This window comes from Nonomuraea sp. NPDC002799, assembly GCF_053592075.1.
In genome coordinates, this window is record NZ_JBSFVA010000025.1 from 57,672 (window position 1) to 114,434 (window position 56,763).

The window sequence follows — 56,763 nt, forward strand, 5'->3', positions numbered from 1 at the left end:
GGGGTATTTCACCCGCTGGGCCTTCCGCGCGTCGAAGACCAGCTCCCGGGGGCCGTCCATGAGCAGCTCCGGCTCACCGGCGATGGTCTCCGACAGCTTGAAGACCGGCTCCTCGGCGGTCCAGTCCGAGATGTTGGTCATCAGCGCGTACCGGTGGCCGAGCACCAGCATCGGGTCGTAGCCGAGCCCGATGAAGTACGCCGAGCCCTCGTCGTAGAGGCCGAGCCAGTCCTGGCCGGTCTCCAGGTCCATCAGGCTCAGCAACGAGCAGCACGTGGTGTGCGCCGGGGCGCCGGTGCGGTCGATGCCGCGGACCTTCAGCTGGGTGCGCTTGGGGTCCTTGGTCCAGCCCAGCGTGGTCCTGACCACCGTGTCACCGGATCGGGCCGCGAGGAAGCCGTAGTAGGACCCGAGCTCCAGAGCTCCCGGGTCGACGGTGACGGTGACCGTGGCGGTGCCGCCGGCCGGCACGTCCACCGCCGACGGGGTCACCGTGACCGCGTCGCCGGGCGTGAACGCGGTCGCCTGGAGCATCCGCTCGTCCATCTTGGTGAGCGTGAGATCGAGGGTGGCGTGCACGGCTTCGGCGCCGGTGTTGCGCAGGGTCACCGTCTTGCCGGTCACCGGGTACGGATCTTTGATCATCCCCAGGTTCAGGGTGCCGGTCGCGGTCAGGCCACCGGCCGCGGCCTGAGCCAGGTCCATCATGCCGCCGCCCTCGCGGGTCACCTCGCCTTCCTTGCCGGGGTTGGCCGTGCTGACCAGCACGTCCCGGATCTGCTCGCGGCTCCAGTCCGGATGCTGCTGCGCCAGCAGCGCGACGCCGCCGGCCACGTGCGGCGTGGCCATCGAGGTGCCCGACAACGACTGGTAGTCGCCGTCGCCGACGTCGCCGCCGAGTTTCGAGCCGGCCGCCCTGGCGGCGGCGATGCCCGCGCCCGGCGCGGTGATCTCCGGTTTGACCGCGTTGTCGCCCAGCCGCGGGCCCCAGCTGGAGAAGTAGCTGCGGTCGTACGGGGCGGTCTTGTCCACGCTGCCCACGGTCAGCGCCTGGTCCGCGCTGCCCGGGCTGCCGACCCAGTACGGCGCGTAGGTGTCGCCGTCGTTGCCCGCCGCGACGACGAACAACGCGCCGGTGGCCTCGGAGATCCGGTTGACCGCCTGCGCCAGCGGGTCGCTCCCGTCGCTCGCCCGGCCGCCCAGGCTCATGTTGATCACCTTGGCGCCCTGGTTCGCCGTCCATTCCATACCGGCGATGATCTCGGAGTCGTAGCCGGAGCCTTGGTCGTCGAGCACCTTCGCGATCACCAGCTCGGCATCCGGCGCGACGCCCCGGTACTTGCCGTCGGACGCCGCGCCGGACCCGGCCGCGATCGACGCGACGTGCGTGCCGTGCCCGTTGCCGTCAGCCGCGGAGGAGACGCCGGGGACGAAGCTCTGCGACGCGGCGATCCGGCCGGCGAAGTCGGGGTGGTCCTGGTCGATGCCGGTGTCCACCACCCCGATCTTCACGCCCTTGCCGGTCAGCCCCGCCGACCAGGCGGCGGGCGCGCCGGTCGCGGGCACGCTCACGTCCAGGGACGCCTTCGCCCGGCCGTCCAGCCAGACCTTCTGCGTGTCCCCGCCCTGGAGCGCCGCCCACGCGTCGGCCGTCCTGCTCTTGTCGACCGCCAGCGCCTGGCCCTTGACGCTGGTCAGCGTCCGCTTGCGTGACGTGCCCTTCGGCGCGGCGGCCACCGCGGCCCGCGCCTGCGCCGGTGTGTCCTTGTAGGTGGCGATGACCGGCAGCTGCTTGGTGTGCGCGTCGTCGTAGCCGTACTCGGCGAGCCTGGTCAGGTTGAACAGCTCGCGGTCCAGCTTGCCCGCGGCGATCTGGCGGAGCGTCTCGCCGGTCAGCGCGTAGAGACCACCGGACATCTGCTGGAAGGTGATGTCGCCCAAGGGGGCGGCATCCTTGACGACCTCACCGATCGCGCTGCCGTCGGCCGCGGTCCGCAACCGGACCACATCGCCGGTCAGCAGGGTGAAGGTCTTCTCCTCCGGCGGCTTGGCGGCGGCCGAACTCGCAGGGGGCGACGGCGGCGCGGAGGCTGGGGGCGCCGCGGCCGCGGCGGGCCCGGCGACCGCGGCCATCAACACGCCCGCTAAAACAACGGGCGCCCTGGAACGGAGAACGCGCATGGAAACCCTTTCGGTGCTCTGCATGATCTGAGGAGTGAGATCGGTCCTCAGACGTGGTTCCTACGGCAGCTCACAGCGGCACCCACCCGTCCTCGTCCGCTTCGACGAGTTCGGTGACGGTGAGTTCGGTGACGGTGAGTTCCGCGATGGTGGGTTCAGCGACGGTGGGTTCAGCGACGGTGGGGGCGGCCGGGATCGCAGCTCCCGGCTCCGCTGATGGCAGCCACCCGTCCCGGTCGCGATCGGTCGGTCCGATCTCGTCGTCCGGCGCTGATGATCTGCTCTCTTCCACACGGACATGATCGGAGAACGGGCGAACCGCTAGCTATTAGGGAATCCCCCATCTTTGCTCGCCGCGTCCCCCAGCAGGCGCCCCAGCTCCGTGCGTGAGCGGGCCCGCAGCTTGCGCATCGCCGCGGCGAGGTGCTTCTCCACCGTCTTGGCCGAGACGAACAGCGCCTGCGCGATCTCCTTGTTGGTCCGCCCGTGGGCGGCCAGCTCCGCCACCTGACGCTCGCGGGGGGACAACTGCGCGCCGTAGCCCTGACGCCCACCACGATGGCGTGCCGGGAGCGCGACCCCGTGCCGCCGGGCGACGCCGGCCGCCCGGCCATGATCCCATGTCGCGCCGAGCCGCTCGTAGACGGTCACGGCGTCGCGCAGCACCGGGCCGCCCCGCGGGTCGCCGCCATCGAGCAGCAGGCCGGCCGCGCGTTCGCGCGCCCGCGCCGCCTCGTACGGGGCGGACGCGTTCTGGTAGCGCACGGCCGCCGCCAGGAAGTCGCCGGCCCGGCCGTCCAGCACACCATGGGCGTAACACAAGGCGGCGGAGGCGAGCGGCGCATCCAGGTGGCGGAGCTCTCGCTCCACCCGCTCGGTGAACCGCCGCGCCTCACCGTGCTCGCCGGCCGCCGTCCACACCTCGACGGCCGACGGCAGCGCCCAGCCGGCCGAGGGCCAGTAACCCCACTTGTCCAGCTCGTGCCGCAGCAGCCGGACGCAGTGGAGCGCCCCTTGCGTGTCGCCACGTGCCAGCCTGGCCCGTGCCCATCCGCCGGCCGCCGCCGGCACGACCTCGTACGCCCCGATCTCCACGGCCAGCTCGGTGACCTGCCGCAGCCGCTCGTCCGCCTGGTCCACGGCGCCGTGCGCCAGGTTGAGGCAACCGCCGGCCAGTTCGACGTCCATGCGGCTCGGCGCGTAGTGCGCGACGTCGGCGAGGAGGTCGTCGATCTCGCCGCGCAGTCCGTCCCAGTCGCCGCGGCAGTAGCGCAGCAGCGTGAGCCCGCTGCGGAGCATGACCTCGAGCCGCCGGTTCTGCTGCACGGCCGACGCGCGCAACCCGCTGGTGAGCATGGATTCGGCCATGTCGAAATGGCCGGCGTAACAGGCGGAGACACCGACCGAATAATGGGCGTTCGCCTCGCGACGCCGCTGAGGGGCGCCACCGGTGATCTTCAGCATGCGATCGGCCACGTCACGCCACGCCGGGTCCCCGATGTCCAGGAAGACGGAACCGGCCTTGCCCAGCACGAACACCTCAAGGAGCCGGTCGTCGACCTCGCCGACCAGGTCGAGTGCGCGGCTCAGCCACTGCACGTTCGCCCGGATCGGTTCGTTCGGGCGGGGCGTGACGCCCAGGCCCACCAGCGCCCACGCCAGCAGATCCGGGCGGTCCTGGAGATCGTCGATCGCGGCCGTGAACAGCTCCCGCTGCCGGTCCGGGTCCTGGCCCGCCTGGCCCAGGGCGACGGCCACCAGGAACCGCAACTCCCCGCGCAGCGGACCGGCCAGGTCATCGTCCAGAACGTGGTCGAGCAGCGGGATGACCTCGCGCGCACGCAGCGTGTCCAGTGCGGCCCACCCGAGTTTGACCGCGACCCGGCCGCGCCGCTCGCCCGTCATCGGCGCCCGCCGTACGACCTCCGCGAGCAGGCGGACGGCCTCGTCCTCGTGCCCCAGCGCGACGGCCTGCGCGGCCGCCTGTTCCGCGGCCACGGCCCACTCGGCGAGCCGGTCGGCGTGCTTGAGGTGGTGGGCCACCTGACCGAGCGGAACGGGGTCGAGTGCCCGCAGCGCGTCCGCCGCCCGGCCGTGCAGCCGGCGCCGGTTGCGGCCGCTCAGGGTCTCGTAGACCGCCTGGGCCGCCAGCGTGTGGCGGAACCCGAACGCCTCGCCGTCTTCGATCAGCAGTCCGGAGCCGACCGCTTCCTCCAGCCCCTCGCCCGCGTCCTCGGCGACGGACAGCAGCACCGGGAGCGCGACGGGGGCCTGCAGCACGGCCGCGGCCTCGGTCAGCCGGCGGGCGTCGGCCGGCAGCCGGGCGATCCGTTCCAGCGTCGAGTCCCGGACGCCCCGGGGAACCTCAAGCTCCTCCAGCGCCCGGCGCGTCCAGAGGTCACCGCGGCGCACCAGGGAACCGCGCTCACGCACCAGGGCCAGCACTTCCTCCACCGCGAACGGCAGCCCGGCGGTGCGTTCCCACAGATACCGGGCGAACTCCTCCGACATCCGGTCGGTGTCCAGGATCGCGGTCGCCAGCGCACCGGTCTCGCCCTGGTCCAGCGGCGCCAGCACCAGATGGGCCTGACTCGTAGCGGGCGGCAGCCTGACCGTCGACGCCCGTACGGCCGCGCTGACCTCCGCACCACGGTACGTGAGCACCACCGTCAGCCCAGGCGGTGCGCCGCCCAGCAGGTAGGCCACGAAGTCGGTGGTCTGCTCCTCCGCCCAGTGCAGGTCCTCCAGCACCAGCACCGCCGGCGACGCCGCCACCAGGACGTCCATCAGCCCGCGGAAGACCCGGTGACGCTCGGCGATGCGATCGTCCAGCGGATCGGGTGCGGGCGGCAGCACCTCCGCCAGCTCGGGCAGCAACGGCCGCAACGCTCCGGCCACTCCGCTGAGACGCAACCCGCGCAGCTCGTCCCCGATGCCGCGCACCGCCTCGATCACCGGGCCCAGCGGGAACGACTCACGAAGCGGGTGGCACCGGCCCAGCAGCGCCCGGCGGCCGGCGACCTCGGGCCGGCCGAGCAGCTCCGTCACCAGCCTGGTCTTGCCGACCCCCGCCTCGCCCTCGACCGACACCACCGCCGGTGGGCCGGTCACCGCCGCCACCAGCGTCGCCAGTTCCTCGACGCGCCCGACCAGCGTCGGCGACACGACCCGCTTCCCGGCAGTGCTCCGCGCCGCCCGCACCAGCGGGCGGTCCGACGAGTCATGTGGCGGCGTCATCCTCACACCACCACAAAACCCCCTTTGTGCTCGTTGCAGGTGAATTCCAGATGAAAATGCGCTACCGATGCGGCCGGGCAGGCCGAGAGGATCGCCCCTCGGGCTGCCCGGCCGGCGGTCTCAACCCCCGATCGCGGGCCTGCTGTCGAGAACGGTCTCCGCCGCCGCGTCCGGTCTCGCGGTCGCGAGCAGCCCCACCAGGTGATTCCCGATCGCGGCGATGGTGGGCTGCTGCCACAGCAGGGTCGCGGGGAGACGGCAGCCGAAGCGCTTCTCCAGGCGCCGCCGGACCATGACGGTCATCACCGAGTCCAGCCCCTGCTCGACCAGGGGACGCCGGATCGCCAGGTCCTCGGGGGCCAGCCTCATGACGGCCGCGATCTCCGCGCGGACCTCGGGCTGGACGCGCTCGTGCAGGTCCTCGGGCGCCAGGCCGGCGTACGACTCCGCGGCCTGCTGCAGGTTCTCCTCGGCCGGGGCGGGCGCGTCGATCACCGGATAGCGGAGTCCCGCGAGGTGTCCCACCACCCGGCCGTCCACGTCGGCCAGGAGCGCCCGGACGGTGTCGACGGCGACCGGGTCCACGGCCGCGTCGATGATCACCGTCGAGGGCGGCGTGCCGGTCAGCACCACCTCGTCGATGTGCACGACCATGCGCAGCACCGGATCGCCGGGGAACACGCAGGGCGCCACGGACATCGCCGCGTCCAGCGCCGAAGCCCAGCTCCCCGGCTCCTCGGTGCGGACCGTGGCCCGCAGCGCGCCGTCTCCGCCGAGCAGCGTCTCGATCGTCCAGCCGAAGCCCGTCGAGGGCACGCCCACGGCGGCCAGCCGCTCGTGCACGTACCCGGTGCCGATCGGGGTGAGAGCGCCGGCGTCCGGCAGCACGTCGGGCTTCACCTGGCCCGGAGCGGCGACGTTCGCGGTGACGTGCACCAGCCAGGCGGGTTCCGGCTCGTCAGGACCGGCCGGCGTACGGGCCGCGAGCCGGACCGCCGGCGGCTCGTGCACGACCTGGATCTGCCGGCGTTCCGCGGTCATCAGCGGATGCGTCATCTCCACGTCGGTGAGGGTGACGTCCTCGTCCTCGACCGCGTGCAGGAACGTGTTGACCAGCACGGCGGCGGGCACGATCTCGACCCCGTTGAGCGTGTGGCTGCCCGGGTAGGGCCGGTTGGCGTCCTCCAGGCCGGTCCGCCACACCCGGGTCCGGCTGCCCGCGAGGTTGTTCCCGGCGCCGAGCAGGGTGTGGGAGTGCACGTCGTGCCCTCGGTTGTCGTCCTCGAGGTAGGACTCGCGCCAGTGGCGGCGGTGCTGCCAGGCGTACGGCGGCAGATCGGCCAGGCCGCCGGACGGCTGCAGCCGGCTCCAGTCCACGTCGACGCCGTGACAGTGCGCCGTGCCCACCGCGACGAGGAAGGCCGGCAGCTCCGGCTGGTTCCGGCGCAGTGACGTGCCGACGAACACGTCCTCGAACCCGTTCTCCGAGAGCGTCTCGGTGACGGAGTGCGCGACCACGGGGTGGGGGGAGATCTCCAGGAACACGCGGTAGCCGTCCTGCGCCGCGGCCGTCGTCGCCGCGGTCAGCCGCACGGGGTCCCGGAGGTTCGCCGCCCAGTACGCGCTGTCCAGGACGGGCGCCGACCGGGGGTCGGCCAGCGCGGTCGTGTACATGGGGATGCGGGGCGCGCCGAACGAGAGATCGGCGGTGGCGGCGGCCAGTTCGACGGCCAGCGGCTCCATGTGCGGGCTGTGGAAGGCGACGTCCGACGCCACCCGCCGGACCACGATGCCCTCGGCCGGCCAGTCGTTCAGTACCGCCTCGACCGCGGCGACGTCGCCGGACAGCACGGTGGAGCCGGGCGCCGACGAGATCGCCGCCACCAGGTCGGTACGGCCGGCCAGCCGCTCGGCCGCCTCCTCGAAGGACAGGCCGACCATCGCCATGGCCCCCTTGCCCTCGGCCTGGCGCAGCAGCCGGGACCGGCGGCAGATCAGGCGGGCGCCGTCGGCGACGGTCATCGCGCCGGCCGTCACCGCCGCCGCGATCTCGCCGACGGAGTGGCCGATGACGGCCTTCGGAGCGACCCCGTACGCGTTCCAGAGCCTGGCGAGGCCGAGCTGCATCACGAAGATCATGGTTTGCACGCGGTCGATGGTGTCGAGATCGCCGTCGGCCAGGACCTGCCGGGGAGAGAAGCCGATCTCCGCGGCGAAGATCGGCTCCACCTCGTCGACCAGGGACGCGAACTCCGGCACGGCGAGCAGCTCCCGCCCCATCCCGCGCCACTGGCAGCCCTGCCCGGAGAAGACCCAGACCGGCCCGGGACCGAGCTCGGGCAGCACGTCCCCGGTGATGACGGCCTCGGCCGGCACGTCGTCCGCGAGCCTGCGCAGACCGGCCGCCAGCTCGTCCCCATCCGCCCCGATCACGACGGCCCGGCGGGTCAGATGGCTGCGCCGGAGCGCCAGCGTGTGCCCCGCCGACGCCAGGCCGAGCCCTGTCCCGAGGTGATCGGCGAGCTTGCCCGCGTACTGACGCAGCGCCTTCTCCGACGCGGCCGACAGCGGGAACAGCTCCCCCGTCCCCTCTCCCCCGGGCACCTCCTGGGATGGAGGAGCCTGCTCCAGCAGGATGTGCGCGACCGTGCCGCCGTACCCGAAGCTGGAGACGCCCGCTCTGCGGGGGTGGTCGCGCTCCGGCCAGGGCGACAGTCCGGTCACCACGCGCAAACCCGAGGTCTCCCACGCGATGGCCGGGTTGAGGGTGGTCAGCACGCTCGGGGGGATCTCACCGCGGTCGAGGGCGAGCACCGCCTTGATGACGCCGGCGATGCCGGCGGCGCCTTCGAGGTGGCCGATGTTGGACTTGACCGAGCCGATGAGGCACGGGTCGCCGGGGGCCCGCCCCGTGCCGTACACGGAGGAGAGCGCGCCGGCCTCCAGCGGGTCGCCCAGCCGGGTCCCGGTGCCGTGCGCCTCGATGTAGCCGACGGTGGCCGGCGCGATGCCCGCCTGCCGGCAGGCCCGGGTCATCACGTGTTCCTGGGCCTCCCCGCACGGCGCCATGATGCCGTTGGTGTGCCCGTCCTGGTTGACGGCGCTGCCGATGACGAGCGCGAGGATCCGGTCGCCGTCGCGCTGGGCGTCGGACAGCCGCTTGAGCACGACCATGCCGCAACCTTCGCCGCGTCCGTAGCCGTCGGCCGACGCGTCGAACGACTTGGACCGCCCGTCGGGGGCCAGGGCTCCGGCGGTGCCGAGCGTGAGGGTCTGACCCGGGGTGACCAGCAGGTTGACGCCGCCGGCGAGGGCGACGTCGCTCTCGCCGAGCCGCAGGCTCTGCGCGGCCAGGTGCAGCGCGACCAGCGACGCCGAGCAGGCGGTGTCGATCGCCATGCTGGGCCCGCGCAGGTCCAGGGAGTAGGAGACGCGGTTGGCGACCGCGCAGGTCGCGGCGCCGATCCCGGTCCACGCCTCGATCTGGGGCAGGTCCTCCAGCAGGCGGCTTCCGTAGTCGGCGGTGCAGACCCCGACGAACACCCCGGCGTCGGTGCCGGCCAGCTCGTGCGGCGGCAGGCCGGCGTGCTCCAGGGCCTCCCACGCGGTCTCCATCAGGATCCGCTGCTGCGGGTCCATCAGCTCGGCCTCGCGGGGCGACAGGCCGAAGAACTCCGCGTCGAAACCCTCGATGTCGCTCAGGAAGCTGCCGTGCCGCACGGCGTCGCGCAGCGCGGCGGCGTATTCGGGGCTCCGGTTCTCGTACCGGCGCCAGCGTTCGGCGGGCAGCGGCCGGGTCGTGTTCCGGCCGGCGCACAACAGGTCCCAGAGCTCGTCCGGTGAGTGGACGTCGCCGGGAAGGCGGCATCCGATCCCGACCACCGCCACTGGTTCCACCTGGGCTCCGCGCGGACTATCGACCATCTGCGTTCATTTCCCTTCGATTTCCGGCCCATTGAGGAGTCTCGATGATCTTGATCACGGCGCCGGAGACGGTCACTCCCGGCCCGGTGCCGAGCATCAGCAGGTGGTCTCCGGGGCCCAGCCGCCCGGTCATGAGCAGGTGGTCCAGGGAGAGGACCTGGTCGCTGGCCCCGCAGTGGCCGATGGTGCGGCCGTAGTCCCAGGTCGAGCGGGACATGGGCAGGTCGAGCATGGCCATGCACCGCTGTTCGACGATCTCTTCGGAGTAGTTCATGAACGCCACCCGGGTGAGATCGCCGGCCTTGATCCCGCTCTCGTCCAGCGCGCGCTCGACGACCTCGACGAGCGCCCGCTGGATGTTGAACAGCGCCGCGGTGGCCTCGCCCTTGGGCATGAGCTGCTGCCGGAACTGCTCGTTCCTGGCCGCGAAGCTCATCCGGCGCCCGACCGTGACGCCCGGGGGGAACAGGGGCTCGCTGCCCCGGTGCAGTTCCTCGGCCTCGGCCACCGTCGTCGTGCAGACCGACATCAGGCGCGCGAAACCGCCCTCCGTGGTGAGCACGAGCGCGCTGGCGGCGTCCCCGCCGATGTAGCCGGGGCCCATCCGCCACCGGTCCATCAGCGGGGTGCCGTAATTGTCGGAGGCGACCAGCAGGGCGGCCCGCCCGCCGGCCCCGGCGGCCAGGTAGCCGGCCGCGAGTTCCAGGGCGATGAACATCCCGTTGCAGCCCTGCCGGATCTCGGTGGCCAGGACGTCCCCGCCGACGAGATGACGCTGCAGGTAGGAGTGCGGAGGCCAGCCGTCCGGTCCCTGGTGCCAGGTCGAGGCGTACAGGAGGAGATCCAGGTCGGCCGGCGCCCGCCCGCTGCGCTTGATCGCGCTCTGCGCCGCGTGCAGGGCCATCTCCGGAGCCGGGATGTCACCGGCCACCGCCGTCCCCGCCAGGTTGTGCAGCTCGGCCTCTTCGGCCGGATACCAGCCTTTGGCGACGGCCTTCTCGACGCTGACGACGGTCCGGGGGAGGAAGGCTCCCACTCCGCTGATGTACGTGTCCGCCCACTGCATGACTCTGTCCTCGCTCCGGCTAAACGGATTCGAGTTCTCTGACCATCGTGACGATGGTCACGACGTCCCTGAAGTTCTCGGGGTCGAGCTTCGCGGCGGGGATCGGGACGCCGATGTCCCTCCGGAGGAAGTTCAGCAGGCGCGCCGTCCGCAGGGAGTCCAGGAGACCCGACACGAGGAGCGGGGTCGTCTCGTCGACCTTGATGTCGTCGCCCTCCGGGACGAGGTTCTCCTGGATGAAGTCGACCAGCCGCTGCGTGATCTCGGTCATGCGTGTGCTCCGCTCGTGACGGGAGAGGGGGACAGGACCCTGAACGCCGCCGCGGCGACGGACGTGCCGGAGCCGAACCCGACCATGAGCAGGTGATCGCCGGCCACCAGCCCGCCGGTCGCGATCAGATGCTCGAAGGCGATGAACTGGTCCACCGCGCCGCAGTGGCCGACGCGCCGCCCGTAGTCCCAGGTCGTCTGCTCCTCGTCGATGCCCAGCCAGGACATCTGCCCGTCCAGGTCCTCGCGGCGGCCGTGCGGGAACGCCACCCGCGTGATGTCGGCCAGGCCGATCCCGGCCTCGTCCAGGGTCTGTTCGATCTGCTGCATCATCGTTTTCTGGATCGTCAGGTGGATCCCGGTTCCGTGCGCCTGGAGCAGCCGCTGACGGAACTCCTCGTGCCGGTCCCCGAAGCTCAGCCCCCTGCCGACGGTGGCGTCCGGGGGGAACAGGGGGTAGGCGCCGTCGTTGACCGCGTCGGCCTCCGGGATCACCGTCGCGTTCACCGACAGGAGCTCGGCCATGCCGTAGTCCTTGCCGAGGATGAGCGCGGCCGCGGCGTCGCCGATCAGCGCCCCGGGGGTCATCCGCCAGCGGTCCACCAGCGGGGTGCCGTGGTTGTCGGAGGAGACGACCATGGCCGTGTCCCGGCCCGCGCCGGCCTGCAGATAGCTCGCCGCCAGCTCCAGCGAGCTGATCATCCCTACGCAGCCGCTCCGGATCTCGAACGCCGGCACGTTCCCGCCCATGAGGTGCATCTGCAGGTAGTGCTGGGGCTGCCAGCCGTTCGGGCCCTGGTGCCAGACCGACGGGTAGAGCAGCAGGTCGAGATCACGCGGGGAGGACTCACCCCAGCGGTCGTACGCGTCCAGGACCGCCAGCCGCGCCATCTCGGGCGCGGGCATGTCGCCGGCCACCGCCGCGCCGAGTTGCTGGAACGTCTCGGCCTCGTCGGCCGGGTACCAGCCCGCACGAACCGCCTGCTCGACGGTCACGCTCTCCGGCACATAGACGCCGAGGCTCCTGACGAACATGTTGGGTGTACGCACACGTCCCCTAACTCATCGAAAGATCCCTGACCACGGCCTTCAGCCGGGGAAGGCGGCTTATCCGATTTATTCGGGCCCCGGGATAGTAAGCGGCCCCCGGCCGGTCAGAAAAGAACGTGAAATAGGCCGGCGAGCCGTCACGGGGCAAGGATAGGGGCGGCCCATCGGCGGAAGCAATAAGAAAGTCCGCAATCTGGTCAGCGACATTGTGTGATCACGATCTGACAGAACGTGGTGGAATAAGGAAATGCGCCTTTCCTCTTCACAACGCGGTTTTCCCGAATGAAATGTTTCGGAATCCGGGCGGAGAACGGCGCCGGGCCGCCGCCATTCGGCTCAGGCCCGGCGCGCGTCGTCGTCTCAGGCGGGCACTCTCGTGCAGGCGATGTTGTTCACTTTGAACTGGGCCGGAATGGCGTTCGTCCCGGTGACGGTCGCCGAGAAGCCGAAGCTCTGGCTGGAGCCGGGGCCGATGTAGGAGTTATAGCCGACGTTGCGTGCGGTCACCTGGGTGCCGGACTGGGTCACCGTGGCGGTCCAGGCGCTCGTGACCTGCTGATTGCCCGACCAGGCCCACGTCGCGGCCCAGCCCTCGATGGGGGTCGTGCCGGTGTTCCTGACGGTCACGCTGCCGGTGAACGTGCCACTCCCCGGGGCGGTGGAATAGGCGACCTCGCAGGAGGTGCCCATCTTGAGCCCGGTGCGCAGGAAGGTCGCGAAGTTGGCCCAGGTGGGGTTCAACGTGCCGGTGCCGACGGTCTCGGTGCAGTCGGTGGTGGTGCGGACGGTCTGCAGGCCGTACTGGGCCGGGTCCATGATCTGGGGCATCATGTGATCCGCTGCGGGCACCGAGACGAACGTGCCGTCACCGCACTGGGCCTTGATCCTGTTGTAGAGCAGGACGCTCTGCCCGTGCGGCACCAGGAAGTCGGCCTGGCCGTGCAGGAACAGCAGCGGCGGGTCGTTGCCGTCGACGTAGGTCATCGGATTGGCCAGGGCCGCACTGGCCGGGCAGGTCTGGATCGGGCAGCCGACCAGGAGGGATTCCGGGGAGGCGGGAGAGTCGTGGTCCAGCCCGCCGGTCGGCAGGTTCTGCGCGTTCATCTGCAGGAAGTCGGTCGGGCTGTAGAAGGCGAGTCCCACCTGCACGGCGCTGGAGACGCCGGTCGTGCCGACGGTGCCCTCCAGCGCCGCCACGCCGCCGGACAGGGTGGCCATCTCCGTCAGCCAGCCGCCCGAGGAGTCGCCCATGATCGCGAAGCGGTTGGGGTCGAGCTGGTACGTGGCGGCGTTCGCGCGCAGCCAGCGGATGGCCGCCTTGACGTCGTGCACCTGCGCCGGGAATATCCCTTGAGCGCTGGAGCGGACGCTGACGCCGACCACGGCGTAGCCCAGCGGGGTGAAGATGTCCGCGATCGCGTCCGCGCCGGCCTTGCCGTCGTCGCTCGACCACGCCGAGCCGGTGTGCCAGATCAGCACCGGCCGGGGCGTGATGCCGGTGGACGGCAGGTAGATGTCCAGCAGATGCCCCCTGCTGCCGGCCGGCTGCGCGGGTGCGTAAGCGATGTCAGTGATCACCTGCGCGGCGTGAGCCGGCGGCGCGAAGGCCCCTGACACACCGATGGCGGCCAGCATGGTCATCACCATGCCGACGATCATGGGCGTGCGGATTCGAGCTTGCATGGTGCGACTCCGGTTGGTCGGATGATCGCCGCGTCCCCGGTGGCCGTCCATGTCCTCTCCGGTGCCGGGGCAGCCGCGATCAGCACGCCGACCGTAGCGCCGGCGAGAACAATGTTCTGCTCGGGTGTCGCAGCTCACATCGATATGGGCGGGGGCGACGATATGACACGCAAGTGACAATGGTCAAAGGTTTCCGCGTATCGTGCCGACCGAACAGGAAAAGCGGCGTAAATCGTACTTTACGGGCGCAAAGCGCGAAGGAAGTATCAGATCACCCCACGGCGTGCGTACGCCTCCCATGGGCGGTAGTTGGAACTCCAGAAAATGCCGTCGGCGATAACGTCGATGAAAGTTTCATGACCGCCTTGCCACTGATTCGGGCTGACAATCTCCCTGGCGCGTGGTTAGTGATAATGTCCACCGTCATGATCTCCCCAGTCGCAGGAGGACGAATGCGAAAGGCACGCGCTGTTCTCGTCTCGGCCGTTCTGGCCCTCGGAGTGTCGTTGACGATCGGCGCCACCCCGGCGCATGCCACCGCGAGGCTGTCCGGCCTCTTCAAGGACTCCTCGGAGTGCCAGCGGATCGGCAACCAGGGCATCGCCCAGGGCTGGTGGACGAGCTATTCATGCGTGTGGGACAGCCGGTACCGCTACTACTTCCTCTACGCGTGACCTCGTGAAACGCACGCGCCCCCAGCCTGTGGGGCGCGTGCGCTCCGGTGCTACGGCGTGGCTCTCCCTGGGTGGGACCGGGCGGCCAGCTCGGTCCGCGAGGTGACGCCCAGCTTGGGGAATGCCTTGTAGAGGTGCTGGCCCACGGTCCGCGGGCTGAGGAAGAGCCGCGCGGCGATCTGCCTGTTGGTCAGCCCCTGCGCGGCCAGCTGCACGATCTGGCCCTCCTGCGGGGTGAGGGCGGCCAGCGGGTCGCGCTCGCCGGAGCGCGGGGTGGCCCATCCGGCGGCGTCGAGCTCGGCCCTGGCCCGCGCCGACCACGGGTGGGCATCGAGGCGGTCGAAGGTCTGCCACGCCGAGGTGAGCGGCGGGCGGGCGTCGACGCGACGGCGGGCGCGGCGCAACCACTCGCCGTAGAGCAGCTGGGTGCGCGCCTGCTCGAAGGGGCGCGTGTGCAGGGCGAGCGCGGTGGTGAAGTGCTCCTCGGCCGGCTCGATGAGGGCGCGGCAGCGGTGGGCGAGCGCGTGGGCCCACGGCTGGTCCAGGATGGCGGCCCATTCGATGAACCTGGCCAGCGCCTGGGTGGCCCGGCCCGGCGTGCCGCAGCGCACGGCCGCCTCCACCATGTCCGGGACGACGCGCATGGCGGAGATCTGGTTGCGGGCCCTGCCGTACAGGAGGTCTTCGTAGGCGAGCAGCGCCGAGTCGGCGCGGCCGAGCCCGAGATCCAGCAGCGCCCGCGCGTCGCCGAAGCCCTGGCAGGCGGCCTCTTCGCCCTCGATCGCGCCCAGGTGGGCCAGGAGCGCGCCGGCCTGCGTCGCCCACTGGGGCTGGGCGGTGTCGCGCGCGATCCGCACCGCCTCTCCGGCGTGCGCGCGGACGTCGGCGTGCCAGCCGAGCGCGAGCTGGGTGCTCGCGAGATACGTCAGCGCCTGGGGCAGCAGGCCCACCCGGCTCTCCACGCGGATCGCGGCGGTGGCCCTGGTGGCCAGGTCGTGGGTGTGGCGGTCGGGCTCGGCCAGGCCCAGCGCGCCGACCAGGAGGAGGCCACGCCGGTCGAGCCCGGCCAGCTCGCGGGCGGCGGCCACGACCTCGGGCAGCGGCGGCAGCCCTTCGGCTGGCCGGCGTAACGCGAGCGCGGCGAACCACCGGCACAGCAGATAGACGGGTGTCGCCGGGTCGTCTTCCCGCAGCCGCAGGCCGGCGAGCTGCCGTGCGGTCCGCGCGGCCATGTCCCGGTCGCCGTCGAGCCAGATGAGCGAGGAGGCGTCGAGCAGCAGCCAGGCCGCCGCCTGCGGATCCTCCTCCGCGATGTGGTCCACGCCCATGGACAGCAGCGCGTGGGCGCTGGGCAGCAGCCCCATCCCGTAGTCCGAGCAGGCCCGCACGCGGATGAGCCGGGAGGTCAGCGCCGGGTCGGTGTTAGGGCCGCCGGCGTGCTCGGCGATGGCGCGCGCGTGATCGAAGCGCCCGCCGTACTCGGCCGCCTCGGCGGCCAGCGTGAGCCGCCTGGCCCGGTCGGCCGGGTCGACGCTGAGCTCGGCGGCCCGCTGGTAGGCGGCCGCGGCGGCCGCTCCGCCGCCGCGCTCGGCCGCGCGCCGCGCCGTGCTCTCCAGCTCCTCGGCGAGCTTCTCGTGGGGTGCGGTCGCGGCGGCCGCCTGGTGCCAGGCCCGCCGGTCGGCGTCCTGCGGCTCAGGCAGAGCCCTGGCCAGGGCAGCGTGTACGGCCAGCCGTACCTCTTTCCCGGCGGCTCCTTGCACGGCTGCCCGCACGAGCGGATGGCGGAAGTCGAGGCGGTGCCCCTCGACGGCGACCAGCCCGCTCTGCCGGATCGTCTCCAGGTCGTCGGCCGAGGCGCCCAGCTCGCGCCCGGCGGCCAGCACGGTGCCGAGCTCACCGGTGCCGTCGATCGCGGCGACGGTCAGCAGCGTCCTGGCGGAGGCGGGCAGCGCGTTGGCCCGATGCTCGAAGGCCTCCTGCAGCCGTCCGGTCAGCGGGTGCAGGCCGAGAGACTTGGGCAGCTCGATGAGGGCCAGCGGGTTGCCGTCGGCTTCGGCGAGCACCCGGTGGCGCAGCCCGACCGGCAGCTCACCCGCGGTGGCGTCGAGCAGCTTGGCGGCGTCGGCGGGCAGCAGGCCGCCGAGCCGGTATTCGGGCAGTCCGGGCGCGGGGAAGCCGGGGTCGCGGGCGGCGAACAGGAGCGCGACACCGTCGGCGTCCAGGCGCCTGGCGGCGATGAGCAGCGCGTCGGCGGAGGCGTGGTCGAGCCAGTGGGCGTCGTCGACCAGGCAGAGCAGGCTGCCCGCCGCGGCCAGCTCCGACAGCAGGGACAACACGCCGAGGCCGACGAGGAAGCGGTCTCCGGCGGCCGGTCCGAGACCGAAGGCGCCGCGCAGCGCGTCCGCCTGCGGCCGCGGCAGGCGCGGCAGCCGGTCGAGGACGGGATGCAGCAGCAGGTGAAGGCCGGCGAAGGGCAGCTCCGCCTCCGACTCCACACCGGAGCCGCGCAGCACGCGCATCCCGCCGGCGGCCGAAGCGGCATGGTCGAGGAGCGAGGTCTTGCCGATGCCGGGATCGCCGCGCAGCACCAGCACGCCGCTGGTGCCCTGGCGGGCCCCGGCCAGCAGGTGGCGCACGGTGGCCTGCTCGCCGTCGCGCCCCCACAACACAGGGCGCACGCTATTACCTATGAGATGACTCATTCGTCCTCTCCCAACAACGCCCTAGTTTCGCACCATGACGCCTTTCCAGATAGACATCTCGCAAGAAGCCCTGGATGACCTGCGCGAACGCCTGATCCGCACCCGCTGGTCGGCCGAGCTGCCCGGCGCCGGATGGGAACGCGGCGTGCCGGTCGACTACCTCAGGGGGCTGACCGACTACTGGGCCAACGGCTTCGACTGGCGCAAGGCGGAGGTCGAGCTCAACCAGTGGCCGCAGTACAGGACCGAGATCGACGGCCAGACCGTGCACTTCCGGCACATCCGCGCCGAACGTGCGGACGCGCTGCCGCTGCTGCTCATGCACGACAACCCCGGCGGCATCATCGGCCTGCTGGACGTGCTCACGCCTCTGTCGCGCCACTTCCACATCGTGGCCCCGACCATGCCCGGCTTCGGCTTCTCCACGCCGCTGGCCAGTGCCGGCTGGACCGTCCCGCGCACCGCCGCGCTGTTCGACGCGCTGATGTCCCGCCTCGGATACGAGCGGTACGGCGCACACGGCGGCGGCGGTGGCGCCAACCTGTCCATGGAGCTCGGCCGCCAGGTCCCCCAGCGCCTCGCCGGCATCCACGTCAACGCCTACGTCACGATCCCGACCGGCGAGCTGCCCGCGCTGAACGAGGACGAGCAGCGGCGGCTGGGCCTCATGCAGAGGTTCATGCAGGACGGAATGGGCTTCAACGTCATCATGACCACCCGCCCGCAGACCATCTCGCACGGCCTGCACGACTCCCCCGTGGGCCAGGCCGCCTGGATCGTGGAGAAGTTCAAGGAATGGACGGACGACGCCGCCGAACTGCCCGAGGACGCCTTCTCCCGTGACCGGATCCTGACCGAGGTCAGCACCCAGTGGTTCACCGGCACCCAGGGGTCGATCTCGCAGAGCTACCGCGACATCTCCGAGGACCCGAACGCGTGGGGGCCGAAGGCCAAGGTCACGGTCCCGGTCGCCTTCGCGGTGGCGGCCGGTGACGTGACGGTGCGCAGCCTGGCCGAGCGGGAGGCGAGCGTCGCCCGCTGGACGGAGTTCGACCATGGCGGGGCCTACCTCGCCCTCGAACGGCCTGACCTCCTCGTCGAAGACGTCCGCGCGTTCTTCCGCTGATCCGACCCCGTTTCCGGGAGAACCCCCCATGGCCGTGACCCCCGGCTCGTCCCCGGCCCCGCTCGGCGCCGGCCAGGTTACGGCGCCCCGGAAATGGCTCGGACTGGCCGCGGTGCTGGCCGCCATGATCTTGAACTTGCTCGACTCGACCGTGATCAGCGTGGCCGCCCCCGCGATCCGCGCCGACCTGGCCGGCACGTACGCCGAGCTGCAGTGGAGCGCCGCCGCCTATACCTTGGCCATGGCGGTCGGCCTGCTCACGGGAGGGCGGCTGGGCGACATGTACGGTCGCCGGCGCATGGCGCTGATCGGGGTGGCGGGATTCGCCGCCGCCTCGCTCGCCTGCGCGCTGGCGTGGTCGCCCCAGGCCCTGATCGCCGCCCGCATCGTGCAGGGACTGTTCGCCGCGGTGATGATCCCGCAGAGCTTCGGGCTGATCCGCGACCTGTTCCCACCCCGGCAGGTCGGCCAGGCGTTCGCCGTGCTCGGCCCGGTGATCGGGTTGTCCACGATCCTCGGGCCGGTCGTCGCCGGTCTGCTCATCGACGCGGACCTGTTCGGGACTGGCTGGCGCATGATCTTCGGCATCAACCTGCCCTTCGCCGCCTTCGCCCTGATCGCGGGCGGGCGGGCGCTGCCGGCCCGCCCGGCCACGGCCCGCCGGTCACGCCTGGACCTGCCCGGCGTGGTCCTCGGCGGCACCGCGATGTTCCTGCTCGTCTTCCCCCTCATGCAGGGCCGCGAACTGGGCCGGCCGGCCTGGACCTCGGGCATGCCGGCGGGCGCGGCGTCACTGCTCGCGATCTTCGTCTACCACCAGGTCCGGCGCACGCGCGCCGGTCACACCCCGCTGGTCGATCTGGCGGTGTTCGCCAAGCGGTCCTACACCTCCGGCGTCGTCTTCGTCATGGTGTTCTTCGGCGCGATCGCCGGCATCACCCTGGCCATCGGCCTGTTCCTGCAGCTCGGGCTGGGCTATGTGCCGCTCGACGCCAGCCTGGCCATGTCCTCGTGGGCCATCGGGTCTTTCGCCGGCTCCGTCGTGGGCAGCACCCTCACGCCCAGGGTCGGCCGCCGGATCCTGCATGTGGGGCTCGTCGTGATGGCCGGCGGCCTGGCCGGGGTTCTGGTGGCGTTCTCGCTCGCCGGGGTCGCCTTGGGCGGCTGGGATCTGGCCGCGCCGCTGCTGGCCTTCGGCGCCGGCATGGGCATGATCTTCGCCCCGCTCTTCGAGATCATCCTGGGTGACATCGACGACCATCAGGTGGGCTCCGCCTCCGGCATCCTGGAATCCCTTCAGCAGCTCGGCGCTTCCCTCGGCGTCGCCGTACTCGCCACGACCTTCTTCGGCGTGATCGGCTCGGAGGCCCTGCACAACTACGACACCACCGCCGCACCTCGCCTGCGCGCCGAACTGACGATCGCAGGCGTCCCGGCCACCACCCAGGAGCAGATCGTCACCGGCCTGCGCACCTGTGTGCACGACACCGAGAACGCCGCGACTCCTGACGCCGTCCCCGCGAGTTGCCGCACCGCCGACCGGCCGGCCGGCCCCGCGATCACCAAGGCGATCGCGGCGGCCGTGGCCGACACGCACAAACGCGACTCGCTGGCCGCCGCCCACGCCGCGACCCGGCTCACCCTCGCCCTCACCGTCCTGGCCTTCGCGATCGGCTTCTTTCTTCCGTCGCGGCCTCGCCTGCGCCCCGAACCCACGGCCACGACAGGATCTCAACCCGGAAGAGACACACCGGAAGGTCACTTTCCATGACCCGCTCCCCGCAGGGGACCCCTCCATGAGCGCACGATCGGCTGATTCGGACACGGCGCGAGCACATGATGGCAGAATGTGACCATGCGGCCACCCCGAGCGAGATCCTTCAACACCGCCGGCCCCTGCGGCCCGCAGCACCACTACATGCTGCCCCCCACACGGCGGCTCCCCCAGGCGCGCGAGCTCATCGAGATGGATCGCTACTTCGTGCTGCACGCGCCCCGGCAGACCGGCAAGACGACCACGCTGCGCACCCTGGCCTCCGAGCTGAACACTCAGGGCGACATCGCCGCCCTGATGTTCTCCTGCGAGCGCGCCAAGTCGGCCGGCGACGACTACGCCGCCGCGGAGTCGCTTCTGCTGGACTCCCTCCGCCAGGCCGCCGCGCGGTCGGGATGGCCGGAGGAGTTGCTGCCGCCGGACCCCTGGCCGCAGGTCACGCCAGGCAGCCGGTTCAATGAGGCACTGAGCGAGTGGTGCCGCCGCTGCCCGCGCCGGGTGGTGCTGCTCCTCGACGAGATCGACGCCGTGCAGGGCAACAGCATGGTCAGCATCCTCAGTCAGCTCCGCGACGGTCACAACGCGCGGCCGGATGGCCATCCGTTCCCCTCTTCGGTGGTGCTGTGCGGGTTGCGCGACGTGCGCGACTACAAGGTCGCCTCAGGCGGCAAGCCCGATGGATCGAACCCGGCCAGCCCGTTCAACATCATTACCGAGTCGCTGCGCCTGGGCGACTTCACCACCGATGAGATCGCCGAGCTGTACGGCCAGCACACCCAGGCGACCGGCCAGGAGTTCACCAAGGACGCGGTGGATCAGGTCTTCGAGCTCACGCGGGGACAACCATGGCTGGTCAACGCCCTCGCCTATGAGATCACCTTCAAGATGGGAGTGACCGATGCCATCACCGTCGGGCAGGTGGAGGAGGCCAAGGAACGGTTGATCCGGGCGCGCGCCACCCACCTGGACACCCTGGTGGCGCGGCTGCGAGAACCACGGATAGAACGGGTGATCGAACCGATCCTGGCGGGGACACTGCCGGACACGGACACTTCTTTCGACGATGACGTCTCCTACGTGCACGATCTGGGCCTCATCCGGGGGACCAGGGATCTGGAGATCGCCAACCCCATCTATCGAGAGGTCTTGCTACGGGTCCTGGGCGATCGTACGGAGCGGTTCGTGAAGGCCGATCCGCACAGCTTCGTGCTGCCGGACGGCCGTTTCGACCTGCCGCGCCTGTTGCGGGAGTTCGTCGTGTTCTGGCGCGAGCACGGCGAGGTCCTCATCCAGCAGGAGGGCTACCATGAGGCCGCCTGCCAGATCATCCTCATGGCCTTCCTGCACCGCCTGGTCAACGGCGGAGGCCAGCTCGACCGCGAGTACGCCGCCGGCACCAAACGCCTGGACGTCCTGGTCCGCTGGCCCTACACCGGCCCCGACGGCGGACGGCTGGTGCAGCGCGAGGCCATGGAGCTGAAGGTCTGGCGAGCAGCCGAAACCGACCCGACACCCAGCGGCCTCACCCAACTCGACCGCTACCTGGACCGCCTCACCCTCACCACCGGCGCACTGGTGATCTTCGACCGACGCCCAGAAGCCCCACCCTGGAACGAACGAGGCGCTTTCGAGCAGGCAACCACACCGTCCGGCCGCCAGGTCACCGTCCTGCGTGTCTGACGGGTTCCTAAGCGGTCAGCGCCGGTGCTCGGCCACCGTCAGGCGCGCACCTTCAACTGGTGGACACGCTGCTTGGACAGTCCCATGACACGTGCCGTATCCGGCTCCGACCAGTGCTTCGTGAGCACCTTCGCGGCTTTGACGGCCAGCTCCGCGGCGCGCTTGGTGTGAGCCTCCGCCAGCTCCTTCGCACGGCTGTATTCGGCCATCACCCCGGCCACGTCCTCGGGCAGGTCGAAGACGAACTCCACGCCGGGAATGCTCGCGGGCCAAGCCCAGGCGTGAATCTCCGTCAAGTCGCGCTCCAGCTGAGACAGGGAGCCGGCCACACCGACTCCCTCTACCTCCCCGGCAGGGCAGCGCGACACCCATCGCCCGTTCTCATAGGTGACGACATAGGTGATCGTCTTGCTCATCGGCCCATCCCTTCTACGACCGCCTCCAGCGCTTGATGGCTTCGCGAAAGAGCTCACCCGGCAGGGTGGGTGGGATGGCCGGGATCGCACCGTGACCGGCGGAGCCTCCGGTTATCGCAGTTTGTCCGGGGCGCGCACGAAGTCGATCCGCTGGATCAGTGCGTCGGCGACGGTGAAGGAGACGACGGTGTCGAGCTCACCCTGGTCGTAGAAGGCCACCCCGAAGGCGCCGTTGACGGCGACCGGCGCGAGGATCTGGCCGGGTTCGGCCTTGCTCATGAGGACCAGCACGAAGCGGGCGACCTGTTCGGCGCCGTGGACCGGCCGGCGGGCGGTGTTGGTCCTGCCGCCGCCGTCGCTGGTGAGCACGGCGCCGGGGTCGAGAATCTCGATGAGGGCGCTCAGGTGGCCATCCGCCGCGGCGGCCAGGAACCGCTCGACGACCTGACGGTGATGGTCGCGGTCGACGTCGATGCGTGCTGCGCCCTCGCCGACGTGCTTGCGGGCACGGGCAGCGAGCTGGCGTACCGCTGCCGGTGTGCGGCCGACGGTCGCGGCGACCTCCTCGAAGGTCATGCCGAAGAGGTCGTGCAGCACCCAGGCGGTGCGTTCGGCCGGGGTGAGCGACTCCAGGACGATCAGCAGCGCGAAGCCGACCGACTCATCGAGCGTGACCCGGTCCGCGGGGTCGGCCGAGTCGGCGGGGTTCGCCAAGGGAGTCAGGACGGGCTCGGGGAGCCAGGGGCCGGTGTAGGTCTCGCGGCGTGCCCGTGCGGACCGGAGCACGTCCATCGCCGCTCGCGCGACGACCACGGTCGCCCAGCCTTCGACGTCCTGGACGCGACCTTGCCGGTCGGCGCGGACGAGCTTGAACCAGCATTCGGAGACCACGTCCTCCGCTTCGGACACCGTCCCCAGGATCGCGTACGCCACCCGGACCAGACGGGCGCGCGCCGCGGCGTAGCCGACCGCGAGCTCGGCTGCCCGGTCGCCGCCCGGCCCGGTCACCGGGCGGCCGGTCATGCGCGGCATCAGGACGCCACCGCTCGCGTGGTCGCGAGAATGACCTGGCAGACCAGCTCGGGAGCATCGCTCACCACCACATGACCGGCGCCGGGCAGGAGTTCCTGCCGGGTGTGCGGCGGAAGCTGGTCGGTGAAGCGGGACTGCCGAGCCAGGAGCACCCGATCTGACGTCCCGAAGGCGAGGGTCACCGGCGCGAGCACGTCCCGCTCCGCCCGGTAGCGGATGTTCCGGCAGGCCCGCAACGTCGGCATGAAACCCGGGCAATGTCCCAGGGCGGTGACGTCGCGGATCACGTCCTCGGGGCTGAGCAGCTCGGGATGGGCGAAGAGCTGCCAGAACAACAGCCGGCGCCCCCAGGCCCGGCGCGACAGCGTGGAGAGCAGCCGCGTCCCGTACCGGCACGCGGCCCAGGTCAGGCGGAAGCTCACGGCGCAGTACGCCGGTTGTCCCTTCTTCCACAGACCGGCCGGAGCCAGCAGGGTCAGCGAGGCGACGGGCCTGAGGTGAGCCAGTTCGAGCGCCACCCACCCGCCGAGCGAGTGCCCGGCAAGGTGAGGCGTGTCGAGACCCAAGTCGTCCAGGGTCGTGGCCACGACCTCGGCAAGCCGGCGCGGCGTCGGTGAAACGCCGCTGCCCAGGCTCTCGGACTCACCGAAGCCCGGCAGGTCCATCGCGTACACCGTGTGCGACTCCGCGAGGCGGTCGAGCACCGGCCCCCAGGCCGCGCGCAAGGACCCGATGCCGTGCAGAAGCACCAGCGGCGGACCATCACCGACTTTGGTGCAGGCGAGCCCGCGACGGGGTCGCCTGGCCGGCGGCGCGCTCACCGCGTCGCCCCGGTCCCGGCTACGGCGCCCGTCCCCGCGAGCAACGCGGGCGGGATCGCCTTCCAGTTATGACTCATACCGTAAGGACGGCACGGATGCCCTGGACTGTGACATGGTGCGCGTGACACTGCCCGCCGTACGCGCGATGGTGGTCATGCTGTGCACAGGCGGCACATGAGCGACGAGATCCGTACGATCAGCGTCCGGTTCACCCTGGACGAGGACGAACGTTCGACGGTCCTGATGGACCTCACGGCCAGGGCGGACGACGTCCTCGTCCTGGTCTCCGTGCGGATCCGCCCCGACGGCCGGCTGAGCAACTGGACGAAGTGGGAGGAAGGGCTGCCCCGGCTCATTCGCTGGGATGCCTCGGCCCGCCGCATCGAGGAGGTGCCGCTGCTCTCCGGGATCCGCCTCGGCGACCGGCCGGGCGTCACCGGCGATCTGCTGGCGAAGATGGCGGCGGTGCCCCTCTGCGGAGGCGGCGCCGGCGGCCGGTTCCTGCGGCCGGAGGAGCCGTCGTAGGGCGCTGCCGCGGATCTGTCAGCCGACGCCGAGGAGTGCGTGCGCACGCGCGCGATCGGCGCGGAAGTCGGCGGTCGTGCTCCGGTGCACGATCTGGCCTTTCCGCATGACCGCCACCTCGTCCGCCAGGCGGAAGGCCAGGTGCAGGTCCTGCTCCACGAGCAGGGCCGCGATGCCTTCGCCGCGTAGCCCGCCGAGCAGGCCGGCGACCTGGTCGACGGCGGCGGGCGCGAGGCCGTCGGACGGTTCGTCCAGCAGGAGCAGGCGCGGGTCGCGCAGCAGGGCCCGGCCGATGGCGAGCAGTTGCTGCTCGCCGCCGGACAGCTGGTCGCCGCGGTGGGTGCGGCGTGCGGCCAGGCCCGGCATCAGCTCGTAGATCCGTTCCGGCGTCCAGGTCCGGTTTCCGCGGCGGGCCGCGAGGCCCAGGTTCTCCGCCACGGTGAGGGGGGCGAACACGCGGCGGCCCTGGGGGACGATGGCGACGCCGCCGCGGGCGACGGTGTGCGCGGCGGCTCCGGTCAGGTCGCGGCCGCCGATCCGGACGCTGCCGGAGTACGGCTTGAGCAGGCCCATGACCGTGTGGACGAGGGTGGTCTTGCCGGCGCCGTTGCGGCCGAGCAGCGCCACGACGCCGCCTTCGGGGACGGTGAGGTCGACGCCGTCGAGCACGGTGGTGCCGGCGTAACCCGCGCGCAGCTCGCGTACGGTCAGCACGTCCGTCATCGGGGGTCTCCGGTGAAGAGGTCGTCGGTTCTGGCCGCGCCGAGGTAGGCGGCCCGCACCGCGTCGTCGGCCCTGATCTGTTCGGGCGGCCCGGAGGCCAGGACTCTGCCGAGGTGCAGGACGGTGACCCGGCCGGCCAGGCGGAACACCACGTCCAGGTCGTGCTCGACGATGAGCAGCGTCAGGCTGTCCGGCAGCCGTTCGACCAGGCCGGCGAAGTGTTCGGTCTCGGCGGCGGACATGCCCGCGGTGGGCTCGTCGAACATCACCAGCGTCGGCCGCGCGGCCAGCACCATCGCCACTTCGAGCTGCCTGCGCTCGCCGTGGGACAGTGCGGCGGCGTGGTCGGCCGCCCGCCCGGCCAGCCCGACCGCCGCCAGGTGCTCGCGGGCCTGCGCCTCGGTGCGGCCGAAGCGGCGCGCGGCCCGGTCGAAGCGGTGCGCCACGCGGTCCACGCGCTGGACGGCGAGGGCGACGTTGTCCAGCACCGAGCAGTTCAGGAACAGGCTGGCGTGCTGGTAGGTGCGCAGCAGGCCACGCCGGGCCCGTTCGGACTCCGGCAGCGTGGTGATGTCGTGGCCGTCGAACAGCACGCTCCCGGCGGTGGCCGGCAGCGTCCCGGCGACGGTGGCGAACAGGGTCGACTTGCCGGCGCCGTTCGGCCCGATGAGGGCGTGCCGCTCGCCGGGCAGCACCGTCAGGTCCACCTCGTCGACGGCCCGCAGCGAGCCGTAGGCGCGGGTGAGGCCGCGCAGTTCCAGCAGGGGCGTCACGGGATGTTCTCCTTCCGATGACGGCGGCGGATCCCGGCGATGCCGCGCGGGAGCAGGAAGACGACGGCCACGAAGGCCAGGCCGAGCACCAGCGGGCCGTGCCCGCCGATGGAGGCCGACAGGTTGTCGCGGACGAGGAGCACCAGCGCGGCGCCCAGGCAGGGGCCCCACAGACTGCCCGCCCCGCCGATGACCACGCTGAGCAGGGCCAGCGCCGCGACCTCGAACCCGAGGTCGCCGGGCGAGACGAACCGGGCGTGCGCCGCCCACAACGAGCCGCCCACGCCGGCGACGGCGCCGGCCAGGCAGAACACGCCGTACCGGGCGAGCGCCGGGCGGTAACCCAGGGCGCGCAGCCGGGGCTCGTTGTCGCGGATGCCGCGCAGCGTCCTGCCGTACGGGGAGCGCACGACCAGCGCGACCGCCGCGTACACGCTGATCGCCACCGCCAGCACCCACCAGTAGACGAACCCGGCGGCGGTCAGCGGCGGGCCGCCGAACAGGCTGATCGGCGGCATCCCCGCCAGGCCGTTGCTCGCGCCCACGGCCGGCCAGGTGCCGGCCACCTGATGCACCGACTCGCCGATCGCGAGCGTCAGCATGAGGAAGACGATCCCCCGGGCGCGCACCGCCACCCAGCCGGTGAGCGCCGCGGTGACCAGGCCGGCGGCCAGACCGGCGAGTGCTTGGACGAGTGCGTCGGAGGTGAGGTGGATGCCGACCAGCGCGGCGGTGTAGGCGCCGGCGCCGAAGTAGGCCGCCTGCCCCAGCGTGGGCAGCCCCGTGACCCCGGTCAGCAGGTCGACGCTGAGCACCAGCACGGCGAAGGCCAGGATCCGGGTCATGGTCGAGACCGGGTAGACACCCAGGACCAGCGGCGCCGCCGCGAGCAGCACCAGCACCGGCACGATCACGAGCGCCGCGCGCGCGGCGGACCGGGGCTCGCGCACCGCTCCTGTGCGATCGGCCGCCGGCGTCAGGGCCCGGTACGTGACCTTCACGCGGGCACCGCCGCCCGCGCCGGCAGCAGTCCCGCCGGACGCAGGAGCAGCACCAGGCCCATCGCCCCGAAGATCAGGAAGGACGCGTACTCCGGCAGCAACGCGGTGCCGAGCGCCTGGACCTGCCCGATCAGCACCGCGCCGAGCAGGGCGCCCCGGACCGAGCCCAGCCCGCCGATCACCACCACGACCAGCGCCAGCAGCAACACCTTCTCGTCCAGGCCCGGCTGCGCGCCCAAGATGGGAGCGGCCAGCACCCCACCGGCCGCCGCGAGCCCCGCACCCGCGGCGAAGACCCCGACGAGCACCCTGCCGGTGTTGACGCCCAGCGCCGCGACCATGCCGCGATCGGCGACCGTCGCGCGGATCAGCGCGCCGAGCCGGCTCCGCTCGACCAGCACGTAAACCGCCACGGCCAGCACCAGCCCGAAGCCGATCACCAGCAGGCGATAGACCGGATAGGTCTCGCCGAACACGGCGACGCTCCCCGCCACCGGCGCGGGCGCCGCGACGGAGTGCACCTCGTCGCCGAAGAGCGCCGACAACGTCTCGGCGACGACCAGCGAGACGCCGAGCGTGAGCAGGGCCTGGTCGAGGTGGCGCGGCGTGGCCCGGCTCAGGCCCGCGAGCAAGGCGCCGAGCACGGCGCCCACCACGGCGGCGACCAGCACCGCCGCGACGAAGGCCGGCAGGCCGCCCTCGCCGCCGGCCACCAGCGCGACCGCGATGTACGCGCCGGCCAGGTAAACCGCTCCGTGGGCGAGGTTGAGCACGTCCATCATGCCGAACACCAGCGACAGGCCCAGCGCGATGGCGAACAACAACGAGCCCATCGCCAGGCCGTTGAGCACGCTCACCAGGTAGGTGACCATCAGCTCAGCTCGCTGACGACGGCGTTGACCACGGTGCCGCCGCTGGACCGGACCTCGCGCAGGTAGTACTTCTGCTGGGCGTCGTGGTCGGCGTCGAAGCTCCACTGTCCTCGGGGGCTGTCCACGGTCCCCACCGCGCCCAGCGCCTTGACCAGTTCGTCGCCGGTGCCGCCCGGAGCGCCGGCCAGCGCCTTGTCCAGCACCGATGCGGCGTCGTAGGCCTGCACCGCGTAGACCGTCGGCGCCTCGTCGTACGCCTTGCGGTAGGCGGCCACGAACTCCTTGTTGCGCGGGGTGTCCAGCTCGGTGGAGTAGTGGAGCGACGTCTTGACCCCGACCGCGGCGTTCCCCTGGGCGTCGAGCACGCCGCCTTCGGTCAGGAAGCCGGTGCCGTACAGCGGTGTGCCGTCGGCCAGCCCGAACTGCTGGTACTGCTTGACGAAGCTCACCGCCTCGGCCCCGGCGTAGAAGCCGTAGACGGCCTCGGCGCCGGAGCCGCGGATCGCCGACAGGAAGGGCTGGAAGTCCTGGGTCTTGCCGAAGGGCGTGTACTTCTCCCCCGCGACCTTGCCGCCCGCCGCCTCGAACGTCTTGCGGAACCCCGCGACCATCTCCCGGCCCGCGGCGTAGTCGGCGGCGATGAGGTAGACGCCGCCCTTGACCTCCTTGGCCACGGCGGGACCCAGCGCCGCCGACACCTTGCCGTTGGCGAAGCTGGTGCGCCACACGTACGCGGACTTGCGGGCGCCGGTGATGTCGTCGGCCCCCGCGTTGGCGATCAGCAGCGGTTTCTTCGACTCGTGGAAGAAGTCCCGCAGGCCCAGCGCGGTCGCGGAGTTGACGACCCCGACCACCGCGGTGGCCTGATCCTGCGCCACCAGCTTCTGCGCCGCCGGCACACCCGTCTGCGGGCCCTCGCCCTCGTCGGCGCTGACCACCTCGACCGTACGCCCGCCGAGCTTGCCGCCATGCTGGTCGAGATAGAGCTGGAAGCCATGGCCCAGGTCCTCGCCGAGCGGCGCGTAGACACCTGACAGCGGGACCAATAATCCGATCTTCACCGCGCCGCCGGACTGGACGGGGCCGGACTGGTCAAGGCTCGAACCGGCGCAACCCGAGAGCACGAGAGCCAGGCCGAGGGCGGCCGCGCTGTTCCGTAACGAGCGCGGATCGATGGCGAGAACGTGCATGGCAACACTCCAGGGGGTGAGTTCAGCGCCCCGTGCTGAGACGGTGGGCCCAGAATCTACATACGTGTGTTGCGACGTCAATAGCCTGTCATGAATCCAGGCCGCGGCCGGCGCTCGTGACCGGGCGGCGCGGGCGGTCTAGTGCCGGGCCGCGGCCTCCTCCTCCATGCGGTCCCATTCGGCCTGGGCGCGCCGGTGCCACCGGTTGTGCAGGTCGTGGAAGACCGCTGCCGCCTTCGGGCCCGGCCAGGCGTGGTCGAGCAGCTCGGCGGGCAGGTCGGGGTCGAGGAACGGGAAGCGCCGCCACTCCTGGATGAGCAGCACCTGGTTGACGAACGCCGCGCGGTCGGAGGAGACCGTACGGCCCGCGCAGCGTTCGATGAAGCTCAGGTAGCGCCGCTCGACGTCGTCCAGGTCCCAGGCGGCATTGATGATCTTGGTGGTGTCGCCGATGCCCGCCGACGGGCCCGTCCAGGCGTAGGCGCGGTCGGTGAGGTCGAGCTCCCGGACGACCTCGCGCACCTCGGCCTCCTTGGAGGCGTCCGGCACCACCCACAATCCCGGCGCCGGCGAGCCGAGCCCGAGCCAGGTCAGCTTGGTGCGCAGCCGGTGGCGGAGCCGGCGCTGGGTCTCCGGCACGCCGGCGGTGAGCACGAGCCAGCGGCCGTCCCACGCGTGGGGCCGGCGCATGAAGCCGTAGATGCGCTCGGCTCCCTCGCGCAGCAACCGGTCCCCCGCTTCCGTCAGGTTCCAGCGCACTTTGCGGCCGTGCCGTTCCGACCGCAGCAGCCCCTCGGCCGCGGTGCGGGAGAGCGCCTGCCTGGCGGACTTCTCCTCCACGCCGAGGGACGCGAGGGCCTCGATCAGGCTGCCGGTCCACAGCTCACCGCGGCGGGGCATGACGAACTCTCCGAGAACGGTCAGCAACAGCCACCGGGCGCCGGCGGACGTCCTGTCCTGCGGGCGTTCCGCGGACAGGACCGGCCGGCCGCCGTCTCGCGGACGCGCATCGCTCGGGGTCACCGCTCCCTCCCTCGTTCGGCATCTCCGTGACGCGCATTCTCTCAGGTCAGGCATGCCCGTTCGGCAGCCGGGCGACGTCACGGAACAGCGCCGGACCTACGGTTAGAAAACACTACAAACACTTGACGCTCAACATGGCGCAAGTCGAATATGAGGAATCAAGGCCCCGAACGCTCCGGAGCACGCATTGACTGGCACCGCTGGGACCCCGCCGATGGTCCGCTTCGCGACCTCACCGGACCGCTACCGTCACTGGTCGCTCAAGGTGGACGGGGTGGTGGCCACCGTCACGCTGCGCGTGGACGAGCAGGGCGGTCTGGTCCCCGGCTACGAGCTGAAGATGAACTCCTACGACCTTGGTGTCGACATCGAGCTGTACGACCTCGTGCAGCGGCTGCGCTTCGAGCATCCCGGGGTCAAGGCGGTGGTGCTGACCGGCGGCCTGGACCGGATGTTCTGCGCTGGGGCGAACATCCGGATGCTGGCCCAATCCTCGCACGCCTGGAAGGTGAACTTCTGCAAGTTCACCAACGAGACCCGGGGCGGCATCGAGGACGCGAGTGAGCATTCGGGCCAGACCTGGATCGCCGCGCTCAACGGCACCGCCGCCGGCGGCGGCTATGAGCTCGCGCTGGCCTGCGACCAGATCGTGCTCGTCGACGACGGCTCCTCGGCCGTCTCGCTGCCGGAGGTGCCGCTGCTCGGCGTGCTGCCCGGCACCGGCGGCCTGACCCGCGTCGTCGACAAACGGCACGTACGCAAGGACCGCGCCGACCTGTTCGCCACCAGGCCAGAGGGCTTCCGCGGCGGCACCGCCGCCGCGTGGGGGCTCGTGGACGCGGCCGTCCCGCGCAACGCCTTCACCGATGAGGTCGCCCGGCGGGCGGAGGAGGCGGCGCGGGCGTCCCGGCGCCCCTCGGACGCCAAGGGCGTGGCGCTGACGCCACTCGACCGCGAGGACGGGAACGACACCATCGTCTACCCCTATGTCGCCGCCCTCCTCGACCGGGCGAACCACCTGGCCGAGATCACCGTGTCCGGCCCGCCCGGCGCGCCGCCCGCCGACCCCGCCGCCCAGGGCGCGGACTACTGGCCCCTCGCCATGACCCGGGCGCTGGACGACCTGATCCTGCACCTGCGGACCAACGAACCCGGCCTCGGCATCTGGGTCGTCCGCACCGCCGGCGACCCCGAGCGGGTGCTGGCCTACGACGCCCAGCTCCGCGAGCCCGGCTGGTTCGTCAACGAGGTGCGCCACTACTACAAACGCACCCTCAAACGCCTCGACGTCACCAGCCGCAGCCTCATCGCCGTCATCGAGCCCGGCACCGCCTTCGCCGGGCTGCTGGCCGAGCTCGCCTTCGCCGCCGACCGGCAGTACATGCTGGAGGGCGTCTACGAGGACCACCCCGGCGACCACGCCCCCGCCACCGTCGTCCTCAGCCCGTCCAACGACGGCGACTACCCCATGGGCAACCACCTGTCCCGCCTGGAGTCCCGCTTCTGGGGCCACGACGAGGACCTGGCCGCCGTCCGCGCCAGGCTCGGCGAGCCGCTGGACGCCGCCGCCGCCGCGGAGCTCGGCCTGGTCACCGTGGCCCTGGACGACATCGACTTCGAGGAGGAGCTGCGCATCGCGCTGGAGGAACGCGCCTCGTTGTCGCCCGACGCGCTGACCGGCATGGAGGCCAACCACCGCTTCGTCGGCCCGGAGACGCTGGAGACGAAGATCTTCGGCCGGCTCACCGCCTGGCAGAACTGGATCTTCACCCGGCCGAACGCGGCCGGCCCCGACGGCGCCCTGCGCCGCTACGGCACCGGCCGCAAGGCCGACTACGACCCGGCGCGGGTGTGAGCTGACGGTGGCACGCCACCCTCGTGGCGTGCCGATCGCCGGCCTGCGCTACTGGGCCTGCTGGTCGTACAGGCCGTCCATCATCCGCACCAGCGGCGCGGGGTAGGAGCCCGTACCCTCGTCGCTGAACTGCCCGCCGTACGACGCCTGCCAGTCGCCGGTCGAGGTGTTGCGGATGGAGGTGTGACTCAGCGTGTCACCGTCCGCGTTCGAGTCGTAGAGCGCCCAATGGTGGGCGGTGCGCTTGTTGGTCGCCGAGTCGGAGCTGACCGTGTCGTCGTGACCGGAGGCGAGGAAGGTGTAGTCCGTGCCCATCTGGGAGAGCGGCTGCTTTCCCAGCCAGCTGATGAAGCCGCTGCCCGGACGCATGTCGCTGCACTGCTCGTGGGTGATGGCGCACGCGGTCACCACCGCGCTGCCGATGCCCTGGTGCGGTGTGGCCAGCGTGACCATGTCCTCGATGTACAGGAAGGGTGGCCAGGCTCTGGGCCACACGGTCGCGCCGAGGTTGTTCGGGTCGACCGTCAGCCCGCTCAGGTCGGGCGGCGGCTTGCCGATGCCGTACCTGTTGACGCCTTCGATGGCCGCCTTCGCGACCAGACCGCCCATGGAGTGCGTCACGACGTCGATCGCCACGTCATGGCTGGCGTACAGGTAGTAGACGGTCCACGCGAACTGGCGGCCGACCTCCTGGATGCGTGTGTCGGTGGTCCCTTGGAGCCTGAGGTCGCAGTTGGTGGCCTTGTTGTAGTAGCCGAAGGTGACGACGTCGCCCCAGCCGTTCGCGTTCAGCAGGCTCTCGGCGCTGTTCCACGCGCCGGAGCAGCTGATGTCGGCCTCGCGGTCGAATCCGTGGACCATGACGGTGACCCGGTGCCCGTCGCCGCGCGCGGGCGCGGCCGACGCGGCCGGTGCGGTGGTGATCAGGGTGGCCGCGACTGTGACCCCGGCCAAGGCCAGGGCGAAACCGGATCTGGCTGATCTGTGCATCCACGCTCTCCGTTTCCGTGAGGTCGGAGGCAGGGTAGCGCGCGGACGATCATCTGTGAATGCGTCCGCGAGCAGAACGGAGAGCGCCCGCCGCTGGTCCGCCCGCCCGATGCCGGCCGGCGTTCCGCAGCGGCACCGACGCGACGGCAGTGCGGGGAGGTGTCCGGTTCCGGCCAAGGGCCCGCACTTCTCCTGCGTCTGCGGTTGACGTAGCTTCGCGAGCACCGGATCTCCCCGAGGAGGGACATGTTCGTGCGCTCGTTCAGGCGCGCCGCCATGGCCGCCGCCCTATCCCTGACACTCGTCGTCCCGCTGTCCGCGCCCGCCTCCGCCGCAGACCGCGGCCCCGGCGCACCCGGCGTCGGAGACGCCTACTTCCCCGACTACGGAAACGGGGGCTACGACGTCAGGCACTACGGCCTGAAGCTGAACTACCAGCCGGCCACCGACCGGCTGGAGGGCCAGGCGACCTTGCTGGCCACCGCCTCGCAGACGCTGACGCGCTTCAACCTCGACTTCCTGCTGGACGTGCGGGAGGTCAAGGTCAACGGCAGGGCGGCCGCCTTCGCCAGGACGGGCACGCACGAACTGGAGATCACTCCGGCCCGTGCCCTGCCCAGGTTCCTGCCGTTCGTCGTCGAGGTGACCTACGCGGGCACCCCCGGCTCCATCGAGGTGCCCGGCATCGTCCGGCCGTGGATCAAGCGAGCCGACGGCGCACTCGCGCTGGGCGAGCCGGAGATCGCCTGGTGGTGGTATCCGAGCAACGACCACCCGTCGGACAAGGCCACCTTCGACATCACGGTCACCGTGCCCGAGGGCAAGCAGGCGATCAGCAACGGCGTTCTCGCCTCCCAGCGCACCTCGCGCGGCAAGACCACCTTCCACTGGCTGATGGACAAGCCGATGGCCACCTATCTGGCCATGCTCTACATCGGCGACATAGAGGTGCACCAGTCCCGCTCGTCCACCGGCCTGCCGGTGACGACCGCGTACGACAAGACCCTCGGGCCGCGTCTGGAGTTCGCGAAGGCGAGCGTCGAACGCACGGCCGAGGTCATCGATTGGGAGTCGAGCGTCTTCGGCCGCTACCCGTTCTCCTCGATGGGCGGCTCGGTCGTCAATGAGAACGTGGGCTTCGCGCTGGAGACCCAGTCGCACCCCGTCTACGACTCGATCTTCTTCGAATCCGGGCCTGACGTCAGCGTCGTCGTGCACGAGAACGCCCACCAGTGGTTCGGTGACAGCGTCGCGCTCAAACAGTGGCGCGACATCTGGCTGAACGAGGGTTTCGCCACCTACGCCGAGTGGTTGTGGTCCGAGAAGGAGGGCACCGGCACCGCCGCCGAGCTGGCCAACGCCATCTACGACGACATCCCGGCCGACCACCCCCGGTTCTGGGTCACGGTTCCGGGCGATCCGACCCCGCCCCTCCTCTTCTACGCCTCGGTCTACTGGCGTGGCGGCATGACCCTGCAGGCGCTGCGCGGCGAGGTCGGTGACAAGGACTTCTTCGCCATCATCAGGGCTTGGGCCAAGATCAAGCAGCACGGCAACGGAGACACCGGCGAGTTCGTCGCGCTGTCGGAGAAGATCTCCGGCGAACAGCTCGACTCGCTCTTCCAGACCTGGCTGTTCGAGCCCGGCAAGCCGGCCGGCCCGCCCGCGGCGGTGACGACCCAGGCCAGGACCCAGACCGGGCCTCCGGCCTCCTACGAAAGTCACAAGAGGTTCCACGAACTGCTGCACGGCCCCGCCTGACGGGCTCGCCGGCCGGGCGCGCAGCGACGAAGCCGCGCGCGGCCGGCCGAGCGGGCGGAACGCGTCCGCGAGCCCGGCGCCCATCGCGAAGGCCGCCACGACGCGTTATTGTGGCTCGCCAGGCAGCACACCCCCGCGAGGCCCGCGCCGCCGTACGCTCGCAAAGGTCCTGACACCGCGGCCCCATCTGCCGAACCTGCACGGAGACCCGCTACATGGACCTCGCCACGCGCCGGCGCCGGCAGGCGCTGTTCCTGTTCTTCTTCCTTCCGGGCATCGCCACGTCGTCGTGGGTGACCCGCACGCCGGACATCCGCGACCGCCTGGAGGCCTCCACCGGCCAGATGGGGTGGATCCTGTTCGGCCTGTCACTCGGCTCCATGATCGGCATTCTCTGCTCCGGACGTCTCACCTCGCGCTATGGGACCAGGCCCGTCATCAGTGCCGGAACCGCGACCATCGTCGTGAGCCTGGCCTTGATCAGCGCCGGCACCCTCCTGTCGTCCGTGCCCCTGGTCATGGCAGGTCTGTGCGCGTTCGGCGCGGGCATCGGGGCGGGTGACGTCGCCGTCAACGTCGATGCCACCGACATCGAGCGGATCACCGGCCGGACGACGCTGCCCACCCTGCACGGCTGCTTCAGCCTGGGCACCGTGGTCGGCGCCGGCGCCGGCATCGCGGCCACCGCCACCCGGCTGCCGGTGCACTGGCATCTGGCCGCGGTCACCCTGATCGCCGCCGGGATCTACCTGTACGCCATCCCCCGCATCCCGGCGGGCACCGGCGCTCTCACCCCCGGCCAGGCCGGGGCCGGCACCGGCCACCCGGGACCGAAGATCTGGAAAGACACCAGGCTCCTCCTGATCGGCGCCATCGTCCTGGCGATGGCCCTGGCCGAGGGAGCCGCCAACGACTGGCTACCGCTGCTCATGGTGGACGGGCACGGCCTGACCACCGCGTCCGGATCCCTCGTCTACACCGGTTTCGCCGCCGCCATGACGTTGGGTCGTTTCGGCGGCACGTTCTTCCTCGACCGCTTCGGCCGCACCCTCGTCGTCCGCGCCAGCGCCGTCTCGGGGGCGTTCGGCCTGCTCCTGGTGATCTTCTCGGACAACGTGGTGCTGGCCGGCGCGTCCGTGCTGTTCTGGGGGCTCGGCGCGTCGCTGGGCTTCCCCGTCGCGCTGTCGGCCGCCGGAGAAACCGGACCGGACAAGACCGCCCGTGTCACCCTGGTGGCCACCATCGCCTATGTCGCCTTCCTCGTCGGCCCGCCCGGCCTCGGTTTCCTCGGCGACCACTGGGGCCTGCGCCCGGCCATGCTCGTCGTGCTCGCCTTCGTCGCCTCCGCCGCTTTCCTGGCCTCCGCCGTCGACACCCGGAGCCGCGTCCAGGCCGGTCAGCGCACGTAGCCGGTGGGCTGGGACGGCGCGGTCCGATCGGGGCGTCCCGATCAGCCGTCGTCAGCGCGCGCCGTCGAGTCGTGGCAGCACCTCGGCTGCGATCAACTCCAGGTGATCGAGATCAGCGAAGTCGAGCAGCCGCAGATGCACCCGGGTGGCGCCGATCGCGGCGAACTCGCCGATCCGGTCGACGAGCCGGGCGGGCGAGCCGATCACCGGATCCTCCGGGGGCAACGCGCTCGGCACGTGCAGCGGGGCCGCCCGGCGCCGGGACTCCGCTTCGTCGCGCCCGATCGCGACGACGATGCCCGCGGAGAGCACCAGCGGAGCACGGCCGTCGCGCGTCCGGCCGATCCGCTCCTGAGCCTCGACGACGCGCTCGAACGCCGCCGCGGTCTCGGAGACGTTCCTGAACGGCAGGTTGAACTCGTCGGCGTAGCGGGCGGCGAGCATCGGGGTGCGCTTCGGTCCGCGGCCGCCGATGATGATCGGCGGCCAGGGCCGCTGCACCGGTCTGGGCAGGGCTGGGGCGTCGACCAGCCGGTAGTGCTCGCCGTGGTGGCTGAACCGGCCGCCGGACGGCGTGGCCCAGAGCCCCGTGAGGATGGCGAGCTGCTCCTCCAGCCGGTCGAAGCGCTCGCCGATCGGGGGAAACGGGATGCCGTAGGCGGTGTGCTCCCGCTCGTACCAGCCTGTGCCGATGCCGAGCTCCACGCGGCCTCCGCTCATCTGGTCCACCTGCGCGACGGCCACCGCGAGGGGGCCGGGCAGCCGGAAGGTCACCGAAGAGACCAGGGTGCCCAGCCGGATCCGGGTGGTCTCCCTGGCCAGGCCCGCCAGGGTCACCCAGGCGTCGGTAGGACCTGGCAGGCCGCCCGCCGGCTCCATGGACCGGTAGTGGTCGGCGCGGAGGAAGCCCTCGAACCCGCCGTCCTCGGCCAGCCGCGCCAGCCGCAGTTGATCGTCGTAGGTGGCGCCGCGATGCGGTTCGGTGAAGACGCACACGCGCATGCTCACTGTCCCCTTTCCCGGGCCACCGCCGACGTGCCCCACCCCACCAGCAGCTCGTGCAGATCGGCGCTGCATCGTGCGACCTCTTCGAAATGGGCGTCACGGCCCAGGGTCCGCGGGCGCGGGATGCGGATGTCGACCACCTCCCGGATCCGTCCGGGACGCGGTGTGAGCACCACCACCCGGTCGGCCAGGAGCACCGCCTCGTCGATGGAGTGGGTGACGAAGACGATGGTGGAGGCGTTCTCCATGTGCACGCGCTGCAACTCCACCGACAGTTCTTCCCGGGTGATCGCGTCGAGCGCGGAGAACGGCTCGTCCATCAGCATCACCCGGGGGTCGCCGATCAGCGACCGGCAGAGGGAGACCCGCTGTTGCATGCCGCCGGACAGCTCGTGCGGCAGGCGCTTCTCGAAGCCGGCCAGCCCGGCCATCTCCAGGAGCCGCATGGCGCGCTCACGGTGCGCCGACCGGCGCCAGCCGAAGATCTCCACCGGGAGCAGCACATTGTCGATGACCGACCGCCAGGGCAGCAGCGCGGGCCGCTGGAACACCATCGCGATATCGCGCCGCGCCTTGGAGACCTGCTCGCCGGCGACGGTGATCTCACCCGCGGTCGGCGGCAGCAGGCCGGCGATGAGCCTGAGAAGTGTGGATTTGCCGCATCCTGATCTGCCGACCAGAGCGACGAACTCGCCCTCGGCCACGGTCAGGTCGATGCCGCGCAGCGCCTCCACGACCCCGGATCGTCCAGTGAAACTGCGGGAAACCCCGGCCAGTTCGATCATGCGCGCAGCTCTCCATCTGACTGCGGGTTGTCATCCAGCCGCACCAGACTATACGGATTGACATGAAATGGAAGTCTTATGGGGTTGAATCCCATTCGTTATAGTATTCAACACCGGAAGATCTCCCGGTGCCGACCGTCCCTTCGCAGCCCGAGTAGCGCCGGATGAAAGGAAACGGTGCATGAGCAGGCTCATTCGCACTGTCGCCGCTCTCGCCCTGACCTGCACATTTGTCATTGCTTGCGGCAATTCAGCCAATCAACAGCAAACACCGACCTCCAGCAATAAGCCACTAGAAAAGGTGACTTATCTAACGTCATTCGGCAACTTCGGGCGAGATTCTTACGCCTGGGTCGCCAAAGACAAGGGATTCTTCCGCGAAGCCGGCCTTGACGTGGACATCAAGCCCGGAGGCGGCACGGGCGACAACATCGCGAAGATCGAGGCCGGAGCGGCGATGTTCACCCCGGTCGACCTCACCGGCCTGCTGCTGGCGCGCGGCAACGGCGGCGCCGGGAGCATCGTCGCGGTGGCCGGAATCCAGCAGCGCACCATGGCCGCGCTCATCAGCCTCCAGGGCAACGGGATCGCCAAGCCGAAGGACCTGGAGGGCAAGACGCTCGCCGACAGCCCGGGTTCGGTGGTGCGCAACCTCTTCCCCACCTACGCCAAGCTGGCGGGCGTCGACGCGAAGAAGGTCACCTGGGTCAACGGCGCCCCCGCGAACCTCATCGGCCTGCTGGCGAGCGGCACCGTGGCGGGCATCGGCCAGTTCGTGGTGGGCAAGCCGACGGTGGAGTCGGTGGCCAAGGGCAGGCAGGCGGTCGTGCTTCCGTACAGCGAGGTGATGAGTGATCTCTACGGCAACGTGCTGGTCACCACGACCACGATCGCCCGGGACCAGCCGGACCTGGCCAAGCGTTTCATCGCGGCCCTGATGAAGGGGCTCGTCCACAGCATCGACAACCCGGACGAGGCCGGACGCATCCTGCAGAAGAACCTCCCGGCGGCGGCGGCCGCCCCCGCCGCCGCCGAATGCACCCTGATGAGCGCCTTCGTCCGGCCGGCGGGCTCGGGCAACGTGGTCGGCACGATCGACACGGAGCGGGTCGCCCGCAGCATCAAGCTGCTCCAGGACGCCGGCGCCATGCCGGCCGGGCTGACCCCCGGCCGGCTCATCAGCGCGGACCTGACGCCGAAACCCTGACCGGACGAGGAGCAGGTGACATGGCCGAGGCGGCCGACCCCCCACCCGCGAGACGTGCCGTTCCCAGCAGCCGCGCGACGGTCACGGCGGTGGGCTGGCCCGCTCTCGGGCTCGCGGTCGCGATCGGCGGCTGGTGGCTGGTCACCTCGGCGTTCCCCCTCATCCATCCGGCGGTGCTGCCACCGCCCGCCGAGGTCCTGACCGCATTCCGGGTACGGCCCGCCGAGCTGCTCGGCGGGCTGGCCACGACAACGCTGGAGACGGTGGCCGGCTTCCTGATCTCCGTGGTCGCCGGAGTGCTGATCGGGCTGCTCCTGGCCGCCTCGCGGGCGGTCGAGCGGATGTTCTCGCCCCTGCTGGTGGCGATCAACGCGGTGCCGAAGATCGCGCTCGGGCCGCTGCTGGTCGTCTCGCTCGGCTGGGGGCAGCGGCCGATCCTGACCATGGTCTTCCTGCTCTCCTTCTTCCCGATCGTGCTCTCCACCACGACCGGCCTGACCACGACGCCCGCCGAACTCGCCGAACTGGCCCGATCCCTGGACGCCTCGCGCTGGCAGACCTTCCGCAAGGTACGGCTCCCGGCCGCGCTGCCGCACATCTTCGTCGGCCTGAAGGTCGCCATGCCGCTGGCCGCGATCGGCGCGGTGATCGGTGAGTTCCAGGCCGGCGAGGGCGGTCTCGGCTACCAGATCGTCCAGTACAGCGGAATCGCCGACAGCGCCACCGCCTGGGCGGCGATCACCCTGCTGGCCACGTTGAGCGTCACGCTCTACTCCGCCCTCGTGCTCGCCGAGCGGCTGGCGCTGCCCTGGGTGCGGGAGACCACGTCGGAGCGCTGACGGCGGGCCCGGCACCGGCGGGCAGGTCTCCGCGCGTCCCGTCTGGGGTCCAGCCGGCGCGCGACCGATATCGAGCAGAATATTTACAGGCGTGCGATTCTTGCTTACATTCGCGGCCATGATGCATGCGTTATCGGCGCTGCTTCTCGCGCTGCCCCTCGTGACCTCCGGCGGCACGCCACCGGCCACCACCCCGCGGGTCTCCGGCGGCGCGCCACCGGCCATCACGGTGCTCTCCAACGGCCCGCACCTTCTGTCCGGCGGCGACGCCCTCGTCGAGCTCGACCGCCCGGCGCGCGTCACCCTCAACGGCCGTGACGTCTCGGCCTCCTTCGCCACCCGCCCCAACGGCCGCGTCCAGGGCCTGGTCACGGGCCTGCGCGCCGGGCGCAACACCTTGGTGGCCGGCGGGCGCCGCCTGACCCTCACCAACCACCCCAGCAGCGGGCCGATCTTCGCCGGACCGCAGGTCACGCCGTGGTTCTGCCTGCCGGGCGGCTGCGAGCCGCCGGTCACGGCCGAGTTGCTCTACCGCGACGCGGCGGGCGCCTTCCTGCCCTACGACCCCGCGGCGCCACCCTCCGGCCTGACCACCACGACCACCGACGACGGCAGGACGGTGCCCTTCGTCGTCCGGCGCGAGACCGGCGCCGCCGACCGCGGCGTCTACCAGATCGCCGTGCTCGTCGATCCGGCCCAGCCCGTCGAACCGTGGTCCATCGCCCAGCCGTGGTCGCACAAGGTGCTCTACACCTACGGCGGCGGATGCGGGGTCGAGCACCGCCAGACCACCCCGGGCTCCGTACTGCAGCAGGCCGCCGCGCTCGGCCGCGGCTTCGCGGTGGCGACCTCAAGCCTGAACACCTTCCAGAACAACTGCAACGACGTCGTCTCCGCCGAGGCCACGATGATGGTCAAGGAGATCATCACCGAACGTCACGGCCCGATCAGGTACACGATCGGCACCGGCGCCTCGGCCGGCTCGATGCAGCAGCACCTGATCACCCAGAACTACCCGGGCCTGCTCGACGGCATCCTCACCGGCCTCACCTACGAGGACCACTGGACGCAGGTCCAGCACTCCCTCGACTGCGTCACCCTCGACCGCTATTTCAAGCAGGTCTCTCCCGCGCTCTGGCCGACCGCCGACGCGCGCCTGCCGGTGTGGGGATCCTCCCCCGGCAACCCGGACAACCAGTGCGGGCAGAAGCTCGCGCTCGGCCTGCCCACCACCGAGTACGTCGCCGACTCGCCCGAGGGCTGCGGCCCGCCCGGCGACTGGATCTACCACGCCGTCACCAACCCCAGGGGCGAACGGTGCACGATCCAGGACTACAACCGGGCCGTCTTCGGCGTCGACCGCACCGGCAAGGCGCCGCGACCGGTGGACAACGCCGGCGTGCCGTACGGGCTGGCGGGCTTGACCGCGGGCACGATCACGCCGGAGCAGTTCGCCGACCTCAACGCCAAGGTCGGCGGGCTCGACATCGACGGCCACTGGCAGCCCGCACGCACGACCGGCGACCCGGGCGCGCTGCGCACCCTCTACAGGACGGGACGCGTCACCACCGGTCAGGGCGCCGCGAACGTCCCCGAGATCGACGTGCGGGCCAACCCGCAGGACACCGGATTCCACCCGCCCTTCCAGTCCTGGTCGTGGCGCGCCCGGATCGACCGCGCCAACGGCGACCACGACGGCAACGTCATCTGGCTGTCCGGCTTCGGCGCCGCCACCCCGGATCCGCTGACCGTCATGGACGCCTGGCTCGCGGCCGTCACCTCCGACCGCTCCTCCGCCCCGCTGCGCGCGAAGATCGCCCGCCACCGCCCCGCCGAGGCCACGGACGGCTGCTTCCTGCCCACCGGCAAGACCGACCTGACCTGCGGCGGGACCTGGCGCTACCACGGCAACCCGCGCCTGGCCGCCGGTGCTCCCTTCACCAACGACATCCAGAAGTGCCGTCTCAAGCCGCTACGCGCACGTGACTTCCCGGTGAGCTTCACCCCCGCGCAGTGGACGCTGCTCCGCCAGGCCTTCCCGGCGGGCATCTGCGACTGGACCGAGCCGGGCATCGGCCAGGAACCCCTCAAGGGCACCTGGCTGGACTTCGGCTGACCTGACACGTGGTGAGCGAGTCAGGTCACGGGGGTGTGCCCGTGTGCTTCCACCGCGAGGTCCTGCCAGCCGGCCCAGGTCTTGAGCCGGTCGGCGTACACCTGCTGGAGCATCTGATGCCCCTGGGTGCCGAAGAACACCCGCAGCGGCGGGTCGCCGGAGTCGACGATCTTGAGAAGGGCCCGGCCCGCGGCGGCCGGGTCGCCGACGTCGAGGGTCTTCGCGAACGCGGCGAAGCCCTCGCGCAGACCGTCGTAGCGCGGGTCGGCCTCGGCCTGGACGGCGCCGGCACTCGCGCCGGTGGCATAGGAGCCGGGCTCGACCACGGTCACCTTGACGCCGAACCCGGCGACCTCCTGGGCGAGGGATTCGCTCAAGCCTTCCAGCGCCCACTTCGAGGCGCAGTATCCGCCGCCGAGCGGCATCGCGGCGACGCCGCCGACCGAGGAGATCTGGATGATGTGCCCTTCGCCCTGCTCGCGCAGGTGGGGCAGCGCGGCCTGGACGACCCACACGGCGCCGAACAGGTTGGTGTCGAACTGCTCGCGCAAGTCCCGCTCGGTCAGCTCCTCCACAGCGCCGGACAGGCCGTAGCCCGCGTTGTTCACGATGACGTCGAGACGGCCGAAGTGCTCCTTGGCCCGCCGTACGCTCTCGAAGACGGCGGCCCTGCCGGTCACGTCCAGCTCCAGCGCGAGCACCGCGTCGCCGTAGACGGCGACCAGGTCATCGAGGTGTGCGGCGTTGCGGGCGGTCGCGGCCACCCGGTCGCCGCGCGACAGGGCGGCCTCGACGAAGCCGCGGCCCAGGCCGCGGGACGAACCGGTGACGAACCAAACCTTGCTCATGATGTCGTTCCGTTCTCTCTGTGGTGGTCAATCCGTGGACCGGCGGGCCTGGGTCGCCTCGCGGACGATCGCCCAGGCGTCCGCCACCGGACCCAGATGCCCGAGCTTGTCGGGGTTGATCACCGCGCGGATCATCTGAATCCGCCCGTCGAGGACGTCGAGCGTCAGCGTGTTGATGACCTTGCCGTCCCGGTCACGGAAGATCGCGCCCGGCTGGCCGTTCACCTCATGCGGCTCCACGACGCCGCCGATCCGGGCGAACGACGCGACGATCGCGGCCAGCGCCCTGGCCACGTTCGCGGCGCCGAAGACGCCGTTGCCCCACAGCGGGGCCTTGCCCCCGCTGTCGCCGACCATCTGCACGTCAGCGGCGAGCAGCTCCCGCAGCCCGGCGACGTCGCCTTCCCTGAACGCGTCGAAGAATCGCTCGGCGAGCCCTTCCCGCTCCTGGCGATCCGCCTCGAACCGGGCCCGTCCGGCGTCCATGTGGCGGCGGGCCCGCACGGCGAGCTGGCGGCACGCCGCCTCCGAGCGGCCCACCGCCGACGCGACCTCACCGAAGCCGAACCCGAACACCTCCCGCAGCACGAAGACCGCCCGCTCCAGCGGGCTGAGCCGCTCCAGCAGCAACAACGCCGCCATCGACACCGAGTCGGCCAGCTCCGCCGACCGCTCCGGGTCCTCATACGGGTCGGCCAGCAGCGGCTCGGGGAACCACCGCCCGGCATACTCCTCCCGCCGGACGCGCGCCGAACGCAGCACGTCGATCGCGATCCGGGACACCGTGGCCGACAGGAACGCCTTCGCCGACGTGGCTTGCGTCTGGGAGGCATCCCAGCGCAACCAGGTCTCCTGGACCGCGTCCTCAGCCTCGCTCACGCTGCCGAGAATCCGGTAGGCGATCGAGAACAGCAGCGGCCGCAACTCCTCGAACTCTTCGGCCCTTCTCATCCCAGCTCCTCCTTGAAGCCCTGACGCCAGGAGGGGTAGCGCAGCTCCCAGCCGAGCTCCCGCTTGGCCTTGGCGTTGGAGAAGCCGCGCCCCTCGGTCATCATCGCCACGGCCGTGCTCCCGGCCAGCGGCCGGGCCAGCCAGGCGGGCACCCGCATCGGCGGCTTCGCCCCCGCGCACTCGGCCAGGTAGGGCAGCCACTCGCAGGCCGGCGCCGGCTCGTCGTCGACGATGTTGAACACGCCCTTCGCCTTGAGCTCCACGGCCAGGACGGTGGCGGTGGCCGCGTCGTCGAGATGCACCCACGAGCTGTAACCGCCGCCGTTCCCGACGACCGGGTACTGCCGCTTGCGCACGAGCTCGACCTGATCGTCGGTGGCGCCGGGCCCGTAGAACGCGCCGTAGCGCAGGACCGTGCCACCGGCTGCGACGACCACGTCCTCCAGGTGGCGGATCGCCGCCGCCCCCTTGCCCGTGCTCGTCGGGTCCAGCGGGTCCTGTTCGGTCTTCACCCATCCGCCCTCGCGGATGCCGTTCCAGGAGGCGTAGCCCTGGGCGACGAAGTCGCCCGTCCCGACCGCTTCGGCGGCGGCCAGCAGGTGGTCCGTCCCCTCGGTACGCAGCCGGTTGGTGGTGGCGAACCACCGGTCGAAGTGCTTGATATCAGGCTTGCCGGAGATGGCGGTCATCTGGTGGACGATCACGTCCGGCCGGGCCCGGGCCACCGCCTCGCCGACCGACCTCGCGTCCAGCCCGTCCATCACGACCGCCTCGGCGCCCATCCGCTCCAGCAGGCCCAGCTTGGCCCGGCCCGTCGTCGTCGCCGTCACCTGGAAGCCGCGCGCCACGAGCTGCGGCACCAGCCGCCGCCCCAGCACCCCGGCCCCACCGGCCACGAACACCCGCATGACCATCACCTTCCCAACGTCAGTGTCTGTCTCCGCTACCCGAGACGAGACAGCCCGGCCGGTTGTGACATGGGAGGCCGAAATCGGCGAGATCCGTGCACGGCAGGCGGCGTACGGCTCCCATGTCACAGATACGACCGGCTGTCTCGTCTCGGGGAGACAGGCCAGGCCCGCGCGGCGGAACGGAAGACGTCCGTCGTGCCGGGCCGCCTCACCACGAAAGGACTGTCGTCATGCGGATCGCGATCTTCGGGGCCAACGGCCCCACCGGCCGGCTGCTCACCGATCAGGCCCTCGCCGCCGGACATCAGGTCGCCGCGATCACCCGGCAGCCGGACTCGTTTCCCCTGCGTCATGAGCGGCTGGAGGTGGTCGGTGCCGACGTGCTCGATCCGGCGGCCGTCGAGGCCGCCGTGGCGGAGCGGGACGCGGTGTTGTCCACGCTCGGCGTACCCGCGGGGAAGGAGCCGATCAGCACCTATTCGCGGGGGGTGGCCCATGTCATCACCGCGATGAAGCTCCATCGGGTACGCCGGCTCGCCGTGGTGAGTTCGAGCGGGGTCGAGCCGCACTCGTACTCCGACGGCGGGTTCCTGTTCAACCGGGTGTTGCTGCCCTACGTGACGCGGGTGCTGGGGAAGACGCTGTACGACGACATGCGGCGGATGGAGGCACTGGTCCGCGCCAGCGAGCTGGACTGGACGATCGTGCGCCCCAGCGGGCTCTACCACCTGCCGTCGGTCACCGACTTCACCCTCGTCGCGAACCACGCCGACGGCAGGTTCACCGCCCGTGCGGACCTGGCCGCGAGCATGCTGGCCCTGCTGGACGACGACCGCTACCTCCGCACCACCGTCAGCGTCGTCACCACCGCCGACAATCCCACCTTGCTCCAGTGGATCCGCCGCGAAGCCCTCGCCAGAAGCTGAGCCGGTCAGGCCCCGGTGTCCGCGCGCGAGCCGTAGGCCGGGCCGAAGAGGACCAGCAGCGTCAGATCCTCGCTGATGTCGGCGAAGCGGTGCTCCTCACCGGCCGGAACGAAGATCACCGCGCCGGGGCCGACCTCCGCCGTGCCGCCCGGCGTCACGATCCGGGCCCGGCCGGTGGTCACCACGTAGATCTCGTCCTCGGTGTGCGGGCTCTGGGTGTCGACCCCGCCGGCCGGGATGCAGTAGGTCCCCACGGACAGGTCCGGCACCTTGAGGTGCTCGACCCAGTCATTGGCTGCCCCTGCGGCCGGCTGCGCCCACTCTCCTGCTCCCTTGATGATCTGCATGACGGCGACCCTACCGCCGACGCGGAAAACGTCGGGAGCGGCAGGTACGGTACTGCTCACGAGCCGACCCGCGGGGAGCATCCGGATGACCATCGACCAGCTCGCCGACGAGCTCAGGAACGGCCTCTTCGACGCCGGCCCGCCCGCCCAGAGGCCGGCGGAGGCGCCCGGCGAGGTCGTCCAGGCGTGGGACGGCGGGCAGCCGTGACGCTGGACGCGCTTGAGCTGGCCCATCGCCGCACCGGCACCGTCGGCCTGGGCGGCGCGCGGCCGGCCCCGTTCACCGACGCGGCCGAGGTGGTCGGCTGGTTCGGCGGGCTGCAGTCGCAGGACTACCATCCGGCGAAATGGGCGATCGCCCAGCGGCTCGGCCCCGGCGTCACCGACGCGGACCTCGATCGCGCGTTCGACGACGGCGTCATCCTGCGCACGCACGTCCTGCGCCCGACGTGGCACTTCGTGGCCCCCGCCGACCTGCGCTGGCTGCTGGAGCTGACGGCGCCGCGGGTGCACGCGCTCAACGCCTATGCCTACCGGCGGAGCGAGCTCGACGGCCCGCTGCTGCGCCGTACCACGGATCTGATCGCCGCTGCCGTCGCCGGCGGCAACCACCTGACCCGCACGGAGATCGCGGCGTTGCTCACCCGGCACGGCGTCACCGCGGCGCGGTTCCGGCTCGGCTACATCCTCATCCACGCCGAACTCGAGCGGGTGATCTGCAGCGGCCCGCTGCGGGGGAAGCAGCACACGTACGCGCTGGTCGAGGAGCGGGCCCCGCAGGCGGTGAGCCTGGATCGTGAGGCGGCGCTGGCCGAGCTGGTCCGCCGGTTCTTCACCAGCCACGGCCCGGCGACGGCCAAGGACCTGTCGTGGTGGTCCAGCCTCACCCGCGCCGACGTCGCCACCGGGTTGTCACTCGCCGGCGACACACTGGAGAGCACCGACGTCGGCGGCGTGACCTACTGGTCCGCGCCGGGGGACGCCCCCGCGCCGGCCGGGTGCCCGTCGGTGCGGCTGCTGCAGGCATACGACGAATACATCGTCGGCTACCGGCAGAGCAAATACCTGCTCGACCTCGGCGGCCTGGTGGCGGCGGCGCCGGACAAGCTCGCCCTGCCGAACGGCGTCATCGTGGTCGACACGCAGGTGGCCGGGCGCTGGAAGCGCACGGTCCGGGTCGATGCCGTCGAGCTCGAAGCGACGCTGTACCGGCCGTTCGACGCCGCCGAGACCGCCGCGCTGCGGATCGCGGCCGACGAGCTGGGCGGGTTCCTGGGCACCCGCGCCGTCGTCTCGATGAGCCTGCTGTGAGCGGTCCGGTCCGTGAGCCGATGTGCGGGAAGGCTCTGCTCGGTCCGGCAGGTTGGGAGCTCGCGCCTGAGCGTTTGGGTCTCACGCCTGAGCGTTTGGGTCTCACGCCTGAGCGTTTGGGTCTCACGCCTGAGCCGGGATCCCCCGACGCCGGCGGCGGCGGACGGCCAGGCCCGCGACCACGAGCCCGCACAGGACGACGAGCAGGAGCGGCGGTGCCCAGGGGACGGTCCAGGTGTCCGCCGTGGTCTTGACGGCGGCGAGCGGGGCGACCGAGTTCGACGCGTCGGTGAGCAGCGGGACGAGGTTGATCGTTCCCATCAGCCGCAGCGCGGGAGCCACGCCGTGGACCGGCACGGAGACCTTCCGGGTGTCGCCTGGGAGGAGCTGGGGCGAGTCGTCGATCTGGCCGGCGCGGACGTCCGAGCCCCAGGCGCCGGACACGGAGACCGTCTGCCGGGCGGTGAGGATGGTGTTGCCCGTGTTGCGGATCGTGTACGTGACAGTGGCGTCACCCGTTCCGAACGGCTGGGGCGTGCCCGAGTAGCTCACCCGCGGGTTCTCCACCGACAGGCTCGGCTTCAGGTCGCCGCCCACACGCAGCCGGATCCGGATGCCGAGACGCCCGCCCGCGTCGCTTCCGCCCGCGTCACTCCCGCCCCCGTCGCTCCCATCCGCGTCGTTCCCGCCCGCGTCGCCGGGCTGGGCGAGCGAGGTGACGATGCCGCCCAGGTACTCGCCGGGCGGAGCGTCCTGCGGAGGCGTCACCCTGAACGGCACCTCGGCCGACTCACCCGGCGGGATCGTCACCTCGGGCCGGTCCGGGTGCACCCACGCGCCCACCGCCGCCGGCTTCGTGTCGTCGGCGGCCAGGTCGAGCCGGCCGTCCTCGGCGGTGAAGCCGTCGGCGGCGTACACCGCGAGGTGGAGCGGCGCGGTGCCGGGGTTGGCGACCACCAGAGCGTCCGTGAGCTGCCCGCCCGGGTCGATCGTGTAGCCGTAGTTCTGCCGGTCGGAGCCGAAGTCGTTGGACGCCGTCCGGACCGTCCAGGGGGCGTCCGCCGCCGCGGCGGGTCCGGCCCACACTCCCGCGAGGCCGAGCGCGGCGAACAACACCACGACAGTGGCCTGGGCGGCGGCTCGGCGGGTGACGGTCGTACGCGGTCGGGGCGGGCGCATCCGGTGATCCTTCGGACGGAGAGTGGCGGGACGGAAAACGTGCAGCGGGTGACGGCGGAGCGGGCCGGGGCAGCTCGGTGGGGTGAGCGTGTGGGTCTCCGGCACCGCTCCGGCGCCGCTCCGGTTTCGCTACTGGAGCCAGGCGGACTCGTCCGTGCCCGGCTTGTGCTGGCCGGACCTGCCGTGGTGGCCCTTGTCGTCGTAGGGGTGGATGACCACCTTGTCGACGGTGGAGCCGACCGGCTGAGCGGCGCCGGCACCGCTGTCCGGACCGCACCACGACTCCTGGCCCAGCTCGACCGCGGCGTTGGGCGTGGCGCAGGTGCCGCTGCGCAGGTTCTCGACGACGAGCTTGTCGCCACGGACCTGGACCTTCACGTACGTACGGACGTGCTCCTGGTTCTCGACCGAGTTGGCCCAGTGGCTCTTGGGGTTGAGCGGGTCGGGGCCGTAGTTCGGGTCCTTGGTCGTGTCAGGCGCGGTGATGTCGTAGTACTTCGAGCCGGACGCGGTGTTCGCCGTCACGTAGATGACGCCGCCCGGGCCCTGGGCCACCTCGGCGGCGCCGGGCTGCTCCTTCGGGTTCGCCTTCTGGCCGTTCTTGATCGCGTAGCTGCGGGTGTAGCTGTGGTCGTGACCCTGCAGGACCAGGTCGACACCGAGGTTCGAGAAGGCCGTCGGGAAGTCCTTGCGGCGCAGCTGGTTGTCGGCGTCGTTCGCGTGGCTGGCCGGCGAGTAGATCGAGTGGTGGTAGACGAGCACCGTGTACTTGGCGTCGTCGCCGTGCTTCTTGATCACGTCGGTGACGTAGCCGATGTGCGCGGCGTCGGCGCCGTCGGCGTAGGCGTTGCTGTTGAGGTCGATGAACAGCACGTCGTTGTACTCGTACCAGTAGTCACCGCCGGACCGGGACGCCGCGTCGCCGTTGTAGTACGGCGCGGAGCGGTCGGTGTTGGGGGTCCAGAAGTGCTGCTCGTAGGCCTTGCCGCCGACGTCGTGGTTGCCGATGGTGGCGGCCCACGGATACTGGCGCAACTTCTCGGGCGCGAGGAAGGCGTTCCACTGCGTCTCGTTGTTGGCGCTCTCCACCTGGTCGCCGCCCGAGACCAGCAGCGCGGCCTTCGGGTTGGCGGCGAGGGCGACGTTCACGGTGTCCGCCCAGCCGGCGCCGTCCTTGGCCACGTCGCCGGACGCGCCGATCTGCGGGTCGCCGAAGAACAGGAAGTCGAAGTCGCCCTTGAAGTCCTGCGTCTCGAAGGAGGAGGTCGGGGACCAGTTGCCCTCGGAGCCGACGCGGTAGGAGTACTTGGTCTTCTTCTTCAGGCCGTCGATGGTGACGTGGGCGTTGTAGCCGCCGTTGACCGTGTTCGCGGTGATCGTGGCCGGGAAGCTGGCGGCGTGCTTGTCGAACTCGCCGTGCTTCAGCTTGGCGGTCGGTACGACCTGGACCACCTGGGGCGTGTCGGTCGAGGTGTACCAGGACACGGCGCGCTGCGACTCGCTCGCGCCCACACCGAGGATGATGCCGGTGAGCGCCGCGCCGTCAGCGTGGGCCGCGGTCGCCAGACCGCCGCCGAGCACCGCGGTGAGGCCCATGACGGCGGCGGTGGCGCCCACGGCCACCCGGCGCCGAACCGGCCCGGGGCTTTGTGGCTGAATGTCGAACTTCATCAGTTTCCGTCCACTAAATGGTGCTAAGAGAGCTTTGTTACGGTTTCGGGCATTGGTGTACGGCAGGTGAACCGCAGACAGGCACGTCGTTGCGCTTGCCGGAAGTTGTGGCGCGCTCAGCCGCCGAGGACGCGCTGCACGAACCACACCAGGCCCATCACGGACACCCCCGCCGCGATCACCCCGGTCGTCCACAGGCCGGCGATCGGGCGGCGGTGGCGCAACACGGCGAGCAGCGGGAAGACGACGATGATGATCGCCAGCTGGACGGCCTCGATGCCCACGTTGAACACCAGCAACGACCACAGCAGCGTCCAGGACAGGGCCTGGTCGATGCCCAGGGCCGCGGCGAAGCCGAGGCCGTGCACGAGGCCGAAGCAGAAGACCACCGCCAGCCGCGTCCAGCCCGCGCGGTCCAGGCCGAAGCGGCCGCCGCCGGCCTGTTCGAGGTCGGTGGCGTGCGATCGGCGTCGCCACAGGCGCCACAGATGCCAGCCCGCGACGACCGCGATCGACAGGGCGATGATCGGCTCCACGAACGACGCGGGCACCTGGACCAGGCCGAGGGCGGCGAGCACGAAGGTCACCGAGTGGGCCAGCGTGAAGCTCGTCGCCGCCAGCACGATCTCGCGCAGGCGGCGTGATCCGGCGATGAGCGCCAGCAGGAACAGGATGTGGTCGATGCCGGTGAGCAGGTGCTCGGCGCCGAGCCGGAAGAAGTCCCAGAAGCGCTCGGCCACGGACTGCCGCGTGGAGAACGACGGTCGCCCGGCGTCGAGTGCGGCGCTTCCCGACGTCAGGTCGAGGTCGTAGGTGACCACCGTCTTGGTGTCGCGGACGAACTCCTCCGAGCCCGGGAACAGCCCGCTGCGCACCTCGTGCGCCTCGGCGCGCCCGGGGCACCGGTAGTCGAGGACGAGCAGCGCGTACGGGACGCCGTCGCGTCGCTCGATCGTGAAGCCGCCGTCCTGGACCGGGGTGCACGCCTGGCCCCCGGCCGTGACGGCGAAGCGCCCGGTCACGTACGCGAGGACCGAGCCGGCGTGGGCGCCGAGCGCGGCGGCCTGCTCCGTCGCGTCACCGGACTCGAACGCCGCGGTGCCCGCCCGGAAGAGCGGATCGTCTCGCTGGGCGTCCGCTGCCGAGACGACGAGCAGGTCGTACTCCAGCCCGAGCGCGGAGCGGACGTGCCCGGTCCCGGGCGAGGTGAGGTCGGCGTACACGGTCGAAGTGAATCCGTGGGCAAGGGCGGGGACGGCGCTGAGCAGGACGGCCACGGCTACGGCGGCGACGACAGCACAGACACGACGCCGAGCGGCGTGGAACATGTGACTCCTCTGAGGTTAACGACCGCAATCTGCTCGCCTCAGATGAACGGACCCCAACTCATGCGCGAACCATCGATGAACCACATCGGGCGAAAATAACTCACATATCGGCTTATTGGCCGCAATGAGGTAGGAATTAGGCGCACATCACGCCACTTCGGAGGACGATCCCCCATGCGCATTCGGCTTCTGCCGGCCGGCTTCCTGGCCGTGGCAGTCGCGGCCGCCGTGCTGACCAGCGGATGCGGCGCGGGCGACGACTGGTCGCGGCCGCAGGGGAGGCCCACCGCCGTCGGCACCCTCGGCCCCGGGTTCGCCGACCCCGCCACACCGCCCTCGCCGGAGGCCACGATCACGCCGCGTCCCCGCTCGTGGGACGGGGTCCATCCGTCGGACGGCTACCGCGTGGTGCTGCTCACCGCGGGCCAGGACGCCCCGACCAGGACCCTGGTCGACGCCGTGACGGAGTGGGCCGAGGCGGAGGACGTCAGCCTCAAGACGGTCACGGCGGCGGCGCCGGCGGAGTACATCGCGCGTATCAGCCGGGCGATCGACCTGGCACCCGACCTCATCATCAGCGCCGGCAACGACCTCGTGGACCCGCTGGCGCTGGTCACCGCCAACCACCTCGACCGGCAGTTCCTCGTGCTCGGCGCCGAGGTGGCCGAGCCCACGGCGAACGTCACCGCCGCCGACTGGACCGGCGCGTCGTTCCGCGGCGAGGGGCTGGGCATGTCCTCGGCGTACGACGCGGCCACCTTCACGCCGGAGCGGGCCGGCCGCGCCGTCAGAGCCGGTGTCTCGGCCGTGCTGAACGGCCTGACCGGCATCGTGCTCTGGCTCGACTAGGGAGTCCGGGCGACGATGCCGGTCGGTCGAGGCGCGGCTATCCGAACGTGATGCAGTCCGGGTTCCGCACGGGCATGGACGTCCCGGTGTCCGCCAGTCTCCCGGACCGCGGATCGACGCTGAACAGGTTGACGGTGCTGCTCACCTGATTCGCCACGAGCATCCACCGGCCACTGCGGTGGATCGTGAAAGTCCATGGCGACAGGCCACCGCAGGGAATGCGCTGGACGAGCGTGAGCCGGCCGGTGCGCCGATCGGCCGCGAACACGACGATGGTGTTCTCGCCGCGGTTCGAGGTGTAGACGAAGCGGCCGTCGCGGCTCATGCCCAGCTCGGCCGCGCTCTTGGTGCCGGTGTACTCGGGTGAGTCGGTGGACAGGCTCTGAACGGCTGTGATCTCGCCGTTCCTCGGGTTCCAGCCGAGCACCTGGAGGTCCGCCGTCAGCTCGTTCAGCAGGTAGAGGGTGCGGCCGTCCGGGTGGAACAGCAGCCGCCGCGGACCCGAGCCCGGGTTCGCCGCGTGGAAGCGCGGGCCGGTCGTCGCGCCGGCGGACAGGACGCGCGTCCTGCGGTCGTAGCGGTAGACGAACACGCGGTCCGCGCCGAAATCCGCGACCAGCACGAAGTCGCCGCTCGGATCCACGACCACGTGGTGCGGATGCGGGCCCGCCTGACGCGGGTGCGGGCCTGAGCCGGTGTCGACCACGACGGACGCCGGGGAGTCGAGCCCGCCATCGTGCCGGATGGGCAGGGCCGCGACCAGGCCCGCCGCGAAGTTCGCCGCCAGCACGGCGCCCGAGGGCCGGTCCACCCCGATGTACGACAGGCCGCCGGGCGTGCCCGCGCTGTCCGTCGTCGCCCGGCCGATCAGATCGAGGGCGCCGCTCGCCCGGTCGATCCGGAACGCGGAGACGGTGCCGCCGGCGTCGCCGCTGCCTACGTAGAGCACCGGCTTCGACGGGTGTTTGGCCTGCCAGCTCGAATTGACCTGCGCCACGACGCCGAACGGGGTCATGGTCGCGCCGCCGGGATCGAACCGGGCGCCGTTCACCTGGGTGCCGCGCCAGGTGCCGATGTAGAGGAGTTCCGGTGTCGTGCCGGCCGACGCGCCGGCGCTGTGCGCGCCGGTGAGCAGCGGCACGGCCGCGCCGACGGCGGACGCCGCCAGTGCGCCCAGCGCCGTTCTCCGGGATGGCCGCCAGGCGGATCCGGCGGGCGAAGCCTCGGTTTCTGGGTGTTCTGAGTCCTGCATGGTCGCGCTGACCTCTCTGTCGCGAAGTGCACCCGTCGAGGACCAGCCATGCGAACGCCGAACGCCAACCACGTAGTGCCACAGTCTGGGCCAGCCGTGGCAGATCGTCCATAGGCAACGGCGATCGGCCGTCCTCTCGGGGGTGATCCGAGCAGGCCAGGCAGCGATTGTTGGACAATGAGACCCGACTATGTTGCGGACTCTTGTACTTATGAGTCGTCGCTGTTACGTTTCGTTCATCGCTTGTCGGACAATCCTTGAGCCGGCAGGTGAGCGGATCGGCGTGCGAACGCCGGACGTACCAACCACGTAGCCACGCATCAGCGACTGTGCGCGCGGGCAACGCCACCCGGCATGCGCACACAACTTCCCTTCCCGCCGCTTCCGGCGGTCAAGGAGGCACACGTTGTCGAACGACCATCTCGCCCCCCATCCGGACGCACTCCGCTTCGAGCACGTCACCCTGGAGTTCCCCGGCACCCACCGGCCGGCCATCGAGGACGTGTCGTTCCAGGTCGGGCGCGGCAAGTTCATCGCCGTGATCGGGCCCAGCGGGTGCGGCAAGAGCACCATCCTCAACCTGGGCGCGGGGCTGCTCTTCCCGACGCAGGGGGAGGTGCGTTTCAACGGCGCGCCGGTCACGGGGGTCAACTCCGAGGCCGCGTACGTCACCCAGCAGGCCAACCTGCTCCCCTGGCTGAGCGTGCAGGCCAACATCGGCCTGGCGCTCAAGTTCCGCAAGGTGCCGAAGGAGGAGCGGAAGGCGAGGATCGACCACTGGATCAACCTGGTCGGACTCACCGGATTCGAGAACCACTTCCCCCGGGAGCTCTCCGGCGGCATGCAGAAACGCGTCGCCATCGCGCGAGCGCTGATCTACGAGCCGTCGATCGTGCTGATGGACGAGCCCTTCGGCCCGCTGGACGCCATCACCCGGCTCAGGCTCCAGCAGGACCTGCTCGATCTCTGGCAGGAGCAGAACGGCACGCTCGTCTTCGTCACCCACGACCTCAACGAGGCGATCTACCTCGCCGACGAGGTCATCGTGATGTCCGACGGGCCGGGCACGATCAGCCGCGTCCTGCCGATCCCGTTCGAGCGCCCCCGCCGGATCAGCTCCCTCGTCGAGTCGCCGGAGTTCGCCGAGCTCTACAACGACCTCTGGAGCCTGTTCAGCTCCGACACGCAGACCTCGGACGCCACAGCGTGAAGACCGGCCGAACCGCCGAGCGAGGACGACACCCTTGATATCGATCACGGAAGAGATCGCCGTTCCGAGTCCCCCGGCCCGCGTCTGGGAGGTCATCTCGAACCCCGCGGACGTCGTGTCCTGCATCGGCGGCGCCGAGTTGGGGGCGGCCCACGACGACGGCTCGTTCGACGGGACGCTGGTCGTCAAGTTCGGTGCGGTACGCGTGAGGTTCGCCGCCCAGGTCACCCTGGAACTGGCCGAGGACGAACGGGAAGGCCGCCTGTCGGCGCGCGGCCGGGACGGCCAGCGGGCCACCCGCTTCACGGCGGACGCCACGTTCCGGGTGGTGCCGGGCGACGGGCCCGGCACGGCGCGGGTGGCCGTGAGCGGCGAGATCACCATCAACGGCAAGCTCGCCTCGCTGGTCGAGTCGGGCGCCGGAGCCGTGGTCACGCGGATGACGCGGGACTTCTCGGACCAACTGGTCCAGCGCTGCGCCGGCCCGGCGACCCCCGAACCCACCGAAACCACCACGACTGCCACGACGGGTGTCCCGGCACCCCCGACCGCCGGGACACCCCGGCCCGCCGGCCTGTCCGGCCGGTTGCGGGCCTGGTGGGCGCGTCTTCTGGAGCGACGCCGACCGGCGGGCAGCGGAGGACCGCGTTGATCTCCACCCAGCGATCACAAGAACGGAAAGGAGGCGGGCAGTGACCATGCCCAGGCTGAACAGGGTGATCAGCGGCTTGGCGGCGGGCGAGCACGTCTTCGTGTCCTTCGCCGCGCCGGATCCGTCGGCCGCCGTCGAATTCAGCACCACCGACTACGACGGCCTGGTCTTCGAGACCGAGCACAAGCCGTGGGACGTCATCGCCCTCCGGGACAGCCTGCAGTACCTGCTGAACCGGCGCCGGATCTTCACCGCCGGCAGCCTCGCGGCCCCGGTCACCCCCCTCGTGCGGATCCCCGCCAACGGCGTCGAGAAGTCCCAGTGGCACGCCAAGCAGGCCCTCGACCTGGGCGCGTACGGCATCGTGTGGCCGCACATCACCTCGGTGGATGAGGCGTGCAACGCGGTCGCGGCCTGCCGCTACCCGCGGCTGCCCGGCACCCCCCGCCACGAACCCGCCGGCCTGCGCGGCGACAGCCCGGCCGCGGCGGCGCGCTACTGGGGCGTCTCGGCCGCCGAGTACTACGCCAGGAGCGACGTCTGGCCGCTCGACCCGGACGGCGAGATCCTCGTGGCGATCATGATCGAGGACCAGCGCGGCGTGGCCAACCTGCCGGACATCCTCGACCAGGTCCCGGGCATCGGCCTGGTCCTGCCCGGTGAGGGCGACCTGAGCCAGGAGCTCGGCGTGCCCCGCCAGTACGACCACCCGCTCGTCATGGAGTCCAAACGCCGCATCCTCGACGTCTGCGCCGAACGCGGGGTCGCCGTCGGCCATCCCCACGTCACGGCCGGCAACGTCAAGCAGGTGATCGACGACGGTTACCGGTTCCTGATGACGGCCCCTGTGCGTTCGTACCCGGGCCTCGACCTGGGCCGCACCCTGACCGGCCGAGCCTGACGAGGAGTCTTTCATGATCATCGACTGTCACGGCCACTTCACCACCGCCCCGCCCGCGCTCGGGCGATGGCGCGAACGGCAGATCCGGGCGTTCGAGGACGCGGGCGAGCGCGTGTCACCCGGCGAGCTGCGCATCACCGACGACGAGATCAGGACCGCCATCGAGCAGGGCCAGCTCAAACTGCAGCGAGAGCGCGGCACGGACCTCACGCTCTTCTCCCCCGGAGCCGGGAAGATGGCCCACCACTACGGCGACGCGCGGACCAGCCTGGACTGGTCCCGGGTCAGCAACGACCTGATCGCCCGCGTGTGCGCGCTCTTCCCCGGCAGGTTCGCCGGTGTGTGCCAGCTCCCCCAGTCGCCGGGCGACGCCCTCGCCGCCTCGGTCCGCAACAGCGTCGCCGAGCTGGAACGCTGCGTCGAAGAGCTGGGATTCGTCGGCTGCCTGCTCAACCCGGACCCCTCCGACGGCTTCTGGCAGGCGCCCCCGCTGACCGACCGGGTGTACTACCCGCTGTACGAGAAGCTGACCGAACTCGACGTGCCGGCCATGATCCACGTCGCGATGTCACGGAACCCGGCCCTGCAGGGCACCTGCGCCCACTACCTCAACGGCGACACCGCCGCGTTCATGCAGCTGTGCCAGTCGGAGCTGTTCACCGACTTCCCCACGCTGAAGCTCATCCTGCCGCACGGCGGCGGCGCCGTCCCCTACCA

Annotated in this window: 48 protein-coding genes (2 of these 48 running past the window's edge); 19 read left to right on the top strand and 29 right to left on the bottom strand. The window is 71.3% G+C overall.

Features of this window, described 5'->3' with window-relative positions; all coding sequences use genetic code 11:
- From ACWD0F_RS34920 to ACWD0F_RS34955, 8 genes are all read right to left on the bottom strand, one after another.
- A protein-coding gene (locus tag ACWD0F_RS34920) for a S8 family peptidase (protein ID WP_449883671.1) crosses the window boundary here: on the bottom strand, positions 1-2,133 show its 5' portion. 1,638 nt of this gene lie to the left of the window's left edge; 2,133 of the gene's 3,771 nt are visible here — the first part of the coding sequence; it begins with the start codon at positions 2,131-2,133; the stop codon falls past the left edge of the window.
- Positions 2,134-2,251: 118 nt separating this feature from the next.
- On the bottom strand, positions 2,252-2,473 hold the full coding sequence (locus tag ACWD0F_RS34925; RefSeq protein WP_449883469.1) for a hypothetical protein: 222 nt from the start codon (positions 2,471-2,473) through the stop codon (positions 2,252-2,254).
- Positions 2,474-2,502: 29 nt separating this feature from the next.
- Positions 2,503-5,418, bottom strand: coding sequence for a helix-turn-helix transcriptional regulator (locus tag ACWD0F_RS34930; RefSeq protein ID WP_449883471.1), 2,916 nt, complete (start codon positions 5,416-5,418; stop codon positions 2,503-2,505).
- A 120-nt stretch (positions 5,419-5,538) separates the two neighbouring features.
- Positions 5,539-9,315: a type I polyketide synthase gene (locus ACWD0F_RS34935; protein ID WP_449883474.1), complete on the bottom strand. Its 3,777-nt coding sequence runs from the start codon at positions 9,313-9,315 to the stop codon at positions 5,539-5,541.
- Positions 9,316-9,331: 16 nt separating this feature from the next.
- Positions 9,332-10,408, bottom strand: a complete 1,077-nt coding sequence (locus ACWD0F_RS34940; protein ID WP_449883476.1) for a ketoacyl-ACP synthase III family protein — start codon at positions 10,406-10,408, stop codon at positions 9,332-9,334.
- 19 nt (positions 10,409-10,427) lie between these two features.
- Positions 10,428-10,679 (bottom strand): hypothetical protein, encoded by a 252-nt coding sequence (locus ACWD0F_RS34945; RefSeq protein ID WP_449883479.1) that lies wholly within the window; start codon positions 10,677-10,679, stop codon positions 10,428-10,430.
- Positions 10,676-11,728, bottom strand: a complete 1,053-nt coding sequence (locus ACWD0F_RS34950) for a ketoacyl-ACP synthase III family protein (RefSeq protein WP_449883481.1) — start codon at positions 11,726-11,728, stop codon at positions 10,676-10,678. Before ACWD0F_RS34950 ends, ACWD0F_RS34945 begins: the two co-directional genes overlap by 4 nt.
- A gap of 360 nt (positions 11,729-12,088) precedes the next feature.
- Entirely contained in the window at positions 12,089-13,411 is a 1,323-nt protein-coding gene (locus ACWD0F_RS34955; protein ID WP_449883483.1) for a cellulose binding domain-containing protein, read from the bottom strand.
- 452 nt (positions 13,412-13,863) lie between these two features.
- Here ACWD0F_RS34955 and ACWD0F_RS34960 point away from each other — a divergent pair, with 452 nt between their 5' ends.
- The gene (locus ACWD0F_RS34960; RefSeq protein ID WP_449883486.1) at positions 13,864-14,085 is read left to right on the top strand and encodes a hypothetical protein; all 222 of its coding nucleotides are present in this window, start codon (positions 13,864-13,866) and stop codon (positions 14,083-14,085) included.
- A gap of 50 nt (positions 14,086-14,135) precedes the next feature.
- Here ACWD0F_RS34960 and ACWD0F_RS34965 read toward each other — a convergent pair whose 3' ends face one another.
- Positions 14,136-16,763, bottom strand: coding sequence for an AAA family ATPase (locus tag ACWD0F_RS34965; protein WP_449883489.1), 2,628 nt, complete (start codon positions 16,761-16,763; stop codon positions 14,136-14,138).
- Between the two features lie 58 nt (positions 16,764-16,821).
- Between ACWD0F_RS34965 and ACWD0F_RS34970 the strand changes: the two genes are divergently transcribed.
- The 3 genes from ACWD0F_RS34970 (at position 16,822) to ACWD0F_RS34980 (ending at position 21,367) form a co-directional block, all read left to right on the top strand.
- Entirely contained in the window at positions 16,822-17,913 is a 1,092-nt protein-coding gene (locus ACWD0F_RS34970; protein ID WP_449883491.1) for an epoxide hydrolase family protein, read from the top strand.
- Between the two features lie 28 nt (positions 17,914-17,941).
- Complete coding sequence (locus ACWD0F_RS34975; RefSeq protein ID WP_449883493.1) at positions 17,942-19,684, top strand: MFS transporter; 1,743 nt, start codon at positions 17,942-17,944, stop codon at positions 19,682-19,684.
- A gap of 84 nt (positions 19,685-19,768) precedes the next feature.
- Positions 19,769-21,367 carry an ATP-binding protein gene (locus ACWD0F_RS34980; protein WP_449883495.1) on the top strand — a complete coding sequence of 533 codons (1,599 nt, stop codon included), beginning with the start codon at positions 19,769-19,771 and terminating at the stop codon, positions 21,365-21,367.
- A gap of 38 nt (positions 21,368-21,405) precedes the next feature.
- Here the strand turns inward: ACWD0F_RS34980 and ACWD0F_RS34985 are convergent, their stop codons facing one another.
- The 3 genes from ACWD0F_RS34985 to ACWD0F_RS34995 form a co-directional block, all read right to left on the bottom strand.
- Entirely contained in the window at positions 21,406-21,783 is a 378-nt protein-coding gene (locus ACWD0F_RS34985; RefSeq protein WP_449883497.1) for a hypothetical protein, read from the bottom strand.
- A gap of 111 nt (positions 21,784-21,894) precedes the next feature.
- On the bottom strand, positions 21,895-22,806 hold the full coding sequence (gene sigJ, locus ACWD0F_RS34990; protein WP_449883500.1) for an RNA polymerase sigma factor SigJ: 912 nt from the start codon (positions 22,804-22,806) through the stop codon (positions 21,895-21,897).
- 8 nt (positions 22,807-22,814) lie between these two features.
- Positions 22,815-23,564, bottom strand: a complete 750-nt coding sequence (locus ACWD0F_RS34995; RefSeq protein ID WP_449883502.1) for an alpha/beta fold hydrolase — start codon at positions 23,562-23,564, stop codon at positions 22,815-22,817.
- Positions 23,565-23,810: 246 nt separating this feature from the next.
- On the opposite strand from ACWD0F_RS34995, the gene ACWD0F_RS35000 reads away from it, so the two are divergent.
- Positions 23,811-24,161: a hypothetical protein gene (locus ACWD0F_RS35000; RefSeq protein WP_449883505.1), complete on the top strand. Its 351-nt coding sequence runs from the start codon at positions 23,811-23,813 to the stop codon at positions 24,159-24,161.
- 18 nt (positions 24,162-24,179) lie between these two features.
- Here ACWD0F_RS35000 and ACWD0F_RS35005 read toward each other — a convergent pair whose 3' ends face one another.
- The 6 genes from ACWD0F_RS35005 to ACWD0F_RS35030 all read right to left on the bottom strand — a co-directional run bounded on the left by ACWD0F_RS35005 (position 24,180) and on the right by ACWD0F_RS35030 (position 29,743).
- Entirely contained in the window at positions 24,180-24,884 is a 705-nt protein-coding gene (locus ACWD0F_RS35005; RefSeq protein ID WP_449883507.1) for an ABC transporter ATP-binding protein, read from the bottom strand.
- Positions 24,881-25,657 (bottom strand): ABC transporter ATP-binding protein, encoded by a 777-nt coding sequence (locus ACWD0F_RS35010; RefSeq protein WP_449883509.1) that lies wholly within the window; start codon positions 25,655-25,657, stop codon positions 24,881-24,883. The genes ACWD0F_RS35005 and ACWD0F_RS35010 overlap by 4 nt, the downstream gene beginning before the upstream one ends.
- Entirely contained in the window at positions 25,654-26,658 is a 1,005-nt protein-coding gene (locus ACWD0F_RS35015; protein ID WP_449883511.1) for a branched-chain amino acid ABC transporter permease, read from the bottom strand. The genes ACWD0F_RS35010 and ACWD0F_RS35015 overlap by 4 nt, the downstream gene beginning before the upstream one ends.
- The gene (locus ACWD0F_RS35020) at positions 26,655-27,530 is read right to left on the bottom strand and encodes a branched-chain amino acid ABC transporter permease (protein ID WP_449883513.1); all 876 of its coding nucleotides are present in this window, start codon (positions 27,528-27,530) and stop codon (positions 26,655-26,657) included. Before ACWD0F_RS35020 ends, ACWD0F_RS35015 begins: the two co-directional genes overlap by 4 nt.
- Positions 27,530-28,720, bottom strand: a complete 1,191-nt coding sequence (locus ACWD0F_RS35025) for an ABC transporter substrate-binding protein (protein ID WP_449883516.1) — start codon at positions 28,718-28,720, stop codon at positions 27,530-27,532. The genes ACWD0F_RS35020 and ACWD0F_RS35025 overlap by 1 nt, the downstream gene beginning before the upstream one ends.
- A gap of 138 nt (positions 28,721-28,858) precedes the next feature.
- Positions 28,859-29,743 (bottom strand): PaaX family transcriptional regulator, encoded by an 885-nt coding sequence (locus tag ACWD0F_RS35030; RefSeq protein WP_449883518.1) that lies wholly within the window; start codon positions 29,741-29,743, stop codon positions 28,859-28,861.
- A 214-nt stretch (positions 29,744-29,957) separates the two neighbouring features.
- Here ACWD0F_RS35030 and boxC point away from each other — a divergent pair, with 214 nt between their 5' ends.
- The gene (gene boxC / locus ACWD0F_RS35035; protein ID WP_449883520.1) at positions 29,958-31,598 is read left to right on the top strand and encodes a 2,3-epoxybenzoyl-CoA dihydrolase; all 1,641 of its coding nucleotides are present in this window, start codon (positions 29,958-29,960) and stop codon (positions 31,596-31,598) included.
- 48 nt (positions 31,599-31,646) lie between these two features.
- On the opposite strand, the gene ACWD0F_RS35040 is transcribed toward boxC, so the two are convergent.
- The gene (locus ACWD0F_RS35040; RefSeq protein WP_449883522.1) at positions 31,647-32,588 is read right to left on the bottom strand and encodes an esterase/lipase family protein; all 942 of its coding nucleotides are present in this window, start codon (positions 32,586-32,588) and stop codon (positions 31,647-31,649) included.
- A gap of 246 nt (positions 32,589-32,834) precedes the next feature.
- Between ACWD0F_RS35040 and ACWD0F_RS35045 the strand changes: the two genes are divergently transcribed.
- Together ACWD0F_RS35045 and ACWD0F_RS35050 are read left to right on the top strand one after the other, a co-directional pair.
- Positions 32,835-34,349 carry a M1 family metallopeptidase gene (locus ACWD0F_RS35045; protein WP_449883524.1) on the top strand — a complete coding sequence of 505 codons (1,515 nt, stop codon included), beginning with the start codon at positions 32,835-32,837 and terminating at the stop codon, positions 34,347-34,349.
- A gap of 215 nt (positions 34,350-34,564) precedes the next feature.
- Entirely contained in the window at positions 34,565-35,758 is a 1,194-nt protein-coding gene (locus ACWD0F_RS35050; RefSeq protein ID WP_449883527.1) for an MFS transporter, read from the top strand.
- Between the two features lie 51 nt (positions 35,759-35,809).
- On the opposite strand, the gene ACWD0F_RS35055 is transcribed toward ACWD0F_RS35050, so the two are convergent.
- Both ACWD0F_RS35055 and ACWD0F_RS35060 read right to left on the bottom strand, forming a co-directional pair.
- Positions 35,810-36,760, bottom strand: coding sequence for an LLM class F420-dependent oxidoreductase (locus ACWD0F_RS35055; protein WP_449883530.1), 951 nt, complete (start codon positions 36,758-36,760; stop codon positions 35,810-35,812).
- Positions 36,761-36,762: 2 nt separating this feature from the next.
- On the bottom strand, positions 36,763-37,548 hold the full coding sequence (locus ACWD0F_RS35060) for an ABC transporter ATP-binding protein (protein WP_449883533.1): 786 nt from the start codon (positions 37,546-37,548) through the stop codon (positions 36,763-36,765).
- Between the two features lie 181 nt (positions 37,549-37,729).
- Between ACWD0F_RS35060 and ACWD0F_RS35065 the strand changes: the two genes are divergently transcribed.
- The 3 genes from ACWD0F_RS35065 (at position 37,730) to ACWD0F_RS35075 (ending at position 41,710) form a co-directional block, all read left to right on the top strand.
- Complete coding sequence (locus ACWD0F_RS35065; protein ID WP_449883535.1) at positions 37,730-38,755, top strand: ABC transporter substrate-binding protein; 1,026 nt, start codon at positions 37,730-37,732, stop codon at positions 38,753-38,755.
- 20 nt (positions 38,756-38,775) lie between these two features.
- Positions 38,776-39,594, top strand: coding sequence for an ABC transporter permease (locus ACWD0F_RS35070; RefSeq protein WP_449883536.1), 819 nt, complete (start codon positions 38,776-38,778; stop codon positions 39,592-39,594).
- A 118-nt stretch (positions 39,595-39,712) separates the two neighbouring features.
- Positions 39,713-41,710: a DUF6351 family protein gene (locus ACWD0F_RS35075; protein ID WP_449883539.1), complete on the top strand. Its 1,998-nt coding sequence runs from the start codon at positions 39,713-39,715 to the stop codon at positions 41,708-41,710.
- 20 nt (positions 41,711-41,730) lie between these two features.
- Here ACWD0F_RS35075 and ACWD0F_RS35080 read toward each other — a convergent pair whose 3' ends face one another.
- From ACWD0F_RS35080 to ACWD0F_RS35090, 3 genes are read right to left on the bottom strand one after another with little or no spacing between them, the layout of a single operon-like run.
- The gene (locus ACWD0F_RS35080; protein ID WP_449883541.1) at positions 41,731-42,558 is read right to left on the bottom strand and encodes an SDR family NAD(P)-dependent oxidoreductase; all 828 of its coding nucleotides are present in this window, start codon (positions 42,556-42,558) and stop codon (positions 41,731-41,733) included.
- A gap of 27 nt (positions 42,559-42,585) precedes the next feature.
- Entirely contained in the window at positions 42,586-43,509 is a 924-nt protein-coding gene (locus tag ACWD0F_RS35085; protein ID WP_449883544.1) for an RNA polymerase sigma-70 factor, read from the bottom strand.
- On the bottom strand, positions 43,506-44,417 hold the full coding sequence (locus ACWD0F_RS35090; protein ID WP_449883547.1) for an NAD-dependent epimerase/dehydratase family protein: 912 nt from the start codon (positions 44,415-44,417) through the stop codon (positions 43,506-43,508). Before ACWD0F_RS35090 ends, ACWD0F_RS35085 begins: the two co-directional genes overlap by 4 nt.
- Positions 44,418-44,650: 233 nt before the next feature.
- Here ACWD0F_RS35090 and ACWD0F_RS35095 point away from each other — a divergent pair, with 233 nt between their 5' ends.
- Complete coding sequence (locus tag ACWD0F_RS35095) at positions 44,651-45,346, top strand: NAD(P)-dependent oxidoreductase (protein ID WP_449883550.1); 696 nt, start codon at positions 44,651-44,653, stop codon at positions 45,344-45,346.
- 5 nt (positions 45,347-45,351) lie between these two features.
- On the opposite strand, the gene ACWD0F_RS35100 is transcribed toward ACWD0F_RS35095, so the two are convergent.
- A complete protein-coding gene (locus tag ACWD0F_RS35100; RefSeq protein ID WP_449883553.1) occupies positions 45,352-45,693 on the bottom strand; it encodes a cupin domain-containing protein in 342 nt (113 codons plus the stop codon).
- 85 nt (positions 45,694-45,778) lie between these two features.
- Between ACWD0F_RS35100 and ACWD0F_RS35105 the strand changes: the two genes are divergently transcribed.
- Both ACWD0F_RS35105 and ACWD0F_RS35110 read left to right on the top strand, forming a co-directional pair.
- Positions 45,779-45,901: a hypothetical protein gene (locus ACWD0F_RS35105; protein ID WP_449883556.1), complete on the top strand. Its 123-nt coding sequence runs from the start codon at positions 45,779-45,781 to the stop codon at positions 45,899-45,901.
- Entirely contained in the window at positions 45,880-47,004 is a 1,125-nt protein-coding gene (locus ACWD0F_RS35110; protein ID WP_449883558.1) for a winged helix DNA-binding domain-containing protein, read from the top strand. The genes ACWD0F_RS35105 and ACWD0F_RS35110 overlap by 22 nt, the downstream gene beginning before the upstream one ends.
- Positions 47,005-47,127: 123 nt before the next feature.
- Here ACWD0F_RS35110 and ACWD0F_RS35115 read toward each other — a convergent pair whose 3' ends face one another.
- From ACWD0F_RS35115 to ACWD0F_RS35125, 3 genes are all read right to left on the bottom strand, one after another.
- On the bottom strand, positions 47,128-48,183 hold the full coding sequence (locus tag ACWD0F_RS35115; RefSeq protein ID WP_449883561.1) for a WxL protein peptidoglycan domain-containing protein: 1,056 nt from the start codon (positions 48,181-48,183) through the stop codon (positions 47,128-47,130).
- 129 nt (positions 48,184-48,312) lie between these two features.
- Positions 48,313-49,854, bottom strand: a complete 1,542-nt coding sequence (locus tag ACWD0F_RS35120) for a fibronectin type III domain-containing protein (RefSeq protein WP_449883564.1) — start codon at positions 49,852-49,854, stop codon at positions 48,313-48,315.
- 116 nt (positions 49,855-49,970) lie between these two features.
- Entirely contained in the window at positions 49,971-51,182 is a 1,212-nt protein-coding gene (locus ACWD0F_RS35125; RefSeq protein ID WP_449883567.1) for a HupE/UreJ family protein, read from the bottom strand.
- A 174-nt stretch (positions 51,183-51,356) separates the two neighbouring features.
- On the opposite strand from ACWD0F_RS35125, the gene ACWD0F_RS35130 reads away from it, so the two are divergent.
- Positions 51,357-52,031 carry a hypothetical protein gene (locus tag ACWD0F_RS35130; protein ID WP_449883570.1) on the top strand — a complete coding sequence of 225 codons (675 nt, stop codon included), beginning with the start codon at positions 51,357-51,359 and terminating at the stop codon, positions 52,029-52,031.
- Between the two features lie 37 nt (positions 52,032-52,068).
- Here the strand turns inward: ACWD0F_RS35130 and ACWD0F_RS35135 are convergent, their stop codons facing one another.
- A complete protein-coding gene (locus ACWD0F_RS35135; RefSeq protein WP_449883572.1) occupies positions 52,069-53,283 on the bottom strand; it encodes a lactonase family protein in 1,215 nt (404 codons plus the stop codon).
- A 406-nt stretch (positions 53,284-53,689) separates the two neighbouring features.
- Here ACWD0F_RS35135 and ACWD0F_RS35140 point away from each other — a divergent pair, with 406 nt between their 5' ends.
- The 4 genes in view from ACWD0F_RS35140 to ACWD0F_RS35155 are tightly spaced (at most 46 nt apart) and all read left to right on the top strand, a layout consistent with a single transcriptional unit that may run on beyond the window.
- Positions 53,690-54,493 carry an ABC transporter ATP-binding protein gene (locus ACWD0F_RS35140; protein ID WP_449883575.1) on the top strand — a complete coding sequence of 268 codons (804 nt, stop codon included), beginning with the start codon at positions 53,690-53,692 and terminating at the stop codon, positions 54,491-54,493.
- A gap of 34 nt (positions 54,494-54,527) precedes the next feature.
- Positions 54,528-55,145, top strand: coding sequence for an SRPBCC family protein (locus ACWD0F_RS35145; protein ID WP_449883578.1), 618 nt, complete (start codon positions 54,528-54,530; stop codon positions 55,143-55,145).
- 46 nt (positions 55,146-55,191) lie between these two features.
- The gene (locus ACWD0F_RS35150; protein WP_449883673.1) at positions 55,192-56,046 is read left to right on the top strand and encodes an HpcH/HpaI aldolase family protein; all 855 of its coding nucleotides are present in this window, start codon (positions 55,192-55,194) and stop codon (positions 56,044-56,046) included.
- Positions 56,047-56,059: 13 nt separating this feature from the next.
- Positions 56,060-56,763: the 5' portion of an amidohydrolase family protein gene (locus tag ACWD0F_RS35155; protein ID WP_449883581.1), read on the top strand. It continues 337 nt past the right edge of the window; 704 of the gene's 1,041 nt are visible here — the first part of the coding sequence; it begins with the start codon at positions 56,060-56,062; its stop codon lies beyond the right edge, outside the window.

Coding starts and splice junctions, on each gene's coding strand:
- ACWD0F_RS34930 (WP_449883471.1), bottom strand. CDS start 5,418: ATGACGCCGCCACATGACTCGTCGGACCGCCCGCTGGTGCGGGCGGCG.
- ACWD0F_RS34940 (WP_449883476.1), bottom strand. CDS start 10,408: ATGCAGTGGGCGGACACGTACATCAGCGGAGTGGGAGCCTTCCTCCCC.
- ACWD0F_RS34945 (WP_449883479.1), bottom strand. CDS start 10,679: ATGACCGAGATCACGCAGCGGCTGGTCGACTTCATCCAGGAGAACCTC.
- ACWD0F_RS34955 (WP_449883483.1), bottom strand. CDS start 13,411: ATGCAAGCTCGAATCCGCACGCCCATGATCGTCGGCATGGTGATGACC.
- ACWD0F_RS34960 (WP_449883486.1), top strand. CDS start 13,864: ATGCGAAAGGCACGCGCTGTTCTCGTCTCGGCCGTTCTGGCCCTCGGA.
- ACWD0F_RS34970 (WP_449883491.1), top strand. CDS start 16,822: ATGACGCCTTTCCAGATAGACATCTCGCAAGAAGCCCTGGATGACCTG.
- ACWD0F_RS34975 (WP_449883493.1), top strand. CDS start 17,942: ATGGCCGTGACCCCCGGCTCGTCCCCGGCCCCGCTCGGCGCCGGCCAG.
- ACWD0F_RS34980 (WP_449883495.1), top strand. CDS start 19,769: ATGCGGCCACCCCGAGCGAGATCCTTCAACACCGCCGGCCCCTGCGGC.
- ACWD0F_RS34985 (WP_449883497.1), bottom strand. CDS start 21,783: ATGAGCAAGACGATCACCTATGTCGTCACCTATGAGAACGGGCGATGG.
- sigJ (WP_449883500.1), bottom strand. CDS start 22,806: ATGACCGGCCGCCCGGTGACCGGGCCGGGCGGCGACCGGGCAGCCGAG.
- ACWD0F_RS35000 (WP_449883505.1), top strand. CDS start 23,811: ATGAGCGACGAGATCCGTACGATCAGCGTCCGGTTCACCCTGGACGAG.
- ACWD0F_RS35005 (WP_449883507.1), bottom strand. CDS start 24,884: ATGACGGACGTGCTGACCGTACGCGAGCTGCGCGCGGGTTACGCCGGC.
- ACWD0F_RS35020 (WP_449883513.1), bottom strand. CDS start 27,530: ATGGTCACCTACCTGGTGAGCGTGCTCAACGGCCTGGCGATGGGCTCG.
- ACWD0F_RS35025 (WP_449883516.1), bottom strand. CDS start 28,720: ATGCACGTTCTCGCCATCGATCCGCGCTCGTTACGGAACAGCGCGGCC.
- boxC (WP_449883520.1), top strand. CDS start 29,958: ATGGTCCGCTTCGCGACCTCACCGGACCGCTACCGTCACTGGTCGCTC.
- ACWD0F_RS35040 (WP_449883522.1), bottom strand. CDS start 32,588: ATGCACAGATCAGCCAGATCCGGTTTCGCCCTGGCCTTGGCCGGGGTC.
- ACWD0F_RS35045 (WP_449883524.1), top strand. CDS start 32,835: ATGTTCGTGCGCTCGTTCAGGCGCGCCGCCATGGCCGCCGCCCTATCC.
- ACWD0F_RS35050 (WP_449883527.1), top strand. CDS start 34,565: ATGGACCTCGCCACGCGCCGGCGCCGGCAGGCGCTGTTCCTGTTCTTC.
- ACWD0F_RS35055 (WP_449883530.1), bottom strand. CDS start 36,760: ATGCGCGTGTGCGTCTTCACCGAACCGCATCGCGGCGCCACCTACGAC.
- ACWD0F_RS35060 (WP_449883533.1), bottom strand. CDS start 37,548: ATGATCGAACTGGCCGGGGTTTCCCGCAGTTTCACTGGACGATCCGGG.
- ACWD0F_RS35065 (WP_449883535.1), top strand. CDS start 37,730: ATGAGCAGGCTCATTCGCACTGTCGCCGCTCTCGCCCTGACCTGCACA.
- ACWD0F_RS35070 (WP_449883536.1), top strand. CDS start 38,776: ATGGCCGAGGCGGCCGACCCCCCACCCGCGAGACGTGCCGTTCCCAGC.
- ACWD0F_RS35075 (WP_449883539.1), top strand. CDS start 39,713: ATGATGCATGCGTTATCGGCGCTGCTTCTCGCGCTGCCCCTCGTGACC.
- ACWD0F_RS35080 (WP_449883541.1), bottom strand. CDS start 42,558: ATGAGCAAGGTTTGGTTCGTCACCGGTTCGTCCCGCGGCCTGGGCCGC.
- ACWD0F_RS35085 (WP_449883544.1), bottom strand. CDS start 43,509: ATGAGAAGGGCCGAAGAGTTCGAGGAGTTGCGGCCGCTGCTGTTCTCG.
- ACWD0F_RS35090 (WP_449883547.1), bottom strand. CDS start 44,417: ATGCGGGTGTTCGTGGCCGGTGGGGCCGGGGTGCTGGGGCGGCGGCTG.
- ACWD0F_RS35095 (WP_449883550.1), top strand. CDS start 44,651: ATGCGGATCGCGATCTTCGGGGCCAACGGCCCCACCGGCCGGCTGCTC.
- ACWD0F_RS35100 (WP_449883553.1), bottom strand. CDS start 45,693: ATGCAGATCATCAAGGGAGCAGGAGAGTGGGCGCAGCCGGCCGCAGGG.
- ACWD0F_RS35105 (WP_449883556.1), top strand. CDS start 45,779: ATGACCATCGACCAGCTCGCCGACGAGCTCAGGAACGGCCTCTTCGAC.
- ACWD0F_RS35115 (WP_449883561.1), bottom strand. CDS start 48,183: ATGCGCCCGCCCCGACCGCGTACGACCGTCACCCGCCGAGCCGCCGCC.
- ACWD0F_RS35120 (WP_449883564.1), bottom strand. CDS start 49,854: ATGAAGTTCGACATTCAGCCACAAAGCCCCGGGCCGGTTCGGCGCCGG.
- ACWD0F_RS35125 (WP_449883567.1), bottom strand. CDS start 51,182: ATGTTCCACGCCGCTCGGCGTCGTGTCTGTGCTGTCGTCGCCGCCGTA.
- ACWD0F_RS35130 (WP_449883570.1), top strand. CDS start 51,357: ATGCGCATTCGGCTTCTGCCGGCCGGCTTCCTGGCCGTGGCAGTCGCG.
- ACWD0F_RS35135 (WP_449883572.1), bottom strand. CDS start 53,283: ATGCAGGACTCAGAACACCCAGAAACCGAGGCTTCGCCCGCCGGATCC.
- ACWD0F_RS35150 (WP_449883673.1), top strand. CDS start 55,192: ATGCCCAGGCTGAACAGGGTGATCAGCGGCTTGGCGGCGGGCGAGCAC.